The sequence below is a fragment of the Streptococcus marmotae genome, from assembly GCF_001623565.1.
Lineage (GTDB): Bacteria > Bacillota > Bacilli > Lactobacillales > Streptococcaceae > Streptococcus > Streptococcus marmotae.
Map to the genome: position 1 here is coordinate 1195172 of NZ_CP015196.1, position 57671 is coordinate 1252842.

At 41.1% G+C, this 57671-nt stretch carries 52 protein-coding genes and 2 pseudogenes (2 of these 54 running past the window's edge); 48 read left to right on the forward strand and 6 right to left on the reverse strand.

Translation table 11 applies throughout. The annotated features are described in order from the left end of the window. The 11 genes from A4H00_RS06155 to A4H00_RS06205 all read left to right on the forward strand — a co-directional run. Positions 1-463, forward strand: the 3' portion of a protein-coding gene (locus A4H00_RS06155; protein WP_067088213.1) for a copper homeostasis protein CutC. The gene continues 164 nt to the left of window position 1, outside the view; the window shows 463 of its 627 coding nt (coding positions 165-627); its start codon lies beyond the left edge, outside the window; it ends in the stop codon at positions 461-463. A gap of 187 nt (positions 464-650) precedes the next feature. After that, positions 651-1190, forward strand: coding sequence for a YqeG family HAD IIIA-type phosphatase (locus A4H00_RS06160; protein WP_067088215.1), 540 nt, complete (start codon positions 651-653; stop codon positions 1188-1190). Continuing rightward, the gene (gene yqeH, locus A4H00_RS06165; protein ID WP_067088217.1) at positions 1191-2297 is read left to right on the forward strand and encodes a ribosome biogenesis GTPase YqeH; all 1107 of its coding nucleotides are present in this window, start codon (positions 1191-1193) and stop codon (positions 2295-2297) included. It abuts the gene before it with no gap. An 18-nt stretch (positions 2298-2315) separates the two neighbouring features. After that, a complete protein-coding gene (yhbY, locus tag A4H00_RS06170; RefSeq protein ID WP_067088219.1) occupies positions 2316-2627 on the forward strand; it encodes a ribosome assembly RNA-binding protein YhbY in 312 nt (103 codons plus the stop codon). A 42-nt stretch (positions 2628-2669) separates the two neighbouring features. Beyond that, positions 2670-3302, forward strand: a complete 633-nt coding sequence (locus A4H00_RS06175; RefSeq protein WP_067088221.1) for a nicotinate-nucleotide adenylyltransferase — start codon at positions 2670-2672, stop codon at positions 3300-3302. Next, the gene (gene yqeK, locus A4H00_RS06180) at positions 3299-3883 is read left to right on the forward strand and encodes a bis(5'-nucleosyl)-tetraphosphatase (symmetrical) YqeK (protein ID WP_067088222.1); all 585 of its coding nucleotides are present in this window, start codon (positions 3299-3301) and stop codon (positions 3881-3883) included. The genes A4H00_RS06175 and yqeK overlap by 4 nt, the downstream gene beginning before the upstream one ends. A gap of 22 nt (positions 3884-3905) precedes the next feature. Further along, the gene (gene rsfS / locus A4H00_RS06185; protein WP_067088224.1) at positions 3906-4256 is read left to right on the forward strand and encodes a ribosome silencing factor; all 351 of its coding nucleotides are present in this window, start codon (positions 3906-3908) and stop codon (positions 4254-4256) included. Positions 4257-4398: 142 nt separating this feature from the next. After that, positions 4399-5133: a class I SAM-dependent DNA methyltransferase gene (locus A4H00_RS06190; RefSeq protein WP_067088225.1), complete on the forward strand. Its 735-nt coding sequence runs from the start codon at positions 4399-4401 to the stop codon at positions 5131-5133. After that, on the forward strand, positions 5130-6233 hold the full coding sequence (locus A4H00_RS06195) for a nucleotidyltransferase (RefSeq protein WP_067088227.1): 1104 nt from the start codon (positions 5130-5132) through the stop codon (positions 6231-6233). The genes A4H00_RS06190 and A4H00_RS06195 overlap by 4 nt, the downstream gene beginning before the upstream one ends. A gap of 39 nt (positions 6234-6272) precedes the next feature. Further along, positions 6273-6974 carry a DUF5694 domain-containing protein gene (locus A4H00_RS06200; protein ID WP_067088229.1) on the forward strand — a complete coding sequence of 234 codons (702 nt, stop codon included), beginning with the start codon at positions 6273-6275 and terminating at the stop codon, positions 6972-6974. 16 nt (positions 6975-6990) lie between these two features. Next, the gene (locus A4H00_RS06205) at positions 6991-7401 is read left to right on the forward strand and encodes a peptide deformylase (protein ID WP_067088231.1); all 411 of its coding nucleotides are present in this window, start codon (positions 6991-6993) and stop codon (positions 7399-7401) included. 436 nt (positions 7402-7837) lie between these two features. Here the strand turns inward: A4H00_RS06205 and A4H00_RS06210 are convergent, their stop codons facing one another. After that, the gene (locus A4H00_RS06210; RefSeq protein ID WP_067088233.1) at positions 7838-8545 is read right to left on the reverse strand and encodes a GntR family transcriptional regulator; all 708 of its coding nucleotides are present in this window, start codon (positions 8543-8545) and stop codon (positions 7838-7840) included. Between the two features lie 174 nt (positions 8546-8719). Between A4H00_RS06210 and malQ the strand changes: the two genes are divergently transcribed. The 7 genes from malQ (at position 8720) to A4H00_RS06240 (ending at position 18796) form a co-directional block, all read left to right on the forward strand. Beyond that, a complete protein-coding gene (gene malQ / locus A4H00_RS06215) occupies positions 8720-10228 on the forward strand; it encodes a 4-alpha-glucanotransferase (RefSeq protein WP_067088235.1) in 1509 nt (502 codons plus the stop codon). Continuing rightward, on the forward strand, positions 10221-12485 hold the full coding sequence (gene glgP / locus A4H00_RS06220; RefSeq protein WP_067088238.1) for a glycogen/starch/alpha-glucan family phosphorylase: 2265 nt from the start codon (positions 10221-10223) through the stop codon (positions 12483-12485). Before malQ ends, glgP begins: the two co-directional genes overlap by 8 nt. A gap of 118 nt (positions 12486-12603) precedes the next feature. Continuing rightward, positions 12604-13395: an endonuclease/exonuclease/phosphatase family protein gene (locus tag A4H00_RS06225; protein WP_067088239.1), complete on the forward strand. Its 792-nt coding sequence runs from the start codon at positions 12604-12606 to the stop codon at positions 13393-13395. An 11-nt stretch (positions 13396-13406) separates the two neighbouring features. Further along, positions 13407-15578 carry a PTS transporter subunit IIBC gene (locus A4H00_RS06230; RefSeq protein ID WP_067091525.1) on the forward strand — a complete coding sequence of 724 codons (2172 nt, stop codon included), beginning with the start codon at positions 13407-13409 and terminating at the stop codon, positions 15576-15578. Positions 15579-15917: 339 nt separating this feature from the next. Next, entirely contained in the window at positions 15918-16535 is a 618-nt protein-coding gene (locus A4H00_RS06235) for a hypothetical protein (RefSeq protein ID WP_067088241.1), read from the forward strand. 491 nt (positions 16536-17026) lie between these two features. Continuing rightward, positions 17027-17140, forward strand: a complete 114-nt coding sequence (locus tag A4H00_RS12475) for a TQQ cross-linked RaS-RiPP peptide (RefSeq protein ID WP_423219709.1) — start codon at positions 17027-17029, stop codon at positions 17138-17140. A 63-nt stretch (positions 17141-17203) separates the two neighbouring features. Beyond that, a complete protein-coding gene (locus A4H00_RS06240; protein ID WP_067088243.1) occupies positions 17204-18796 on the forward strand; it encodes an ATP-binding cassette domain-containing protein in 1593 nt (530 codons plus the stop codon). A gap of 313 nt (positions 18797-19109) precedes the next feature. Here the strand turns inward: A4H00_RS06240 and A4H00_RS06245 are convergent, their stop codons facing one another. Beyond that, complete coding sequence (locus A4H00_RS06245; RefSeq protein WP_067088246.1) at positions 19110-19733, reverse strand: DUF2812 domain-containing protein; 624 nt, start codon at positions 19731-19733, stop codon at positions 19110-19112. 11 nt (positions 19734-19744) lie between these two features. Continuing rightward, on the reverse strand, positions 19745-20056 hold the full coding sequence (locus A4H00_RS06250) for a PadR family transcriptional regulator (protein WP_067088248.1): 312 nt from the start codon (positions 20054-20056) through the stop codon (positions 19745-19747). Positions 20057-20214: 158 nt separating this feature from the next. On the opposite strand from A4H00_RS06250, the gene A4H00_RS06255 reads away from it, so the two are divergent. The 4 genes and pseudogenes from A4H00_RS06255 (at position 20215) to A4H00_RS11480 (ending at position 26732) form a co-directional block, all read left to right on the forward strand. Further along, positions 20215-20931 carry a YebC/PmpR family DNA-binding transcriptional regulator gene (locus A4H00_RS06255; protein ID WP_067088250.1) on the forward strand — a complete coding sequence of 239 codons (717 nt, stop codon included), beginning with the start codon at positions 20215-20217 and terminating at the stop codon, positions 20929-20931. A 653-nt stretch (positions 20932-21584) separates the two neighbouring features. Beyond that, on the forward strand, positions 21585-23321 hold the full coding sequence (locus A4H00_RS06260; protein ID WP_067088252.1) for an ABC transporter ATP-binding protein: 1737 nt from the start codon (positions 21585-21587) through the stop codon (positions 23319-23321). Between the two features lie 8 nt (positions 23322-23329). Further along, complete coding sequence (locus A4H00_RS06265; protein ID WP_067088254.1) at positions 23330-25105, forward strand: ABC transporter ATP-binding protein; 1776 nt, start codon at positions 23330-23332, stop codon at positions 25103-25105. Positions 25106-25423: 318 nt separating this feature from the next. Continuing rightward, a pseudogene (locus A4H00_RS11480) lies at positions 25424-26732 on the forward strand (transposase). Between the two features lie 192 nt (positions 26733-26924). Here the strand turns inward: A4H00_RS11480 and lctO are convergent. The 3 genes from lctO to A4H00_RS06290 form a co-directional block, all read right to left on the reverse strand. Next, positions 26925-28061: an L-lactate oxidase gene (lctO, locus tag A4H00_RS06280; protein WP_067088260.1), complete on the reverse strand. Its 1137-nt coding sequence runs from the start codon at positions 28059-28061 to the stop codon at positions 26925-26927. A gap of 322 nt (positions 28062-28383) precedes the next feature. Then, positions 28384-29472 carry a low temperature requirement protein A gene (locus tag A4H00_RS06285; protein ID WP_067088262.1) on the reverse strand — a complete coding sequence of 363 codons (1089 nt, stop codon included), beginning with the start codon at positions 29470-29472 and terminating at the stop codon, positions 28384-28386. 29 nt (positions 29473-29501) lie between these two features. Then, entirely contained in the window at positions 29502-30497 is a 996-nt protein-coding gene (locus A4H00_RS06290) for a YdcF family protein (protein ID WP_067088264.1), read from the reverse strand. Between the two features lie 184 nt (positions 30498-30681). Between A4H00_RS06290 and A4H00_RS06295 the strand changes: the two genes are divergently transcribed. The 26 genes and pseudogenes from A4H00_RS06295 to ftsA all read left to right on the forward strand — a co-directional run. Continuing rightward, the gene (locus A4H00_RS06295; RefSeq protein WP_067088265.1) at positions 30682-31134 is read left to right on the forward strand and encodes a MarR family winged helix-turn-helix transcriptional regulator; all 453 of its coding nucleotides are present in this window, start codon (positions 30682-30684) and stop codon (positions 31132-31134) included. Then, positions 31131-32896: pseudogene (locus tag A4H00_RS06300) on the forward strand (ABC transporter ATP-binding protein). The gene A4H00_RS06295 and the pseudogene A4H00_RS06300 overlap by 4 nt, the downstream one beginning before the upstream one ends. Beyond that, entirely contained in the window at positions 32886-34634 is a 1749-nt protein-coding gene (locus tag A4H00_RS06305) for an ABC transporter ATP-binding protein (protein WP_067088267.1), read from the forward strand. Before A4H00_RS06300 ends, A4H00_RS06305 begins: the two are co-directional and overlap by 11 nt. Before the next feature lie 299 nt (positions 34635-34933). Then, positions 34934-35371 (forward strand): CoA-binding protein, encoded by a 438-nt coding sequence (locus A4H00_RS06310; protein ID WP_067088269.1) that lies wholly within the window; start codon positions 34934-34936, stop codon positions 35369-35371. Further along, positions 35371-35868 (forward strand): kinase, encoded by a 498-nt coding sequence (locus A4H00_RS06315; RefSeq protein ID WP_067088271.1) that lies wholly within the window; start codon positions 35371-35373, stop codon positions 35866-35868. The genes A4H00_RS06310 and A4H00_RS06315 overlap by 1 nt, the downstream gene beginning before the upstream one ends. 52 nt (positions 35869-35920) lie before the next feature. Next, the gene (locus tag A4H00_RS06320; RefSeq protein WP_067088273.1) at positions 35921-37003 is read left to right on the forward strand and encodes a hypothetical protein; all 1083 of its coding nucleotides are present in this window, start codon (positions 35921-35923) and stop codon (positions 37001-37003) included. A 315-nt stretch (positions 37004-37318) separates the two neighbouring features. Beyond that, positions 37319-38176: an iron uptake system protein EfeO gene (gene efeO / locus A4H00_RS06325; protein ID WP_067088275.1), complete on the forward strand. Its 858-nt coding sequence runs from the start codon at positions 37319-37321 to the stop codon at positions 38174-38176. A 3-nt stretch (positions 38177-38179) separates the two neighbouring features. Further along, the gene (gene efeB / locus A4H00_RS06330) at positions 38180-39412 is read left to right on the forward strand and encodes an iron uptake transporter deferrochelatase/peroxidase subunit (protein WP_067088277.1); all 1233 of its coding nucleotides are present in this window, start codon (positions 38180-38182) and stop codon (positions 39410-39412) included. Next, positions 39390-41087: an FTR1 family iron permease gene (locus tag A4H00_RS06335; RefSeq protein ID WP_067088279.1), complete on the forward strand. Its 1698-nt coding sequence runs from the start codon at positions 39390-39392 to the stop codon at positions 41085-41087. Before efeB ends, A4H00_RS06335 begins: the two co-directional genes overlap by 23 nt. After that, a complete protein-coding gene (tatC, locus tag A4H00_RS06340) occupies positions 41077-41814 on the forward strand; it encodes a twin-arginine translocase subunit TatC (RefSeq protein ID WP_067088281.1) in 738 nt (245 codons plus the stop codon). The genes A4H00_RS06335 and tatC overlap by 11 nt, the downstream gene beginning before the upstream one ends. Next, complete coding sequence (locus A4H00_RS06345) at positions 41798-41977, forward strand: twin-arginine translocase TatA/TatE family subunit (RefSeq protein ID WP_067088283.1); 180 nt, start codon at positions 41798-41800, stop codon at positions 41975-41977. Before tatC ends, A4H00_RS06345 begins: the two co-directional genes overlap by 17 nt. Positions 41978-42173: 196 nt before the next feature. After that, positions 42174-43217, forward strand: a complete 1044-nt coding sequence (locus tag A4H00_RS06350; protein WP_067088290.1) for an MmcQ/YjbR family DNA-binding protein — start codon at positions 42174-42176, stop codon at positions 43215-43217. 101 nt (positions 43218-43318) lie between these two features. Continuing rightward, positions 43319-44311 (forward strand): aspartate--ammonia ligase, encoded by a 993-nt coding sequence (gene asnA / locus A4H00_RS06355; protein WP_067088292.1) that lies wholly within the window; start codon positions 43319-43321, stop codon positions 44309-44311. Between the two features lie 135 nt (positions 44312-44446). After that, the gene (locus A4H00_RS06360) at positions 44447-46528 is read left to right on the forward strand and encodes a BglG family transcription antiterminator (RefSeq protein ID WP_067088293.1); all 2082 of its coding nucleotides are present in this window, start codon (positions 44447-44449) and stop codon (positions 46526-46528) included. Then, positions 46528-46839, forward strand: coding sequence for a PTS sugar transporter subunit IIB (locus A4H00_RS06365; RefSeq protein WP_067088296.1), 312 nt, complete (start codon positions 46528-46530; stop codon positions 46837-46839). Before A4H00_RS06360 ends, A4H00_RS06365 begins: the two co-directional genes overlap by 1 nt. Before the next feature lie 13 nt (positions 46840-46852). Next, a complete protein-coding gene (locus A4H00_RS06370) occupies positions 46853-48142 on the forward strand; it encodes a PTS sugar transporter subunit IIC (protein ID WP_067088298.1) in 1290 nt (429 codons plus the stop codon). A gap of 26 nt (positions 48143-48168) precedes the next feature. Further along, on the forward strand, positions 48169-48567 hold the full coding sequence (locus A4H00_RS06375) for a hypothetical protein (protein ID WP_067088300.1): 399 nt from the start codon (positions 48169-48171) through the stop codon (positions 48565-48567). A 9-nt stretch (positions 48568-48576) separates the two neighbouring features. Beyond that, the gene (locus A4H00_RS06380; protein ID WP_067088302.1) at positions 48577-49440 is read left to right on the forward strand and encodes a class II fructose-bisphosphate aldolase; all 864 of its coding nucleotides are present in this window, start codon (positions 48577-48579) and stop codon (positions 49438-49440) included. Positions 49441-49443: 3 nt separating this feature from the next. Further along, positions 49444-50061 carry an AAA family ATPase gene (locus A4H00_RS06385; protein WP_067088304.1) on the forward strand — a complete coding sequence of 206 codons (618 nt, stop codon included), beginning with the start codon at positions 49444-49446 and terminating at the stop codon, positions 50059-50061. A gap of 477 nt (positions 50062-50538) precedes the next feature. Continuing rightward, the gene (locus A4H00_RS06390; RefSeq protein ID WP_067088306.1) at positions 50539-50775 is read left to right on the forward strand and encodes a hypothetical protein; all 237 of its coding nucleotides are present in this window, start codon (positions 50539-50541) and stop codon (positions 50773-50775) included. A gap of 39 nt (positions 50776-50814) precedes the next feature. After that, entirely contained in the window at positions 50815-52665 is a 1851-nt protein-coding gene (gene typA, locus A4H00_RS06395) for a translational GTPase TypA (RefSeq protein ID WP_067088308.1), read from the forward strand. Positions 52666-52669: 4 nt separating this feature from the next. Then, the gene (locus A4H00_RS06400; protein WP_067088310.1) at positions 52670-52951 is read left to right on the forward strand and encodes a DUF3165 family protein; all 282 of its coding nucleotides are present in this window, start codon (positions 52670-52672) and stop codon (positions 52949-52951) included. A gap of 138 nt (positions 52952-53089) precedes the next feature. Further along, on the forward strand, positions 53090-54448 hold the full coding sequence (murD, locus tag A4H00_RS06405; protein ID WP_067088312.1) for a UDP-N-acetylmuramoyl-L-alanine--D-glutamate ligase: 1359 nt from the start codon (positions 53090-53092) through the stop codon (positions 54446-54448). Positions 54449-54451: 3 nt separating this feature from the next. After that, on the forward strand, positions 54452-55519 hold the full coding sequence (locus A4H00_RS06410; protein WP_067088314.1) for a UDP-N-acetylglucosamine--N-acetylmuramyl-(pentapeptide) pyrophosphoryl-undecaprenol N-acetylglucosamine transferase: 1068 nt from the start codon (positions 54452-54454) through the stop codon (positions 55517-55519). 1 nt (position 55520) lies between these two features. Beyond that, on the forward strand, positions 55521-56540 hold the full coding sequence (locus tag A4H00_RS06415; protein ID WP_067088316.1) for a cell division protein FtsQ/DivIB: 1020 nt from the start codon (positions 55521-55523) through the stop codon (positions 56538-56540). 136 nt (positions 56541-56676) lie between these two features. Further along, a protein-coding gene (gene ftsA, locus A4H00_RS06420) for a cell division protein FtsA (RefSeq protein WP_067088320.1) crosses the window boundary here: on the forward strand, positions 56677-57671 show its 5' portion. 385 nt of this gene lie beyond the right edge of the window; the window shows 995 of its 1380 coding nt (coding positions 1-995); it begins with the start codon at positions 56677-56679; its stop codon lies beyond the right edge, outside the window.

The window sequence follows — 57671 nt, forward strand, 5'->3', positions numbered from 1 at the left end:
TATGACCATGATTCGTCCACGTGGTGGTGATTTTTGCTATGATGCGGTAGAAAAATCCATCATGCTGAAAGATGCTAGAATTGCTAAGGAGCTGGCTTCAGATGGTCTGGTTTTTGGTGCTCTGACAGAGGATAACTGGCTTGATGAAGACTTTTTAGATCAGCTAATGGAAGAAGCTGGAAATCAGGAAACGGTCTTTCACATGGCTTTTGACTTGATTCCGCGCAAACGGCAGTTTGAAGCTCTGGATTGGTTGATAGAGCATGGTTTTACCCGCATTTTAACGCGTGGTGGTATTCATGGATCAGCTGGAGATAATGCAGAATGGCTGAAAGACTTGATTGCACATGCGGCAGGACGGATTGAGATTCTCATTGGTAGTGGCGTAACGCAGGACAATGCCGAGTCTTTGATGAAAGAGCTAGGAATCACACAGGTTCATGGAACTCGTTTATTTTGGTAAATGAAATGATGGAATGAGAAAGAAAACGATTGTGGTTGTCTTTTTCATTCCCTTTCTTTTCCATTCGCTATTTGCCCCAAATTGTGGTAAAATAAACTGATTGAGTTCTTTTGCTAAAGGACAGAGAGAGTGAGACTGGTAAAATTGAAGGAAGGTCAGTCAGCCTTGTTAGCCCACTCTCAAAACGATGGAGAATAGTGTGACGATTGAGAATTATATGCCAGATTTTGTGCTTGAAAAAGCCTATGATGTGACAGTAGAGAGTTTGCAAAAATACCATATTCGGACAGTTTTTGTGGACTTGGATAATACCTTGATTGCCTGGAACAATCCAGATGGAACGCCGGAGATGCGCAAGTGGCTACATGATTTGCGAGACGCGGGAATCCATGTGGTTGTGGTTTCAAATAACAAATATGAACGTGTAAAGCGAGCGGTTGAACGCTTTGAGATTGACTTTGAAGCCTTTGCCTTAAAACCGTTCACATTTGGGATTGACCGAGCCATTAAGCGTTTTGGAATCGAGCGTGAAGAAGCGATTATGATTGGTGATCAATTGATGACGGATATTCGAGCAGCTAAGCGAGCTGGGATTCGCTCTGTCTTGGTGCGTCCCCTTATTCAGACTGATTCGATCAATACCCAAATCAATCGCTGGCGTGAACGCCGTATGATGAAGAAAATTACTGCCAAGTATGGCGCATTTGACTATAAGAGGGAAATGTAAGTGGAAGAATTGTATTGTATTGGTTGTGGAGCTTTGATTCAGACTGAGGAAAAAGAAGGGGTAGGCTATACACCCCAATCTGCCTTGGAAAAGGGATTAGAAATAGGTCAGGTCTATTGTCAGCGCTGTTTCCGTCTTCGTCACTATAATGAAATTTCAGATGTCAATATCTCAGATGATGAGTTTCAAATCTTGCTCCATAGTGTTGGGGAAAGCGATGCCTTGGTGGTTAATGTCATTGATATTTTTGATTTCAATGGTTCTGTTATTCCTGGCTTACCACGCTTTGTTTCTGGAAATGATGTCTTATTAGTCGGTAATAAAAAAGATATTCTGCCCAAGTCAGTCAAAGATGGGAAAGTGACCCAATGGCTAGCAGAGCGAGCGCATGAAGTAGGGCTCAGGCCTGTTGATGTCTTGCTGACATCTGCTCAAAACAAGTATGCTATTAAGGACTTGATCGATAAGATTGAACACTACCGTAAGGGACGGGATGTTTACGTGGTCGGCGTAACCAATGTCGGAAAATCAACCCTCATCAATGCCATTATTCAGGAAATTACAGGGGACAAGGATGTTATTACGACTTCACGTTTTCCAGGAACTACCTTAGACAAGATTGAGATTCCGTTAGATGACGGTTCCTATATCTATGACACACCAGGGATTATTCATCGTCACCAAATGGCTCATTATTTATCTGCAAAGCAGTTGAAATTTGCCAGTCCTCGTAAGGAAATTAAACCAAAAACCTATCAGTTAAATCCTGAACAAACCCTATTTTTGGCTGGTTTGGGGCGATTTGACTATATCGCAGGAGACAGACAAGGCTTTACCGCATTTTTTGACAATGAATTAAAACTTCACCGCACGAAATTAGGAGGTGCGACAGAGTTTTACCAAAAGCACGCTGGAAGTCTATTGGTACCGCCGACCAAGGCAGAGTTAGGAACCTTTCCAGAGTTGATACGGCATGAGTTTGCCATTACAGAAAAGACAGATGTGGTGTTCTCAGGTCTTGGCTGGATTCGGGTCAATAGTGCAGCAAAAGTAGCAGCTTGGGCACCAAAGGGTGTGGGAGTTGTTACACGAAAAGCAATTATATAAATACAAAAAGGAAATACAATGACATTAACATCAAAGCAACGAGCTTTCTTAAATAGCCAAGCTCACAGTTTAAAACCCATTATTCAAATTGGGAAATACGGTTTAAACGACCAAATTAAGACCAGCGTTCGTCAGGCATTGGACAGACGAGAGCTGATTAAGGTGACTCTGCTTCAAAATACGGATGAAAATATCCACGATGTGGCAGAAACCTTGGAAGAAGAAATCGGAGTAGATACTGTACAGAAAATTGGTCGGACCTTGATTTTGTTTAAACAGTCGAGCAAGAAAGAAAATCGAAAATTGTCGATCAAAGTGAGGGAAATTTAGTGGGATTTTCCCAAGAATGGATGAGTTGGATAAGGAGTACAGATGGCAATTGAGCTGTTAACCCCCTTTACTAAGGTTGAGTTAGAGGTTGAGAAAAAAGAAACAAATCGCAAGCAAGTTGGTATTTTGGGCGGGAATTTCAATCCTGTTCACAATGCTCATTTAATTGTGGCTGACCAGGTGCGGCAGCAGTTGAAATTAGATGAGGTCTTGCTGATGCCAGAGTTTCTACCACCTCATGTGGACAAAAAAGAAACGATTGATGAATTGCACCGCTATAATATGCTGAAAATGGCGATTGCAGGAATCGAAGGCTTAAATATTGAAACGATTGAGCTAGAGCGCCGTGGTATTAGCTATACCTATGACACTATGAAGCTTTTGAAAGAAAAGAATCCAGATACGGATTACTATTTCATCATTGGCGCAGATATGGTGGATTATTTGCCTAAGTGGCACCGGATTGATGAGTTGCTTCAGTTGGTGCAATTTGTCGGTGTCCAGCGTCCACGCTATAAGGCGGGGACCTCTTATCCGATTATCTGGGTAGATGTGCCGCTCATGGATATTTCTTCCAGCATGGTACGTCAATTCATCCAGCAAGGCCGAGTGCCAAACTTTATGCTACCGCATGAGGTTTTGGACTACATTGAAGAAAAAGGATTGTACAAATGATAGCAGCTGATTTATCCTTTGACCGTGAGAAGGTTTTAGAAAAAATTCGCTCTGCCATGTCTGAGAAACGATTTCGTCATGTTTTGGGGGTAGAAAAAGCAGCACTTGAGTTGGCTCGTCAGTATGGTTGTGATGAACGAAAAGCCAGTCTTGCTGCTCTTCTCCATGATTATGCCAAAGAGGTTGATAATCAGGTGTTTTTAGACCTGATTGACCAGCATCAACTGGGTGAGGACTTGAAAGTCTGGGGCAATAATGTCTGGCATGGGATTGTTGGTGCCTATAAAATTCGTCATGATTTTGGAATAGAAGATCAGGAAATTTTACAGGCAATTCAGCGACATACAGTAGGTGCAGCCCAGATGACCTTGCTCGATAAGGTTCTCTACGTAGCGGATTACATTGAGCCAAATCGTGATTTTCCCGGAGTAGATGAAGCAAGAAGATTAGCCAAAGAATGTTTGGATCTGGCGGTTGCCTATGAGACAGCACAGACGGTTGCTCATTTGGCTAAAAAAGCGATTCCGATCTATCCCCAAACGATTGCAACCTATAATGCTTATGTGGGATATTTGCAGTAAATAACCAATAATGAGGTAAAACGTGAAAGAAAAAGAATTAGTAGAATTGGTCGTCAAGGCGGCTGATGAAAAACGTGCAGAAGAAATTGTCGCACTGGATGTAACAAACGTGACCAGTGTAACAGACTATTTTGTGATTGCTAGCTCGATGAATAGCCGTCAGTTAGAGGCGATTGCTGAGCATATTCGTGAAAAGGTCAAAGAAGCTGGTTTTGCAGCGAGCCAACTAGAGGGGGATGCAGCCGGAGGCTGGGTCTTACTCGATTTAGGTGGAGTTGTTGTCCACATCTTTTCAGAAGAAATGCGTGCACATTACAATCTTGAAAAATTGTGGCACGAAGCGGATAACCTTGAGATTTCCGAGTGGTTGTAAGTCTTGTCTGATAAGTGTTTCATGTGATAGCCGGAACATTTATCATCCCAAAATCTGTATGACAAGAACGTAATAAGCTGAAATAAATATGAAAAACTCAGTTGGGAGCCGACTGAGTTTTTCAAGAAAAGAAAGGAAGAATATGGCGACTTATGAAACCTTTGCCTCAGTCTATGATGCCATTATGGATGATAGTCTGTATGACAAATGGACGGATTTTAGTTTGAGACATTTTCCGAAAGGCAAGACAAAACTCCTTGAATTGGCTTGTGGAACAGGCATTCAATCCATCCGCTTCAAAGAAGCTGGCTTTGATGTAACAGGTCTTGATTTGAGCCGAGAAATGCTTGAGTTGGCTAAAAAACGTAGCCAAGTAGCTGGAATGGAGATCCCCTTTTTAGAAGGCAATATGCTGGACTTGTCCGGTCTTGCTAGCTTTGATATGGTGACCTGCTATTCAGATTCGATTTGCTATATGGCTGATGAGGTCGAGGTTGGTCAGGTCTTTCAAGAGGTTTATGACCATCTAAATGAAGGGGGGCGCTTTCTCTTTGATGTCCATTCGACCTACCAAATGGACGAGGTTTTTCCAGGTTATAGCTATCATGAAAATGCGGAAGATTTTGCCTTTGTTTGGGATACCTATGCGGATGAGCCCCCGCACTCGATTGTGCATGAACTGACCTTCTTTGTTCAGGAAGAAGATGGTCGTTTCAGCCGGGTAGATGAGATTCATGAAGAGCGGACCTATGAGTTATTGACCTATGATGTGTTACTGGAGCAGGCTGGTTTTAAACAGGTTAAGGTCTATGCTGACTTTGAGGACAAGGAGCCAATAGAGACCAGTGCTCGCTGGTTCTTTGTGGCAGAAAAATGATAGTGACCGGCATTGTTGCAGAGTTCAATCCCTTTCATAATGGACATGCCTATCTACTTTCTAAGGCCGAAGGATTGAAAGTTGTTGCCATGAGTGGAAATTTTACCCAACGGGGGGAGCCTGCTATTGTAGATAAGTGGGCAAGAGCGCAGATGGCGTTGGAGAACGGTGCAGATTTAGTCGTTGAATTGCCGTTTTTAGTCAGTGTGCAGGCAGCAGATTTTTTTGCCCAAGGAGCGGTGGATATCTTAGCTCGTTTGGGAGTGACTCAGCTTTCCTTTGGGACGGAAGAAATGTTGGATTATGGGAAAATAGCAGAGCTCTACGAGTTAAAAAGTGCTGAAATGGCTGATTTTCTAGCCAATTTACCTGATCGACTCAGTTATCCTGAAAAAACACAAGCCATGTGGGAAACCTTTGCAGGTTTGAGCTTTTCAGGCAATACTCCCAACCATGTCCTTGCTCTAGCCTATGCGAAGGCAGTAGCAGGCAAAGGGATTGCATTGTGTCCGATTAAACGAGAAGGAGCTGGATTTCATTCGCTTGCCTCACATTTGGAATTTGCTTCAGCTACAGCTTTGAGACATCGAATTGATGATGCAGACTTTATAGCCACTTTTAGTCCAAGTGGAGATTTACTAGGGCAAGCTCCCCATGTGTCATGGGAGGATTATTTTCACTATCTCCGCTATCAAATTCTCTCCAATCCAGATTTGACGAGTATTTACCAAGTCAATCAAGAAATGACCAGTCGAATCAGAGAATCGATAAAGTTGGCTACTTCAATGGAAGAATTGGTCGAGCAGATTGCGACCAAGCGTTATACCAAGGCACGGGTTCGACGACTGTTGACCTACATCTTGATCCAGGCACAGGAAAAGCCCCTTCCCCAAGCCATCCACTTGTTAGGCTTTACGGAAAAGGGGCGCAAGCACTTAGCTAGTATCAAGCAAGAAGTTGCACTGATTAGCCGAATTGGAAAAGAAGCGTGGGACCCCCTTACCCAGCAGGCAGATCGGATTTACCAACTGGGTAATCCTCAGCTTGTCGAGCAGAATGTTGGCCGAGTACCGATACGGATTGACAATTCCTTGCAATAGTTTTATACTTTTTTTAAAAAAGGAAAAGGAGATAAGACAATGGTCAAAGTAATGGTTGTAGGGACGTTTCATATGGAAAGCCAGGCAGATGTTCATCATTTGCAAGATACTGAGCGTATTCATGATTTTGGCACGGAGTTTGCAGAGCTTGTAGAAAAATTCAAGGCCTTTCAGCCAACGAAAATCTGTGTGGAATGGGAAAGCAAGCACCAAGACCAACTGTTGCAGTATTTTGCGAATTGGCGGTCAGGTCAGGTTACTTCCACGAATGAAATTGTTCAGTTGGCCTTTCCCCTAGCTAAGGCCAGTCAAGCAGAGCTTGTTGCGATTGATTGGATGGAGGAGGGACAGGGCTTGTATGGTTTTGGCGATATTATGGATGAACTAGTCAATCAGCCAGCCTTGCAGGCAGAACTGGAACGTTATATCTTAGAACAGACAGATTTGGATAAAGGGATTGCTGCAAATCTTCGCTTCTATAATTCACCGCAATTTGTAGCAGCTGCGCAGGCTTATTATACCAACGTAGCGCGAGTGGGAAGACCTGGACGAGAAGTTGGTATTGGTTGGCTGATCTGGTGGTATCAGCGGAATCTGATGATTTTTTCCAAGCTGTTTGAACAGCAAGCAGTAGATGATCGGGTCTTGATTCTAATTGGAGCTTCTCATAAAGGGATATTGGAACAGATGTTAGCAGACAGCCAGCAAGTAGAGTTAGTCGATGTGAATGACTATCTATAAACCAAAGGAGTTCAAGATGATTCGACCGATTATGAAAGATATCCTCTTTTTACAGGTTCCGTCAGAGCCTGCAACAAAAGCAGATTTGGCAATTGGACAGGATTTACAGGATACCTTGTTGGCACATCAAGATGCCTGTGTTGGTATGGCTGCTAATATGATTGGGGTTCGCAAGCGGATTATCATTGTTAATATGGGTTTTACCAATCTTGTGATGTACAATCCAGTTTTGGAAGCTGTTAGGCGACCCTATCAAACAGAGGAGAGTTGCCTGTCTTTAGAAGGAGTACGCACGACCAAGCGTTATGAAGAAATCGAAGTTTCCTTTTTTGACCAAAATTGGCAGGCGAAACGGCTGACTCTAACAGGCTTTACAGCTCAGATTGTTCAACATGAGCTGGATCATTTAGAGGGGATTATTATTTAAAGAAAAAGAACTGGAATGATAACATCCAGTTCTTTTTCTTTAAAGTCAAGATGATTTGTTGCTATTCCCTATCTCCCAAGAGCCAGCCACTCTAGCTACTGGGGAAACGATTTTGACTGAAAACAATCTCGCTAAGCTTCTAGGGAAGCTGTTTCAGATAAAACTATTTGGGACTTATTTCTAAGGAATCCATTTCGCAGCCAAACGTTCGTGTCTAGCTTTTAGGGAAGTCATTTCAAATGGAAATAATTCTGACTATGCTTCTAGGAAGGGGATTCCACCTTGGAAAACGGGACTCTGACAAAAAGGGAAGCTGTTTTATATGGAAAATCCCACATTTTGCCACTAGGAAAGTGTCTTTTCAAAGAAATAGCTGCTAGCATTTGGGAAACGATTGTTTTATTGGTTTCATCAGACGATAGGCTGTCCTAATATTCTACCGCTTGGCAGTTGATGTAAAGGTAATTTTATCGGGGCGATAGCTGATGCTACCATATTGAAAGGCTTGGCCATTTTCAAGATAGGTGGTACTGGTCACTACAACCACCATGTCATAATCGCCCAAGTCAAGAGCAGCTTTTTCTTCATCATTGGCATAGCGGAAGGAGATTTCTCGCTCAGAGTAACTGATCGTAAGTCCTAGCTCTTGTTCCAAATAATGATAAATCGAATCCTCTGCAATAGCTCGGTTCAAATAAGGAACGATACGGCGGTCAAAATAGGAAATTTCGTATTCGACACATTCGCCGTTAATAGTCCGAGTACGTCCCACACGGTAAAAATCGACACTGTCATCTACTTGAAAGGTTTCCATTAAAATTGGATCCCCTTGTATAATATAAAGATTCGTCAGTTTGGTCTGGACATCGTGGGTCTGAGGATGATTGAGTTCTCCCATTGTTAAAATGGTAGTGAGAGATTGGGGCTTGTTCAAGGAAGGTTCAAGAACAAGGGAATTCCGACCTTGTTGCTTGCGGATATACCCATCTCGCTCAAGAAGGGCCAAGGCCTTGCGAATCGTATCTTTTGAGAACTGATAGCGCTCCATCAGTTCATTTTCGCTTGGTAATTCATGATTTGCAGGCAATAAGCCTGTTGTAATCTGTCTTTTGATATCGTCGTAGACTCTAAGATATTTCCTCATTTTTGCCCCTCCTCTGTTCTCCTAGTATACCATAAATCTCGCCAAAGGGAACCGTATAAGTATTGTTAATAGTTAGGGTTTCCGTATAAATTTAAACTATTACGGAAAAGGCATTGACAAACGCAAACGTTTGCGTTACAATAAAACCATAAGGGAACAGAAAGGAATTCGAATATGACAAATCGTACAAGTGGTGTTTTAATGCACATTACCTCCCTACCAGGAAAATTTGGGATTGGAACATTTGGAAAAGAAGCCTATGATTTTGTAGATTTCTTGGCAGACACCAAGCAAACCTACTGGCAAATCCTCCCTTTGACAACGACTAGCTACGGGGATTCTCCTTATCAATCTTTCTCTGCAATTGCAGGAAATACCAATTTGATTGATTTTGACTTGTTGGTAGAAGCTGGTTGTTTGCAGGTAAAAGATTATGAAGCAGTCCACTTTGGAGATGATCCAGAAGTGATTGACTATGCCCAATTATTTACCACACGCCGTCCTATTTTGGAAATGGCTGTCAAGGGTTTTCTAGCCCAAGACAAAAACAGTGCAGTATTTAGAGAATTTGAAAAGGCTAATTCGTCATGGTTAAATGACTATGCAGAATTTATGGCCATTAAAGAACATTTTGGGAACAAGGCTCTTCAGGAGTGGGAGGATAAGAAAGTGCTCGCTCGTAATGAAGAAACACTGGAAGCTTACCGTCAAGAGCTAGCAGATCAAATCACCTATTTTAAGGTGACGCAGTATTTCTTCTTTAGCCAATGGAAGGATTTGAAGGCCTACGCCAATCAAAAGCACATTAAAATTATTGGGGATATGCCCATCTATGTTTCAGCAGACAGTGTTGAAGTCTGGACCAAGCCCCAGCTTTTCAAGCTAGACCAAGAGCGCAAGCCCCTTTATGTGGCGGGGGTTCCTGCGGATAACTTTAGCGCAGACGGTCAGTTGTGGGGCAATCCACTCTATGATTGGTCAGAGCATGAAAAGACAGGTTTTAGTTGGTGGATTTATCGAATCCACGAGAGTTTCAAACTCTACGATGTCTTACGCATTGACCATTTCAAAGGTTTCTCTGATTTTTGGCAAGTAGCAGGAGATGCAGCCGTTGCCAAAGTTGGGACATGGGAGCCAGGTCCAGGTTACACACTTTTTAAGGCAGTAAAAGAAGCCTTAGGAGATTTGCCGATCATTGCAGAAGATTTGGGAAATATTGATGCGAAAGCAAGAAAACTCTTGAATGACTGCGGTTATCCTGGAATGAAAATCTTGCAATTTGGACTAGAAGATGTAGAAGGAAAGAGCATAGATAGTCCGCACCGTTGCATTCCAAACTCCGTATCTTATACCGGTACGCATGACAATGAGGTCATCAATGGATGGTACAACAACCTGACAGTGGAACAGCAAGAGTATGTCGATGACTACAGCAACCGCAAACCAATTGAGCCGGTCACTCAGGCCATGCTCCGCGTTTTATTTGCGACAGTGAGTGATACGGTGATTGCTACCATGCAGGATATTTTAGATCTTCCAGCCTCATCGCGTATGAACAGACCATCTACGATTGGCGGGAACTGGCAATGGCGGATGAAAGCAGAAGATTTAACTCAAGCTAAGAAAGACTTTTTAGTGAAAATGACAACATTATATCAACGAGGAAATGAACAAAATGACTAATTTTACAGCATTTGCAGAAGCAAATACAGCCAAAAAACTAGCCGAATTAACAAACGAAGAAATTTATTTTCAATTATTGCACTATGTAAAAGAAGCAGCTGAAGCGAAGACGAAAAACACAGGGAAGCGCAAAGTTTACTATATCTCAGCCGAGTTTCTCATCGGAAAACTCTTGTCTAACAATTTGATTAACCTAGGTGTTTATAAGGAGATTCAAAATGAGCTGGCTGCAGCTGGGAAATCACTCAGTCAGGTAGAAGATGTTGAGCCAGAACCGTCACTTGGAAATGGTGGACTTGGCCGTTTGGCATCGTGTTTTGTCGATTCAATGTCGACGCTTGCTATCAATGGTGAGGGAGTGGGACTCAATTACCATTGTGGTCTTTTCAAGCAGGTCTTACAGCACAATGAGCAGAAAGCAGAGCCAAATTTTTGGATTGAAGATCCGTCTTGGTTGATTCCGACAGCTATCAGCTATCAAGTGCCATTTAAAGATTTTACCTTGACCTCTAAGTTGGATCGGTTGGATATCTTGGGGTACAAGAAAGAGACCAAAAACTACCTCAACTTATTTGACATAGAAGCGGTCAACTATAACTTGATTGAAGACGGTATTGCCTTTGATAAGACCAATATTAAAGAAAACTTGACCCTCTTCCTTTACCCAGATGATTCAGATAAAAACGGGGAATTGCTCCGCATCTACCAGCAGTATTTTATGGTGTCAAATGCAGCGCAACTCTTGATTGATGAAGCTCTTGAGCGTGGTAGCAACCTTCATGACTTGGCAGAGTATGCCTATGTGCAAATCAACGACACTCACCCTTCAATGGTGATTCCAGAATTGATTCGTCTCTTGACGGAACAACATGGTCTTGACTTTGCAGAAGCGGTTGAGATTGTGCGTCATATGACAGGCTATACCAACCATACCATTTTGGCGGAGGCTTTGGAAAAATGGCCACTTGATTTCCTAGAAGAAGTGGTGCCACACCTGGTTGCGATTATCAAAGAATTAGATGCTATGGTGCGATCTAGCTATCAAGACCCTGCGGTTCAAATCATTGATGAAATGGGTCGAGTTCACATGGCACATATGGATATTCATTTTTCAAATTCTGTCAATGGGGTCGCAGCACTCCATACGGAAATCTTGAAAAATGCGGAGCTAAAAGTCTTTTATGACCTCTATCCAGAGAAATTTAATAATAAAACAAACGGTATCACCTTCCGCCGCTGGTTGGAATTTGCCAATCAAGACTTGGCAGACTATATCAAGGAATTGATCGGTGACGGCTATCTTGAAAATGCGACAGAGCTTGAAAAATTACTTGTTTATGCAGATGATAAGGCAGTTCATGCGAAATTAGCGGATATTAAATTCCAAAATAAATTGGCCCTCAAACGCTACCTAAAAGAGAACAAGGGGATAAATTTGGATGAACATTCGATTATCGATACGCAAATCAAGCGATTCCATGAATACAAACGCCAGCAGATGAATGCCCTTTATGTGATTCATAAATACTTGGAAATTAAAAATGGCAACCTGCCAAAACGCAAGATAACCGTGATCTTTGGTGGAAAGGCTGCACCTGCTTATATTATCGCTCAAGATATTATTCACCTCATTCTCTGCTTGTCAGAATTGGTCAACAATGATCCAGAAGTCAGTCCTTACCTCAATGTTCATTTGGTAGAAAACTATAATGTTACCGTTGCGGAAAAATTGATTCCTGCGACAGATATTTCAGAACAAATTTCCCTAGCCTCTAAAGAAGCATCTGGTACAGGAAATATGAAATTCATGCTAAATGGTGCTCTTACCTTGGGAACGATGGACGGTGCCAACGTTGAGATTGCAGAGCTTGCTGGTCGTGAAAATATTTACACATTCGGGAAAGATTCGGATACGATTATCAACTTGTATGAAAACGGCGGCTACGTGTCACATGAATATTATGCCAATGATGATGACATCAAACGCGCGGTTGACTTTATTGTGAGTGAGGATTTGGTGCGGCTTGGAAATGGCGAGCGCTTATGGCGTCTCTATCATGAACTCATGAACAAGGACTGGTTCATGACCCTGATTGACTTGAAAGAGTATATCACTGTCAAAGAGCGGGTCTTGGCAGACTACGAAGACCAAGATACGTGGAACAAAAAAGTGATTCATAATATTGCAAAAGCAGGCTTCTTCTCATCAGACCGCACGATTGAGCAGTATAACGAAGATATCTGGCATAGCTACTAATCCTCTTTCTTTATCATTGTTTAGAAATGGAGCAGGCTGTAAGCCGTTCAGTCTCCAACTAAAAACGCCAATGCCTTGGCATGGAGAAATAGAGAAAAGGAGGAATAGAACAGTTGATATGAAGTTACTAACACTAAATGTTCATGCCTGGTTGGAGGACGATCAGGTAGAGAAAATAGATACCTTGGCACGGACGATTGCCGAAAGACAGTATGACGTGGTGGCCCTTCAAGAGGTTAACCAATTAATGTCGGCAACCCCAGTGACCAAAGACTTAAAAGATGATAATTATGGCTTGCTCTTGGTTGAAAAAATCAATCAGCTGAGCAAGGAGCAGTACTCCTTGTTTTGGAGTAACTCGCATATTGGCTATGACAAGTACGATGAGGGAATTGCCTTCCTCACCAAGTTACCTGTCTATGATGTCGATTCATTCTATTGTACCCATCATCAGACAGTGCAGTCGATTTTATCGCGAAAGATTGTCGGCGTAACTGTCTCCTATCAGGGGCAATTGATTGATTGCTATTCTTGCCACATGAACCTGCCGGATTGTCAAGAAGAAAAGATGCTTGATAATCTACGGGCGATTGTGGATCGTTCCAGCCATTCACGCTTAAAGATTCTGTTGGGAGACTTTAATACGGATGCGATTTCTGCGCCAGCTGATTATGCAGCAATCAAACAGGTAGGTCTATTGGATACTTATGAACTGGCCAAAGAAAAGGATGCAGGAATTACGGTATCAAAGGCTATTGATGGATGGAGTGGTCATGGGGCACAAAAGCGAATTGACTACATCTTTTTGAACCAAGAATGCGAAGTGCAATCGAGCCAAGTTATATTTAATGGAGAAAATGAAGCTGTTGTCTCAGACCATTTTGGTCTAGAAGTGCATGTAAAATGTTAGGAGAATCAGAAATGAAAAAATTTCTCAGTTTTGAATTTTGGCAAAAATTCGGAAAATGTTTAATGGTCGTGATTGCCGTTATGCCTGCTGCAGGTTTAATGGTGAGTATCGGAAATTCTTTGCCTTTGTTGAGTGCAGATTCGGAGCTCTTGGCACGTATTGGCAATATTATTGCTCAAATCGGTTGGGGAATCATTGGGAATCTTCACCTCTTGTTTGCTCTTGCGATTGGTGGTAGTTGGGCAAAAGAACGTGCGGGAGGAGCTTTCTCGGCAGGGCTTGCCTTTATCTTGATTAACTTGATTACCGGGAATTTCTTCGGCGTCACTGTGGGGATGCTATCAGATGCAGAAGCGCATGTTAGCACTGTTTTTGGAACACAAATTCCTGTTGCCAACTACTTTGTCAATGTTCTTGGTCAACCAGCCTTGAACATGGGTGTCTTTGTCGGAATTATCGCTGGTTTTGTTGGAGCGACAGCTTTTAACAAATACTACAATTACCGGAAATTACCAGACGCTTTGACCTTCTTTAACGGGAAACGGTTTGTACCATTTGTCGTGATTTATCGCTCAATCTTAGTAGCTCTTGTTCTAGCAGTCTTTTGGCCTCTAGTTCAAACAGGAATCAATAGCTTCGGAAAATGGATTGCTAATTCACAAGCTACAGCACCAGTCTTAGCACCATTTATTTACGGAACCTTGGAACGTCTCTTGTTACCATTTGGTTTGCACCATATGTTGACCATTCCAATGAACTACACTTCACTCGGTGGAACTTATGAAATCATGACAGGTGCTCAAGCAGGTCAACAAGTATTTGGACAAGATCCACTTTGGTTAGCTTGGATTACCGACTTGATTAACCTCAAAGGTGCAGGAAATACCAGCCAGTATAACGATCTTCTAGCAACGGTTACACCAGCTCGTTTCAAAGTGGGTCAAATGATTGGCTCAACCGGTATCTTGATGGGCTTGACCCTTGCGATGTACCGCAATGTCGATCCAGATAAAAAATCTAAATACAAAGGGATGTTTGTATCGTCTGCTCTTGCAGTCTTCTTGACAGGTGTAACAGAGCCAATTGAATACATGTTCATGTTTGCTGCAATGCCGCTTTACGCCATCTATGCAGTCATTCAAGGAGCAGCATTTGCGATGGCTGATATTGTGCATTTGCGTATGCATTCATTCGGAAATATCGAGTTCTTGACACGGACCCCAATGGCTCTTAAAGCCGGTATTGGCCTTGATGTTGTGAACTTTATCTGGGTATCTGCCCTCTTTGCAGTACTCATGTACTTTATCGCAGATTTCATGATTAAAAAGATGAACCTAGCAACAGCTGGTCGGAATGGAAACTATGATACTGAAACAGTCGAAGATACGCCTGTCTCTGGCAACGCTGGGGTTGCAGATGGCAATTCGCAGGTTGTGCAAATTATCAACCTTTTAGGCGGTCGTGAAAATATCGCTGATGTAGATGCTTGTATGACTCGCTTACGTGTTACGGTCAATCATGTTGAAAAAGTCGGCGAAGAGGCTGCATGGAAACAGGCAGGGGCTATGGGCTTGATTATCAAGGGCTCAGGTGTACAAGCAGTCTACGGACCAAAAGCTGATGTCTTAAAATCTGACATTCAAGATTTACTAGATTCTGGATTAGAAATTCCAAAGACAAGCATAACCGTTACAGAAGAAACGGTTGTTGTGGATCGTTTCAAAGGCATTACTGCTGAAGTACGTGCCGTGGCAGATGGTCAAGCAATGGCCATTACCGAGGTACATGACCCAGTATTTGCTCAAAAAATGATGGGTGATGGCTATGCAGTCGATCCTGCAAATGGAAATGTCTATGCTCCTGTTTCTGGTCTTGTCACCAGTGTCTTTCCAACTAAGCATGCTGTAGGTCTCTTGACAGATAGCGGTTTGGAAGTGTTAGTTCACGTTGGACTAGATACAGTTGCCTTAAACGGTGCACCGTTCTCTATTAAGGTATCAGACGGTCAACGTGTGGAAGCAGGGGACTTGCTTCTTGTCGCAGACCTTGAAGCAATTAAATCAGCAGAACGTGAAACAACAATTGTTGTTGCGTTCACTAATACAGCTGAGATTAAAACGGTTCACTTGCAAAATCTTGGAATGGTAAGTAAAGATACTGTTCTTGCGCAAGTAGAATTATAAAAACAGTCTGTTTTCTCCATTATAGATATGCCTCTCCGGGCAATAGGTGATGCGTATTGCTAATATAAAATGAAGCTGAGAACTTATGTGCCAGCTTCGTTTTTCTTTTATCGTTTCTAAAGCAATACTCCTCAGATTGCTTTTAATGGAATAGTACAGAAAAAGTGGGTAGGATGGTTAACTTTTTTACAAACTCTCGGTTTAATCGGTTGTATTTTTTTTCAAATCATGATAGGATAAAATAAATGTAGGTGCACAGTGAAATCCCGTTGTCATAAAGGAAAGTAGTTGTTAAAACAATCGCAATGCTTGGATAGATGTATCTAAAAATGAGGGCTTATGAGAAAATTTTTACAGAATGTTGTGACAGAGGTTGTTTATTATTTAGAGTTAATCTTGTCTGCTATTTTGGCGGTGGCACTCTTGATTTTGTCGCTCTTGCTCTTAGGAGATTTGGTATCTGCTATTCCAAATGGGGTCCAAGGAGAGAATTTTTTGCAGGAATTTTTAGATCGGACGATTACACTCGCAGTTGGAGTCGAATTTATCAAGATGCTGTGTAAGCAATCGCCTCGTACGGTGATTGAGGTGCTGTTGGTTGCGATTGCTCGTCAGTTGATTGTCGAACATGCTTCGAGTGTTGATTACCTCATTGGCATGGTTTCGGTAGCGATTTTATTTGCTGTACGGAAATATCTCTTTATTCAGTTTGATGATTCGAATAATATCGTGATGCGGGCTAGTCAAAAAGTACAAGTAGCCAACATCCTTGCCCGTGTGAAAATTCCTGGTGAAAAAGGAGAAACACTCCGTGATTTTGTTGTTCGGAAGTTAAACGAAGACGAAAAAACAATTGCCATTGGTTCCTGTGTTTACTTGAAAAATGTAGCGCTCCGTGTGGACAATATGCATGGGGATTTGGTCACTCGGGTTGAAATCATTAAGAGTATGTATTAGAACCTATATTCACCGTTCAGCAACTCTATTTAGGGCTTATTTTTCGCTACTCATCGTTGCTTTTTTTCGAAATACAGTCAGTATTCCTTCAAAAAACGCCTTGATGATCGTAAAATAAGCTCCCGATTAGAATTACTTCGCTTATGAATATAGGTTCTTAGAAAGTGGACAGTTACGAGTCAAGGCCAAAAAGAGTTTGATACTATAAATTCTGTCATTGCGTACAATAGCATAAGACCGAGTCAAGGGGGATTTTAAGCGTAGAGCTCTCCCTTGGTTCGGTTTTTATTATGCCCCGTTCCTAGCTCGTGTTAGTTAAAAGGCAGAAAAGAATCACATTCTTTTTTACACGGACTATGGCGGAAATTCAATTTTCATTTCTTTTTTATTAAACAAACAAAAATACATATTGACAAAAATAAATGTGCTACGATATAATTATAACATACATGAGTTTATCATTATGAGCTTAATTAGAAGAAGAGCATTTTATGGCAAAATTGAATCTAAAAACCTTATCGTCAAAACTGTTGAATATTAAAAGTGTTCCTTTAAGTGGATGTGGAACAAAGAGAACTCAACAGACAAAAGGTCGATTAATTTAATAGCTATTGGTTTATCAACAAAAAATATTTGCGAAGAAATAGATAAAGTAGTAGGGGTACAAGATGAAAAATAAATATTTTTGGCTGACATTGCTATGTATCTTTATGGTTTCTCTTTTAAATATTGGCTTTTTGTACCAATATCGTGGGGTCATTGATACATTATCACAGCAACAGTTGAATCTATTTTTAGAACGTATTTTTTTGATGGTATTGACCGTCGTGGTGATGTTATTTTTCGAGTATAGTCGGCAATTGTTAAATATTATCTATTTAAATCAGATTGGTTTTAGGATACATGCGACTCTTCTGGGGAATATTTTTACCAAAGATTACGATGACTATACAAAGCATGTATCAGGTCACTATATGTCTGAAGTGAATAATGATATTGAACGTGTAAAAGAAAACTATTATGATTCACTTTTTACTATTTTTCAAGGAGTTTGTTCTTTCGTACTAGCTAGTTTTGCACTGCTAAGTTTGGACTTTCTCACGGCTAGTTTTGTGATTATCACATCTTTTTTACCAGTCATTATTCCCTATCTTTATCGGAATCGCTCGCGTCATCTTCAAAATACCGTATCAGATACACAAGCTATTTACAATACTCGGTTATCAGATATTCTAGAAGGATACTTGAATGTAAAAAATGCGACCTATTATCCCGCTGTGATGAGGGAGCTTGAGAGACGGTATAGTATGATCAATCGTGCAGTACAGCAGTCGGCATGGACAACCACTACCATGCGAATAGTAGTTGGTCTTATCTTCTATGCTACGACTATTCTCATCATTTTGATAGGTGGTTTTCAAGTTTTTTCAGGTGTCTTGACCTTGGGTGGGTTGACAGCTATTTTAACCATATCAGAGCAATTGGTTGATCCAATCAATAGTATCGCAAATGCTTTTTTAGACCTCCATGCGGTGAAAGATATTCAGCAACGATTGCAACCTGCAAGAGACGATGAGATCGCTTTTGCACTTGATGAAGTGAAAGAAAATCAAGAATTTAACACCCTAGAGTTTCAAAATCTAACGTATCAGAATGCTGAGCACGTCTTGTTTCAATCAGTTAACTATCGTTTTGAGAAAGGGAAAAAGTATCTTATTACAGGAAAAAGCGGATGCGGGAAATCAACATTGGCTCTTCTATTAACAAAGAATATACCGATTCAAACAGGCACTATTTTCTTAAATGATACGTCGTTTGCTACTCTTTCCTACCGGTTTATTCAGGATAAAATAGCCTACATTTCCCAGAAGTCTCATTTATTTCAAGATAGCGTGCGGTATAATCTAACCTTAGGAGCATCAGTATCAGATAACAAGCTATTGGAATTGCTAGCAGTGGTCGGATTACGGGAACGTTTCCCCGATAGTGATTCTTTGGAGGAAATGATTTCAGATGAAAGTAGTCTATCTGGAGGTCAACGACAGCGTCTGCTCCTTATCCGATCATTGTTAGAGGAAAAAGAAGTACTTCTCTTGGATGAGAGTCTATCTGCATTGGATAGTGCCATGTTTCAGCAGATAGAGGAATACTTGACAGGAATTCCTTATATAACCTTGATTCATATTTCTCATAGACTTTCAGAGCATGTCAACGCCTACTATGATGAGGTTATTGATTTGGATATGATACAGCCGACATAGAGCTACTCTTGGCCTACTGAAACAAAAATAATATCATAAAAACCGAATGGTGGTAGGTTCTCAGAAGAGACTAGGTTTCCACCATTCGGTTTTATAGCTGTTTATTCTAAATTTTGTATTCGATTAGGTGGTACAGTGCCGACCGCTCTGATTTTTTTAGCAAGGCGAGTTAACGACGTCAGATTTTGTTTTTTGACGAGTATTAGTCTGTTTATAGTAGATAAAAATGGCTATTGCTTTTGCTTAAGTGTAAAATAAATAAATGAGTAGCGAGCAAAAAATATGACATCGTGTTCTTGCTGGTTTTTGATCCCTATTTTGTTTTCTGTGGTTTATTTTTATAGGCCATATAGAGGTAAAAAAGAGCAGCTCCTAAAATAATGAGAGCAGGGAACATGCTTCGTAGAAAGAAGACAATGGGAGTTTCAAATAGGAAAGCTAGCCAAAAGTCAAGACCTGATTTTTCCCATAGGCCAGGAGTTAGATAGAGTTCTTTGAGGTTCCAAACGCTTTTCTGGTGATGAGAGCTGAGTTGGAAGATAATGGTGAAGTTTGCTATAAAGATAGTAAAAAAAGTCAGAGCTTGCTGTCTCACACGCTTGTAGAGGGCATTGCGGGATTCGTCATCTGAAAAAATATCTGTGTTACCGTCATTGTCAGCATGTGTAAAATACTGATAGCTCTCGCAGTTACTACCAGGAATCAAGGTCCAACCACATTCTGCAAAGAGAGATAAATAGTCGAGATAATCCTGGTTGGAGGGAAATTTCCGGTAGTCAATCCGAACGATAGGAATATCTGCTGGTTGTTCGATTTTTTCAAAGGTATAAGCGGCAGTGTAAGGATTGACCTTGATCAATCGATAGCCTTTGGATTGAACTTGGTTAATCCACTTTTCTTCATTTGGGATTGTTACAAAGACTTTATGCTTTTTCATAAGAAACCTCCTTAAAAATCAAAACGGCTAGCGAGAGTACTCAGCTTTCGTATGCGCTCGGTTTCGAGTGCTAGAATGCTCTTTCCTGTCGGGGTGATATGGTATATTTTTCTCCGACTGTCTGTGCTGGGGACGGCGATGATCCAGCCCAACTTGAGCAGATTTTCAATCGCTCCATACATAGTGCCTGCTGCGATGCGTACATCACCGTCACTCATGCTTTCGACCTCCTGCATAATGGCGTATCCGTGATTTGGCTTGAGGAGGGCCAGCAGGATATAGTAGGTTGTCTCGGTCAGAGGAAGGTATTGATTTCGTTTCATGGTTGCTCTTTTCTATTTGTATCGCTTAACTGTATAGTTTTATTATATATCGTTATACTATATAAGTCAACTGTATACTTGAAAAATAGCAAAAATCTTCTCAAATAGGGAATCTTATGGTATAATAAACCGATTGAAAAAAATGTAGGAGGTTCCTCATGGGACGTAAATGGGCCAATATTGTAGCCAAAAAAACAGCTAAGGACGGAGCAAACTCAAAAGTTTATGCTAAATTCGGTGTGGAAATCTATGCTGCAGCGAAAAAAGGTGATCCAGATCCAGAAACAAATACAGCCTTGAAATTCGTTATTGACCGTGCTAAGCAAGCACAAGTACCAAAACACATCATTGACAAGGCCATTGACAAGGCCAAAGGAAACACAGACGAAACGTTTGTAGAAGGTCGCTATGAAGGATTTGGTCCAAATGGTTCGATGCTGATTGTGGATACCCTTACTTCAAACGTGAACCGTACAGCAGCAAATGTCCGTGCGGCTTTCGGTAAAAATGGTGGAAATATGGGAGCAAGTGGTTCGGTTTCTTATTTGTTTGACAACAAGGGAGTGATTGTCTTTGCGGGTGATGATGCAGACAGCATCTTTGAGCAATTGATCGAAGCAGACGTTGATGTAGAGGATGTGGAAGCGGAAGAAGGAACGATTACAGTTTATACTGCCCCAACAGACTTGCACAAAGCTCTTGTGGCTTTACGTGAAGCAGGCATTAGCGAATTCCAAGTGACAGAATTAGAAATGATTCCTCAGTCAGAAGTTGTTCTAGACGGTGACGATTTAGCAACCTTTGAAAAATTGTATGATGTTTTAGAAGATGATGAAGATGTCCAAAAAGTCTATACGAATGTCGAAGGATTTTAACTGATACTCATTTCATTTCAAAAATGGCGATTTTGTCTATAACTACTTATTTTTTACTATAGAATGGAGTAGCCTAAGTGAGTCAAATAGGATGCTTTTTAGCAAATGAGATGAATAGTAATAAAAATAGATAATCTATGCCTGAACCATCTAAGAAAGTAGCAAAAATATTAACGTTGATTTTCATTAAGTATGAAAACAGCTTCCTTGAACCGGTGAAAGAGAGAAGACTTTCAGAAGGTCGAACAGTTGAGTTTCCCTAAAAACTCTGTTATACTGAAGTAAAATAAAGTGAAAAAGTGCTGTCTAGTGCTTTTTTCTTATTGTGATACTCTATAAAATCACTATCTGACTTGGTAGCGAAACCGTAAGTAGTTGAAAGAGAAACTGGATCCAAGTCCAGTCTTTCTCATTAAAATGAGTAAAGACAGATTGATGCAGGAACCTGTTCGCTTTTTAAACTCCAAAGCCTGAAAATGAACAAGCTAGAGGCTGGAGCTTAGAAACTAAAGATCGAAGTTTCTTTTTGATCGTTTTATGTTTTTTCACTCTCAATCTGGAAATAAGGAAAGTTGTTACGTTTTTCAACAGTTCAACAAGGTGAGTTAAGGACGAAAGAAGCTGATTTTTAATGAGTATGAAAAGGAGGAAAAATGAACTATATCTGGTCTTATTTGAAAAAGTACCCCAAATGGTTGGTTTTGGATTTAATTGGGGCTATCTTTTTTGTAGTGGTCAATCTTGGTCTGCCTACAGTTCTAGCACGAATGATTGATGAGGGGATTAACCAAGGTGACCAGACGCGGCTCTCTTATTGGGCTTTTGTCATGTTGGCGGTGATTGTAGTAGGAACCATGGGGCGTATCGTTTTGTCTTACGCAGCTAGTAAATTAACCACCAGTATGGTACGGGATATGCGTAACGATCTCTATGGCAAGTTGCAGGAATATTCTCATCATGAATATGAGCAAATTGGGGTTTCATCTTTGGTCACTCGGATGACCAGTGATGCCTTTGTGTTAATGCAGTTTGCAGAGCAGGTCTTGAAATTAGGGGTCATTACTCCGTTGATGATGCTATCAAGTGTGATGATGATTTTCTTGACTAGTCCCTCTATGGCCTGGATAGTTGCCTTTGCCATGCCATTTTTAGCCATGGTGGTCTGGTATGTGGCGGTAAAGACTCGCCCGCTTTCTGAAAAACAACAAAAAACCTTGGATAAAATCAATCAATACGCTAGAGAAAATGTGACTGGTTTGCGGGTGATTCGTGCCTTTGCACGCGAGGAATTTCAAGAAGAGCGTTTTGCAGAGCAAAATGACCTTTATGCTCAAAATTCCAATCGTTTGTTCAAATTGACTGGTTTGACCGAACCGCTCTTTGTTCAGATTATCATTGCCATGATTGTCGCCATTGTCTGGTTTGCCCTAGCACCACTTGGTCGGGGAGATTTGCAAATTGGAGATTTGGTCGCCTTTATTGAGTATAGCTTCCACGCCCTCTTGTCATTCCTCTTTTTGTCCAATCTCTTTACCATGTATCCTCGGACAGCTGTTTCCAGTGAGCGGTTGAAGGAAGTCATGGCGATGTCGATTTCGATTAACCCAAATGAGGATGGGGTAAGAGAGACAGAAACCCGAGGATATTTGGAATTTGAAAATGTCACCTTTGCTTATCCGGGAGAAACAGAGAGCCCTGTGTTACATAATATTTCCTTTAAGGCGAAACCAGGAGAAACCATTGCCTTTATTGGCTCAACGGGTTCTGGGAAATCTTCTTTAGTGCAGTTGATTCCACGTTTTTATGATGTGACGCTTGGAAAAATCATGGTAGACGGTGTGGATGTGCGTGCTTACAATCTCAAGGCCTTGCGTCAGAAGATTGGTTTTATTCCGCAAAAGGCTCTCTTGTTTACAGGAACCATTGCTGAAAATCTGCGTTATGGAAAAGAAGATGCCAGTCAGGAAGAATTGCACCAGGCTGCAGATGTTGCACAGGCACGTGAATTTATTGAAAGTAAGGAAGAGCAATTTGAAACCCACTTGGCAGAAGGGGGGAGTAACTTATCTGGTGGACAAAAGCAACGCCTGTCGATTGCGCGTGCAGTAGTCAAAGAGCCAGATATTTATATCTTTGATGACTCTTTTTCAGCCTTGGATTATAAGACAGATGCGATTTTGCGCCGCCGTTTGAAAGAAGTGACAGGCCATGCCACTGTCTTAATCGTGGCCCAACGTGTTGGAACCATTATGGATGCCGACCAAATCATCGTTCTTGACAAGGGAGAAATTATCGGTCGTGGGACACATGAAGAGCTCATGGAGAGCAATTCTATTTACCGTGAAATTGCCAATTCTCAGCTGAATAGCCAATCATTAACCGAAGAATAGGAGGAAATATGAAACAATCTAGCTTTGCTCGTTTATGGAGCTATTTAAAAGAATATAAACTGGCACTTTTTGTAGCCATTTTCCTCAAGATTTTAAGTGTCGTGATGAGTGTCTTGGAACCGTTTGTACTGGGACTTGCCATTACCGAATTGACCAAAAATCTGCTGGACATGGCAAAAGGTGTAGCGGGTGCTGGTATCAATGTGACGTATATTTTTTGGATATTGGTGCTCTATTTCATTCGTGCTCTTTTCTATGAGATTGGGGCCTACTATTCTAATTATTTTATGACCAATGCTGTGCAGCAGACGGTTGCGGATTTGCGAAATGATTTAAGTAGAAAAATCAATCGGATTTCGGTATCTTATTTTGATCAGCAACAATTTGGCGATCTTTTGGGACGTTTTACCAGTGATGTAGAGACAGTCTCAAATGCCCTCCAACAGAGCGTGCTCCAGATGGTCAATGCTATCTTTACCATTGTGCTGGTGGTGGCCATGATGCTCTTTTTAAATCTGAAATTAGCCATCATTGTCATAATCAGCATTCCCTTGACCTACCTAGGTGCCCAGTTTATTCTAAAAAAATCCCAGCCTTATTTTAAAGAGCAGGCCGCTATTTTAGGGCGACTGAACGGATTTGTGCAGGAAAATTTATCCGGTTTTCATGTCCTAAAACTCTATGGTCGTGAGGAAGCCTCAACAGAGGATTTTCAAGCTATTACAGACCGTTTACAGCAGGTCGGTTTTAAGGCTAGTTTCATTTCTGGTTTGATGATGCCGATTCTTCATGCGGTGTCTGATTTGACCTATTTGATTGTGGCAGTCGTTGGTGGTTTACAGGTCATTGCAGGCACTTTAACAATCGGAAATATGCAGGCCTTTGTTCAATATGTCTGGCAGGTGAGCCAGCCTATTCAGAACTTAACACAGCTAGCGGGGCCATTACAAAGTGCCAAATCATCGCTTGAACGGATTTTCCAAGTCCTCGATGAAGCAGATGAGCCGATGGAAGTAACCGAGCAGTTGACGCATGACCTGACTGGACAGGTTAGCTTCCAGCATGTTGATTTCCAATATGTGGAAAACAAACCCTTGATTCGTGATTTTAACCTAGAAGTCAAGCCTGGGGAAATGGTGGCCATTGTTGGTCCGACAGGAGCTGGGAAGACAACCCTGATTAACCTGTTGATGCGTTTTTATGACGTCACAAATGGGGCCATCACGGTGGATGGTCATGATATTCGCCAGTTATCTCGTCAGGAATACCGTAGGCAATTTGGGATGGTCTTGCAAGATGCTTGGCTCTACGAGGGGACGATTAAGGAAAATCTCCGCTTTGGAAACTTGGAGGCAACTGATGAGGACATTATCGCGGCAGCCAAGGCGGCAAATGTGGACCACTTTATTCGCACCTTGCCAGGTGGTTACAATATGGAAATGAACCAAGAATCCAGCAATATCTCGCTAGGACAAAAACAGCTTCTAACGATTGCGCGTGCCCTACTGGCTGATCCGAAAATTTTGATTCTGGATGAGGCGACGAGTTCGGTCGATACGCGGTTGGAACTCTTGATTCAAAAGGCTATGAAGAATTTAATGAAAGGGCGAACCAGTTTTGTCATTGCTCATCGTTTGTCGACCATTCAAGAAGCCGATAAGATCCTCGTCTTAAAAGACGGTCAAATCATTGAACAAGGAAATCATGAAAGTCTTCTAGCTGATAAAGGTTTCTATTATGATCTCTACACGAGTCAGTTTGCTAAAAAAGAAGAAAGTGCATAAAAAGCCTACTAGCTCTCAGTTTGAAGAAAAAGTCCATTTTGGTGCTTTTTCTTCAAACTTTTTTGCTGATGCTCATCAACAATCAAAGTTAGCATTTTTGAGACTTTCTTAGCTGGTTTGAACACAAACTACCTATTTTTTATTCCTATCCTTTTCGACTTACTTAAACTGATTCATTTTCAAGCAAAAATAAAGGCTCTATAATATCTGTAGTGGGTAAATCCACTATGGAGATTATGGAGCCTTTTTCAGTGTGGAAAAAAAGTTCCATATGACCTATAATGAAAAGCGAAGAAACTATCATTTAGAAAGACTCATATGGAACAACTAAATCTTATCACAAATTTTCTCAAAATGAAAGACAAAAATATCACGATCACTAATGAATGCGACATGGGAACACACTTAGAACTCCACGGTCACTTGGATTACACAGCCCCTAAATGCCCTTCCTGCAAAGGACAAATGGCTAAGTACGACTTCCAAAAAGCCTCTAAAATCCCCTACTTAGAAACTGCTGGCTACCCGCTACTTATCCGCCTTCGAAAGCGTCGTTTCAAGTGCAAGGAATGTGGGAAAATGGCGGTCGCTGAAACTCCTATTGTTAAGAAGAACCATCAAATCTCTGTCGCTGTCAACCAGAAAATCGCACAATTACTCATCGAAAAGCAAGCAATGACACATATCGCACACAGACTTTCCATTTCTACATCTACAGTTATTCGAAAACTCAATGAGTTTAAGTTTGAAACGGATTGGGCTAAGCTTCCAGAAGTCATGTCCTGGGATGAGTATGCCTTCAAGAAAGGGAAAATGAGCTTTATCGCTCAAGATTTTGACACAAATAACATCATCGCTATCCTTGATGGAAGAACGCAGGCGGTCATCCGAAATCACTTTCTACGATACCCTAGACAGGTCAGAAACCGCGTTAAAATCATCACTATGGACATGTTTAGCCCTTACTACAAATTGGCCAAACCCTTCGCCCTCCAATTTCTAAGCTCAGGCTGAAACAGTCTATTCCCAGACTGTTTCACTCCCTTACGCCAAAATCGTGCTTGATCGTTTCCACGTTGTGCAACATCTCAGCCGTGCTATGAACCGTGTCCGTACCCAAATCATGAATGCTTTTGACCGCAAATCGCATGAATACAAGACGCTCAAACGCTACTGGAAACTGGTACAACAAGATAGCCGTAAACTCAGTGACAAGCGGTTTTATCGCCCTACTTTTCGCATGCACTTAACCAACCAGGAGATTGTCGCTAAACTGCTCGGCTATTCTCAAGAACTGAGAGAACACTACGAGCTCTATCAACTACTGCTTTTTCACTTCCAGGAGAAGCAAGCTGACCAGTTTTTTGGACTTATCCAAGACGCTCGGCAGACTGTCAACCCGATTTTCCAGACCGTATTTAATACCTTTTTGAAGGACAAGGATAAGATTCTCAACGCCATGGAATTGCCTTACTCAAATGCCAAACTTGAGGCGACGAATAATCTCATCAAAGTCATCAAGCGTAATGCCTTTGGATTTCGGAACTTTGAAAACTTCAAAAAGCGGATTTTGATTGCCATCAACATCAAAAAAGAGAAGACCAATTTGGTCCTCTCTAGGTGTTAGCTTTTCATCTACCCACTACAGTTGACAAAGAGCCAAAATAAATAGGTTGATATCGAATGGCTATTTTTGAAATTACATGAGTATCAATAAAAAACTCTTAGAAGGGGCTTACAAATCGCTTTTCTAAGAGTTTTTTAGATTTTTAGGTTCCTTAGTGTCTTTCTTTAGTTTCTAAGAGTTTGGTCACTCTCTTTAATCCAATTTTAAGGCATCTGGATTGAATGGCATCGCAGGGTCGTACGGATTGTGACGAAGTTTGAAGTGCTTCACATCTTCAATAGTCTGTGTACCTGCTAGCTGCATAACCATTTTCAGTTCTTCATTGATTTTTTCAAATACTTGACGAGTTCCGACGCTTCCACCTAGAGCAAGTCCATAAATGACTGGACGACCAAGTGCAACAAGGTCTGCACCGGAAGCTAGGGCTTTAAAGACATGTTGTCCACGACGAACGCCAGAGTCAAAGACGATTGGAACACGTCTGTCAACAGCTTCAACTACTTCTTGAAGGGAGTCAAAAGCAGCAGGACCGCCGTCTAATTGACGCCCACCGTGGTTGGTTACCCAGATACCAGAAGCTCCAGCATTCAATGCACGAAAGACATCTTCTGCGCATTGGGGTCCTTTGACATAAACAGGCAGTCCAGAGTATTGAGCAATGTATTCGACATCTTTTGCGGAAAGAGCTTGTTTTGCAGAACGATAGACAAAGTCCATGGTTTTACCAGCACCGTCTGGGAGATATTCTTGCACAATTGGCATGCCGACTGGGAAGACAAAGCCGTTTCGTTTATCGACTTCACGGTTTCCTCCGACTGTTGCGTCAGCGGTTAGGACGATGGCTTTGATACCTTGTTCTTTTACCCGGTCCATGATATGGCGGTTAATCCCATCATCTTTGCTGTAGTAAAATTGGAACCATTGTGGTGTTCCATTGAGACTTTGAGTAATTTCAGGAATATCGGTTGTCGCATAGGAACTGGTAGTGAAAATCGTTCCAAACTCACTGACACCTTTGGCACTAGCTACCTCACCTTGCTCATTGGCCAATTTGTGAGCAGCGACGGGCGCCATGATGATAGGAGAAGTCAGGGTATCTCCATCATACACAACCTCGGTAGAAGGATCCTCCACACCTTTTAAGCTGTGGGGAACAATCAATTTATGGTTAAAGGAACGAATGTTTTCATGTAAGGTAAAGGTATCTCCAGCACCACTTGCAATGTATCCAAAAGCACCTTTTGGTACGACTTTTTGAGCCATTTTTTCTAGGTCAAAGACATTGACGAATTCTACAGGTCCTTCAGCATTACTTGTTTTGAAATCCATACGGTTTTCCTCTAAATCTAGCTAGATGTACTTTCTAAATTTTTAATCTATTTCTGTTAGCGCTTACAATAACAGTGTAGCATACCTTGAAAACGATGTCAATTTGTTTGCTTATAAAAAATATGAATATTTCCTAGATGAAAATATGCGGTCGTGATTGCAAAGAAATAGCTAGAATGTAGTGAGTAGAACATCTAAGAATTGCTGTAGCTTTAGTGGTTGTAGAGAATAAAATATCTAGAGGAAAAATAGCTATTATTCTGAATTTTGGTCATATAAAAAGAAGCTGGACTTCTTGTCCTGCTTCGATAGAGCGGTTAAATCATTTTTTCTGTCTAAAGGTTAATGAAATCATACGATAGGTCATCAGAACAAAGAAAAGTCCGAATAAAAAGAGTTGTTCTCGAAAGAAAAAGAGAAGAATACTTCCCACTACTAGATAGAAGGTATATTCTAGTTTTTCTCGTTTGTTGATGAGGAATTCTACCTTATAGTAGGGAGTTAGGGAAAGGAGGGATAGGTAGAAAAGAAATATTCCGATTAGAAAGAAGGCTAGACCAAATCCTGCATGGTGGCTTGGTAGTAGCTCAAGACCGACTGTAAAGAAGTTTAAAGCAAGTATCAGAAAAGTATGTGCATAAAAAAGAAGAAGGGTGTCAGCGATTTGGTGATGGTTGAGGTTTAAGTGAGTATGAGAGATATAGTAGACAAAAAGGAAGGCCATCCCGATAAAAAAGGGGATACCTGTCAGAAGTTGATGTCCTTGGAAGCTCTTCAAAATCGCAATAACTGCCTCTCCGAAGGTGATAATGGTAATCAATTGTACCCGCTCGACTGCATGAGGGAAATTAAGGCTAGCACTATTTTTAAAAAAGCCTTTAGGACGGACGAGAAAAGGAAAGATAAATGGGATGAAATAGACGATCAATGACCAAGCATCATAGGTCCAGTAGTGAAATAAAGTCGCAATGGTGGCCATCAAAAATGAGATGACTAAAGAAGCGGTATATAAAATCGATTGGCGTATTTTTGTGTTGAAACCAATTTTTCGACCTCTCAAGATATATTGCAACAATATAATAATATAAGAAAGAAATGAGAAGAAATTAAAAGGAAGGGCGTGACTTTTGAAGTCCATACTGAAGTGAAGCCCCAATTGCCCGATGACAAACATAGATGGAATAATGGTAAGAATATCTAGCAGATCCTGTTCCCCAAAACGATTGAGATAAAAGGTTTCATTGATCCAAAGAGAAGAGATAATCAGATTACCAGCGATAAAAGAGAGGATAGAACGGATAGTCACGCCCTCATTGTGGAGTAGATTAACTAGGCTTGACGTTGTTAAAACGAAGACCAAATCATAAAATAATTCGTAGTTCGAAACACGTTTTGCGATAATTTTTGACATAAAACCTCCGAAAGTAAAAGTATACGATGTTAGAAAAAGAATGAACTAATCCAAGAAAAAATAGTAAGTCCGATAATGACAGCATGCCACTTCCAATACATGACAAAGAGTCCAACTGTTTCACGAATCCAGGCACTTGGGAGATAGTAAAGGGCTGTTTTAGAGCCTACGCTGCGGCCTTTGAGCTTTAGTTTACGCATGTAAATCCCTGCCCGTAAGGAGTGAAAACTGTTGGTCACAACAAGAAAATGAGGGGAGGGTCCTTGTTTTTCATCGACCAATTTCTTGGAAAAGGTTAGATTTTCAAGGGTTGTTGTGGAATGGTTTTCGTACAGAAGTTGATCAGCAGGCAATCCTCTGTCAAGCAAGTAGCACCCCATAGCCCTGGCTTCAGAAATTTTTTCATCAGCTCCTTGACCACCTGAGACGATAATAGTAGGTTGTTTGTTGAACATTTCATAGTAAGAAAGTCCCTTGTCTAACCGTTGGGCAAGCAGTGGTGGGATCTTGTCTCCAATCAGACCAGAACCTAGCACGATGATGTAGGCAGGTTGGTAGGTGAGTGGAAACAGATTGTAAAAGAATCCATAAATGACATAGGATAGATAGAGGAAGCTACCGTAGAGAAGTAGGTTATCCAATAATTCGGTGATTTTTTCAATAAAGAAATAGTGGTTTAAGGAATGGAGAGCAAGGGTGATTAGAATGGTAAGTCCGTAAAATAATGAGAGCAGATTAGCTAATCGACGTCCTTCAAAGGTCAGCATTTGTTTCCCGTTAAAAAGAAGGTAGATGGTAGATACCATCACGCTTAGTGGAATGAGCAAAAGCCCACCTATCAGAATGAAAATGGCGAACTCTTTGTCCCAGAAGCTGAGTTGTACGACGAAAAATCCTGCAAGGATAGCGACAAAGAAAATCAGCGTCATCAAAAAAAGATAGGCATTGAACAGCTTGCGGGGTTCTATCAAAAATGAAACGAGAAACAGTAGGGCTGGGATTAGCCAAACTACATGAAGAATCATAAAGGTGAGTCCTCTCCTTCAATAAATGAATTTATCTGATAAGTATACTATAAATTCAAACGGTAGAACAGCGTGGTAAAAGGATGCAAAAAGAAATCGTTCTCATAAGAACTTTTTTCTTGACTTTTCTATTGGACGTGCTAAAATTGTTCTCATGGTAACGAATTTGGAAAGGAAGATGACCATGACAACAGATCCACTTCAGGAGTTTAAGCAACTGTCTCATAAAATGGGGACGGTTTTTCATACCCTTGCTAAGGAATATGACATGAATTTATTAGCTGGACCGCAAGGGCATGTCTTGCATTATTTGGCCCTGCATGACCAAGAGGAAATCTTTATTAAGGATATTGAACAAAAGATGAAGATTTCAAAATCGGTGGCTAGTAATCTCATCAAGCGTATGGAGAAAAACGGCTTTGTCGTTGTCGAGCCGTCAACGATTGATAAGCGAAAGAAAATTGTACGTCTGTCGGATTCAGCTCGAGAAAAAAGTCAGCGTATGGGAGATTTTTGGGCGGAGTTGCGCAAACAGTTGGTCGAAGGAATTGCAGAAGAAGATTTACAAGTTCTCTCTAAAGTCATTCGACAACTTCATCAAAACTTAGAGAAAATTGAACAAAAGGAGAAAGAATGAGTAAACTATTTAAACGCTTAAATAGAAAAGAGTGGTTGATGATTTTGGCCAGTATTGCTTTTGTGTGCTTGACCGTCTGGTTGGAATTAGAAGTGCCGAGCTATATGTCCGAAATCACCAAACTTTTGCAATTACCAGATACGACTACTTCGGATCTCTGGGAACCGGGCTTAAAAATGTTGGGTTTGTCCTTAGCTAGCTTTGCTAGTTCAGTCATGGTGGGCTTTATTGCCTCTCGTTTAGCAGCAGGATTTACAACCCGTTTGCGGAAGGATATTTTCCACCGTGTCTTGGATTATTCAGATGCAGAAATCAAGCGGTTTAGCATTCCTAGTTTGCTGACAAGGACGACAAATGACCTTACCCAGATTCAGCTTCTATTTACCATGGGCTTGCAGGTAGCGACTCGTGGACCGATTATGGCAATTTGGGCCTTGAGCAAGATTGTCGGGAAATCCAATCATTGGTTATGGGCGGTGATTGTGGCAGTATTGATCAATCTTGTCATGATGACCATTCTAGTAACCCTTGCTTTTCCAAAACAGAAAATTGTCCAAAAATTGACTGACCGTCTCAATAGTGTGACACGTGAAGGATTATCAGGTATCCGTGTGGTACGTGCCTATAACGCTGAAGACTATCAGGATAGCAAGTTTACTCAGGCCAACGAAGAATTAACAGCGCTTAACTTGTTTGTCAGTCGCTTAATGGCGATTATGAATCCAGTCATGATGACGATTTCAAGTGGCTTGAGTTTGGCTATTTATTGGATTGGGGCTTATCTTATCAACGAAGCTGAGCTAACAGATAAGCTGTCAATTTTCAGTGATATGGTGGTTTTTACGTCCTATGCCATGCAGGTTGTCATGGGCTTTATGATGATGAGTGCCTTATTTATCATTTTGCCGCGTGTCTTGGTGTCCACCAAGCGGATTAACGAGGTTTTGGAGTTGACATCTTCCATTACTTCACCTCAAGTGTCGCAAGTGGGACAAGAAAATGCAGACCAAATCGTCTTTGAAAATGTGACTTTCCGCTATTCTGATACGTCAGAGGCGGTTATTGAGCAGATTAACTTTACCGCTAAAGCAGGTGATACAGTGGCCTTCATTGGCTCAACAGGTTCTGGAAAATCAACCTTGGTCAATCTGCTTCCGCGATTTTATGATGTGAGTGAAGGACGGATTCTGCTCGACGGCGTTGATGTGAGAGACTACAGTGAGGCGGATTTGCATGCCAAAGTCGGCTATATTCCGCAAAAAGCTGTTTTATTCTCGGGGATATCCGTAGCAATATCGACTTTGGGGAAAGCAAGGAAAGTCCACTCAGTGATGAAGCGATTTGGGAGGCCTTGGATTTGGCACAGGCCAAAAGCTTTGTCGAGGAAAAAGAAGATGGTCTTTCTTCCCACGTTTCCCAGTCTGGAAGCAATTTTTCTGGAGGACAGCGTCAGCGCTTAGCTATTGCTCGTGCCCTTGCTCGTAAGCCTGAAATCTTGATTTTTGATGACTCTTTCTCAGCTCTTGATTATCGGACGGATCGTACTCTTCGGGAGGAACTCGCAAAGCGTACTGCTGGTATGACCAAGTTGATTGTTGCACAGCGGATTTCAACGATTATGGATGCGGATCAAATCTTGGTGCTTGACAACGGAAAAGTAGTCGGTCAAGGAACCCATAAAGAATTACTTGCACAGAACGAAGTGTATCAAGAAATTGCTTACTCACAATTATCGAAGGAGGAATTGGAAAATGGAAAATAAAAAATCTTCTTTATTGAACCAGATGAAGCCCTATACCAAAGGCTTCCAAGTTCCTTTTGTCGTTGCGGTGATTGGAGCGATTATCTCAAGCATTATCACGGTAATTGGTCCTGATAAACTCAGCGAGATTACAGACTTGATCACCAAGGGCTTGATGACGGGAATTGATACGGATAAGGTGTCAGAAATCGCGATGACCCTAGCTATTCTTTACGGAATTGGAGCGGTGGTTAACTACGCTCAAGCCTTTACTATTTCAACAATCGTTCAGCATTTTTCAAAACGGTTGCGGACGGCGATTGCAGAAAAAATTAACAAACTCCCTCTCCGTTATTTTGATAGTCATTCGCAAGGTGATACCTTATCCCGTGTCACCAATGATGTGGATACGGCTAGCCAATCCCTCAACCAAAGTTTGGGGACGGTTCTTTCTTCTAGTATTCTCTTGGTAGCAGCCCTCATTATGATGTTTAAAACCAATGTGACCTTATCCTTTGTCACCATTGCTTCTGTCTTGTTTGGCTTTGTCTTTGTTGGTATTATCATGGGGCGTGCAAAGGGCTTCTTCAAAAGTCAGCAGACCAATCTTGCTAATGTAAATGGCTATGTAGAAGAAATGTACTCTGGGCATTCGGTGGTTGCTAGCTATCATGCGGGTCGTACAGTAAAAGAAGAGTTTCAGCATCTCAATCAAGCCCTGTACACAAGTATGTGGAAATCCCAATTCATTTCAGGGATTATGATGCCCATGATGATGTTTATCGGAAACTTTGGTTACGTCATGGTTGTAGTGACAGGAGCAGCCTTGACACTAAATGGTCATGCAACCATGGGAACGATTGTAGCCTTTATGGTCTATGTGCGGATCTTCTCTCAGCCCCTTTCTCAGATTGCCCAAGGTTTGACAGTCTTACAATCAGCTAGCGCTGCGATGGGTCGTGTGTTTGAATTCTTGGGTGAGCCTGAAATGGAGGTGGACAGCCATAAGGCACAAGAACTTAGTACTGTAAAAGGCGATGTCACATTTGAGCACGTTTCCTTTGGCTATTCTGCTGATAAGACCATTATCCATGACTTCTCCGCAATAGCTAAGGCTGGGCAAAAAATTGCCATTGTGGGGCCAACAGGAGCTGGAAAGACGACCATTGTCAATCTCTTGATGAAGTTCTATGACATTGATCAAGGCCGTATTTTGATTGACGGGATTGATACCAAAAATATGAAACGTTCTGAAGTTCATGATGCCTTTAGTATGGTCTTACAAGATACCTGGCTCTTTGAGGGAACGATTAAGGAAAATCTGATTTATAATCAAAGCCATGTTTCAGACGAAGCGGTTATCGAAGCTGCCAAAGCAGTCGGAGTGCATCATTTTATTATGACCTTGCCGAAAGGCTACGATACCCTGCTAGATGATACGGTAAACTTATCTGTCGGGCAAAAACAATTGCTAACCATTGCACGTGCCTTGTTGAAAAATGCTCCCCTTCTGATCCTTGATGAGGCAACTAGCTCTGTTGATACGCGGACAGAGGAATTGATCCAAAGGGCCATGGATAAACTGATGGAAGGCCGTACTTCCTTTGTCATTGCCCACCGCCTATCCACTATCCGAAATGCGGATCTCATCTTAGTGATGAAAGACGGCAATATCATTGAACAAGGCAATCATGATGCTCTGATGGCTCAAAATGGCTTCTATGCCAACCTTTACAACAGCCAGTTTGTCGAGGAGTAAAACAGTCCAGTGGACTGTTTTAGCCTCGTGCCTAAAAATAGGAAAGCGCGAGTAATGTCCAGTGGACTGTTTTAGCCCCGATCCCAGAAACCCGACAGCGAGGGCAGTTCAGTGAAGCATTTTAGCCTCGTGACTATAAGTGTTAGTACTCTAGTAACTTGGTGAGGTGCCTTAGCTCCGAGCCTAGAAATGGGAAAATGAATCCATTAGGTTGAACGATGTTAGCTTCACATTTGACTTATATTTTTGTAAAATGTGAGGGTTTTCATGCTATAATAGAGAAAAAAGGAGGAAGTACCATGTACGAATTTCAAAATCCAACAGACGAACAAGTGAAGAGTTATCTAGCTAATAGCAAGACCATTGCAGTGGTTGGCTTGTCCAATCGTGAAGAAACAGTCAGCAACCGCATTGCGAAATTTATGCAGGACATGGGCTATCAGATTATCCCAATCAATCCTCGTCTAGCTGCTAGCGAGATTTTAGGGGAAACGGTCTATGCAACTCTAGCAGATGTTCCTGTAGCGGTTGACATCGTGAATGTCTTTCGCAGAAGTGAGTTTTTGCCAGATGTGGCACGGGAGTTTGTTGAAACAGATGCTAAAATTTTTTGGTCCCAATTAGAGCTTCAAAACGAAGAGGCAGCCGCTATTTTAGAAGCTGCCGGTCGTGACGATGTGGTGATGAATCGTTGTATCAAGCGAGAATACGTGCGCTTGATGACAGGAGCAAGCTAGTGGCAACTTTAGTCATCATCCGCGGCAATTCTGGTTCAGGAAAGACAAGTCTGGCAGAGGCATTGCAACATCATTATGGCCGTAAAACCTTGGTGATTTCTCAAGACAATGTCAGAAGAACTATGTTGAAAGAAACGGTTGAGCCAGGAAATCTATCCATTGGGCTGACAGAAGCCATTGCACGCTTCGGGCATGCAGAGGATTTGCTGGTCATTGTTGAAGGCTTTTATGAAGCTGATATTTATGGGGAGATGCTAGTGCAATTGCATCAGCTGTTTGCTCCTCGTGTTTATGCCTATTACTATGATATCCCCTTTGAAGAGACGGTTAAGCGGCATGCTACTCGTTCCAAAAGGGCTGATTTTACACCGGAGGATATGAAACGGTGGTGGAAAGAGAAGGACTATCTTGGTTGGGCAGAAGAAGTCTTGCTGTCAGCTGAGCTGAGTTTAGAGGCGACTGTTCAGCTGATTTGTCAAGCAATTGAACATAGCTGATGAATGGATTGAAAAAATAGCATTGTTTTTGTAAAAAATAAAGGAAAACGGAATGAGTTATTTAACAGAAGAATTATTTGGCAATGTTGAAACATTTTTAGAGGAACACCTCACAGAATATGAAAGTGTTGAAGAAGCGGTCGCAGCTTATATGAACCTATACAATGAGCAAAATCAGAAAAAACGTCAAGGTCAGGCAGGTTTCATGGAATTGTCTGATTTGCTGGAAAAATTAGCCTACGAAAGAGAAGAGACAAGCCGTTTACAACTTGCTCAGCAGATTTTGGAACGAGACAAAGAGAATATAGATGCAAAGATTGCCCAGTTGGAAGTAGAGTCAGTTAACCAATTGGAAGTATTATCCCAACTCAAGGAATTCGAGAGTCAGGAGCGGAAAAAGTGGTTAAAAGGAGAACGGTCTGGTTGGGTGAATTTCAAAGAACGGCCCTACATGCGTTTGAAAAATCGTTTGGCTTTTCAGTATTTTAACCAAAAAATGTATCCACAGGCTTTGAAACATTTTGAAGAACTCTATCGGATGAACCCTAGTGATAATTTGGGAAGTCGGTATATGATGATGGTACTTTATTGTTTTCTTTACCAATGGGACAAGGCTGTGAAATTTGCAAACCAGAAAGAACACAAAGAGGATGCGGAGATGATTGGGAAACTCCTTGTGTTGGCGATTATCACAGAGCGGAGTCTGGATGCCCAGCGTCTCTTTAAGAAAATGGTAGATCTGGATGAGAATTTTCTAGCTGCTCTTGACTTTTCTAGAGATGTAAAAAGTGCACGTACGATGTTTTCGATTTCAAAAGAGGGGTATTTCGAAGTTTCAAGTCTTTCCTTATTCGATGGATTAGAGGAGTTTCTGTTTGGGACAGAAATTGTCTTTGAATGGTTACGGAAGCACTATGAAGAGTATTATCAGGCAGAATTTGAGCTTCATACAGTACGCAATCCGCTATTTGCGGGTTTACCAAGTGGAGCCGTTGAATCCTTGCTTGAAGAAGGCTTGATTCGACCAGAAGATTTTCAGTCATTTAAGAAAAAGGATTTGTTGGCTCTGCAAGGGATTGGCAAGGTGAGTGTAGAGCGCTTGATTGTTAATGGTGTTCAGCTGAAAGAAGGTTAATATTGCTATAAAATAAGGAGATTTATCTATCGAATCTCCTTATTTTTTGTTAGGCAATTCTAAAAATATACTGCTGAAATCTGTAGTATCAGGAGGGGAAGATGGGAATGTGTAGCAGCAAAACTGTAGAAGGTAAAATCCAACTCCTCTGAATGTTAGTGGAAGAGAGTCAACTTGCCTATTTGGTATAACATCATGGTGGTTTTGCCCGGTTTTTGGCCCTAGTATTTTAAATGATAATTGTCTGATAATTCTTTGAAAATGAGAAAAACTGTGCTATACTAGAAACATGTTAAAACTAAAGAAGGAGTTTCTATGAAAAAACTTGGTATTGTTTTAGTATCGGCAGCTTTATTGACCGCATGTGCACCTGCAACACAAGAAAAGCAGGCAACAATAGAAAGTACAACGGTTCAAGTGAGTCAACAAGCGCTTGACAAAGCAACGGCTGATTACAAGGCATTTGTAGAAGAGCAGATTGGACAATTGTTGACCGATACGGAAAATTTTGCCCAATTACTCAAAGATGGCAAATTAGAAGAAGCGAAAACAGTCTATCCAGTCATTCGAATGGCCTATGAGCGTTCAGAACCGATTGCGGAAAGTTTTGGCGAATCAGATGTGAAAATTGACTTCCGCTTGGTCGACTATATGGAAGAAAACAAGACAGAAGAAGGCTGGTCAGGTTTCCACCGCATTGAAAAAATTCTTTGGGAAGAAAATACAACAACCGGTACGGAACAGTATGCGGATCAATTGGTCAATGACATTAAAGAATTAAAAGCGAAAATTGCGACTGTTGAAGTGACACCTGAGATTATGCTGACAGGGGCAGTTGATTTGCTCAACGAAGTAGCCACAAGCAAGATTACCGGGGAAGAAGAAGTGTATTCCCACACAGATTTATATGATTTCAGAGCCAACATCGAAGGAGCAGAGAAGATTTTTGAACTCTTTAAGCCAAGCTTGGAGAACAAAGATGCTAGCCTCGTTATGACTCTTGAAAAAGAATTCAAGAATGTGAATGGTCTGCTGGATCAATACATGACAGACAATACGCACTATAAGCTCTATACAGATTTGAGTAAGGAAGACACCAAAAAACTAGCTGAGGCCGTGACAAAACTCGGTGAGCCACTGTCTCAAATGGGGATTATCTTGGACGGGAAGTAAGAAATGACAAAAGACGAAAAATGGTTTGAGAAGAAAATGGATCGTCGCGAATTTTTAAAAAAAGCAGGTATAGGAGGAGCTGGGCTTGCGCTCGGTGCCTCTGGTGCGTCTGCTTTTTTCGCGCATAAAGTGACTGATGAAACTGCAAAAGCAGACGGACAAGAAGATATTTCTTTTTATGGGGAACATCAGGCAGGAATTGTAACTCCGACCCAGAAAAATGTGTATTTTGTTGTACTTGACCTGCATTCGACAGACAAGGCTGAAGTCATTCAGATGTTCAAGGATTGGACAGATTACAGTGAGAAATTAGTGACTGGAAAGCTAGTAAAAGAAGATGGAGATAATGGCTATCTTCCACCATTTGATACAGGGGAAACGGTTGGTCTGAACCCTCACCGCCTGACCCTTACTTTTGGGATTTCACCCGCTTTCTTGACCAAGCTAGGATTGGAAAGTAAGAAACCAAAAGAGTTTCGAGATTTACCAGTCTTTCCAAGGGATCAGCTCAAGGAAGCCTATACTGGAGGGGATATTGTCATTCAAGCCTGTGCTGACGATGCACAAGTTGCCTTTCATGCTGTCCGAAATCTTGTCCGAAAAGGTCGCAGCCTCGTAACCATGAAATGGAGTCAAGCTGGTTTTGCAGCGATTGGCAACCGCAAGGAAACGCCACGAAACCTGTTTGGATTTAAAGATGGCACGGCAAATGCGACGAAAAAAGAGCAATTTCAGGATATCATCTGGTGTGAGGATGCGAACTGGATGCGGGGAGGCACCTATATGGCAGTCCGCCGTATCCAAATGTTTCTGGAAACGTGGGACAGAACCAGCCTCAATGAACAGGAAAATACCTTTGGTCGCTACAAGGAAAGCGGTGCACCCTTTGGAAAGAAAGATGAGTTTGATGAAGTTGATTTGGACTTAAAAGACGATAAGGGCGAGCCACTTGTGCCCGTTGATTCTCATGTCAGACTAGCAAAGGAAACAGGTGTTGAAATCTACCGTCGCTCTTATTCGTATTCAGATGGAATTGATGAAAAAACAGGTCAATTTGACTCAGGCTTACTGTTTATTTCTTTCCAAAAAAATCCGGAGCAGTTTATCACCATTCAAAACAATTTGGGAAATATGGATAAAATGAACGAGTACATTACCCATGTCGGAAGTGGTTTATTTGCTTGCTTTGCAGGCGTGAAAAAAGGAGAGTACATTGGTCAAGCCTTACTTGAATAAACTGGCACTCCTTGCCTTACTTGCTTTCGTCTTTTTTGCAAGACCTGTTTCGGCAGCGGATTCCTATAGTCATCTCTTTATCACGATTACAGATGCAACCACGGCCTTGAATAAAGGGGACAAGGAAAGAGCAGAGCAGTTGATTGCCCAGTTGCAGGAAGATTTCACACAAGTTGAAAATCATGATTCCAAGGCTGGTCAGATGGTGACCAACCGTCTAACGGAATTGAAACAAGAACCGACAGAAGAAAAATTAGTGGCTGTTTCAAAAGCTCTCTTGGATTTTGAAGCTGAGCAGCATCCAGTTGATGTTGATGCTGAAAAAGAAAAACTGATGAACAAGTTATCTCCTGCCTTTGACCTTTTGCAGGAAGCGATTGAGCGGAAAGAGATTGACAGTGTCAAGGAGAACTACAAAAAACTCAATAGTACGTGGACAGTGAATGAAGGCATTGTTCGTGATACTAGTACAGGGCATTACGGAAAAATTGAAACAGCCATTTCTTTCTTACGCAGTAGCATTGAAACAGAACCTGTAGACTATGGCAGTATTCAAACATCATTTGATGATTTAAAAAATGCTATTCAAGCCTTTGTAGCTGGTCAAGAGGTAGCTACAGCTGCAACGGATGTAACCTTAACAGATGGGATTGATCTGCTCAAGCAAGCACAAACTGCTTTTGAAGCAGGTGATAAGACCAAAGGGGCTTCTCTGATGAAGGAATTTATCACCATTTGGCCGACCATTGAAGGAGATGTTAGTACACGGAATCCAAGTCTCTATACTCGTGTCGAGAGTGAGTCGCCTGTCATCATGGTACGAGGTGACGAAGCGGCTTATCAAGAAAAACTAGCCCAGTTAATTGCTGATTTGGCAAGCATTGATCCCTCAGCCAGCTATACTGTCTTTGATGCGATGTTAATCCTTCTGCGGGAGGGAGTTGAGGCTCTTCTCATTGTGATGGCTCTAGTATCTACTCTAAAAGCTAGCAAGCAGAAAAAAGGCTTGCTTTGGGTTTATGGTGGAGCTGTCGTCGGATTGCTAGCCAGTGCCCTGTTGGCGATTGCCTTACACCAATTTTTCCCAAGGCTCTCCTCTGGTGCCAATCGTGAAATCATTGAGGGCTTGGTGGGGATTGTTGCGGTTGTGATGATGGTTGTCATTGGTATTTGGCTCCACAGTAAATCTTCTGTCAAGAAGTGGAATGCCTATATGGAGCAGCAGATGCAGGTGGTGACAGCGAGCGGTAGCTTCATTTCCATGTTTGCCTTGAGTTTTCTAGCGGTCTTTCGTGAGGGGGCAGAAACCATTCTCTTTTATGCAGGTATCCTACCAAAGATTAGCCTCAATGACTTTCTATTAGGAATTGGTCTAGCCTTTTTAGTCCTTTTACTCTTGGCTGTTGTCATGCTGAAAACAACGAGCAAAATCAAGCCACATAAGGTATTTTTTTATCTGACTTGGCTGATTTATGCCCTAGCCTTTAAGATGTTGGGAGTTAGTATCCATGCCTTACAATTGACCAATATCCTCTCGAGTCATGTAGTGAGAGGCATTCCTACAATAGATGTGATTGGTCTGTATCCAAGTCTAGAAATTCTGCTACCACAGGTCTTTCTCATCCTCTTGATTGCTGGTTTAACGTGGAAGAATCGAGAACATCATGCACACTAAACAAGAACTAACCGTTGTCGAGCATTTGACCGAATTTCGGAGCCGTTTTATTTGGACCCTATCCTTTTTCTTCGTTAGTTTTTTGATCAGTCTCTATTTTTCGAGAAGTATTTACCAGTTTTTGACTCAGGGATTTTCTCAGAAATTGATTGTCTTGGGCCCTAACGATATATTATGGATTTATATCAACATAGCCAGTCTCTTAGCCTTTACACTGACCTTGCCGTTTTTGACCTATCAAGTTTGGGCTTTTGTAGTTCCAGCGCTTGATAAAGGAGAAGCCAGAAGTATTTTCTGGTATATTCCAGCAGTCTTTTGCTGCTTTGCCTTGGGCTTACTATTTGGGTTTTATCTGGTTAGTCCAGCTCTCTTACAGGTTCTTTTGTCATTCGGAGATGGGCTCTTTGATACGCAATTAACAGCACAAAATTATCTGGCTTTCTTGTTACATACGACAATTCCGATGGCTGTTTTGTTTGAAATACCTGTTTTAGTGGCATTTTTGACCTCCCTTGGTATCCTTAGTCCACGATTTTTGGTACAATATAGAAGACATGCCTACTTTACCTTGTTGGTGATTGCAGTGGTCATTACACCAGCTGATTTTACAAGTGATTTAGCCATGACGGTTCCCCTTATCCTCATCTATGAAGTAAGTGTTGGTATCAGTAAATGGCTCTATCGAAAAAAAGAAAAAAGGAGAACCTATTATGGGAATCTTACGTGATATTGGTGCACCGGGAATGATTATCTTGGTCTTGGGTGCCCTCTTGATTTTTGGACCAAAACGCTTACCAGAGTTGGGCGAATCCATTGGTAAAATGATCTCATCCTTTAAAAAAGCCATGGAAAATGGTGAAGAAAAAGAAAAGGATGATACAGCTCATTAAGGCTATTTTGAGAAGAGAGTGGGGAATGTCGATTGAACGCTTCCGCACTCTTTTTTACAGGATTGGTAGGGGACATCGTTAGATTTCAATAATTGATTTTCCTCAGTATTCCTTTTTAATTTGAGTATCTACAGTTATTTCTCTGATGGTTGCTCTAGCTGAAATGAGTTAAATTAAAACGGTTAAGGAGAGCAAAATGCTATTTGAAGACGCTTTTTTCAAGAATCAAATCTGGCAGCAAGATCGCTTAGTTGCCTATGGTTTTCAAGAAAAAGATGGTTGGTGGACAGTTCATCAGCCTTTTATGAATGGGCATTTTGAAGCACGAATACGGGTAAAAGTCCCGAATCAGGTTGTAGCGCAGGTCTGGGATATAGATATGGATGAAGAATACCATGCCTTTCGCATTCAACGTGCAGTTGGAGCATTTGTCGGTGAAGTACGAGAAAACTACGCTGCGCTTCTTCATGAAATCGTCCAACAATGTGCAGAAGAAGAGCCCTTTCAATCTCCACAAGGGAATCGCCTTATAAGGTATATTCAGAAACGATTTCAAGAAGAGCCAGATTATCCATTTACTAAAGCGCCAGACATTGCTACCCTACGGCACGCTGGAAATCAAAAATGGTATGGCTTGATGACCCAAGTGCCGTGGACAGTCTTGAAGAGAACAGATAAAGAAGGAAAAATAGACATCATCAATGTCAAAGTAGAAGCAGATCAGATAGAGGATATAGTAGGAAGAGGGGGGATTTATCCTGCCTATCATATGTCTAAAAAAAGTTGGGTTTCAATCAGTTTAGATGATAGCTTATCAGATGAGGACTTGTTTGCCTTGGTGGAAAAGAGTCGCCAGTTGGTTGCACCGAAAAGTGCACAGTCCCTAACGGAGACTTGCTATTGGATTCTTCCTGCCAATCCCGCACTTTATGATATTGATACGGAATTGCGGAATGAGGGAGAGATTTTATGGACTCAAAAGCCGAACATTAAACGAGATGACATTGTCTGTATCTATATGACAAAACCGATTCAAGCGATTCGCTATCTCTGTCGGGTAAGCAAGGCTCATCTCACTGAGGGAGATGAGGTTTATATGAAGCTAGAACTGCTTCGAGAATTGTCTGATAGTGAATTTCCCCTGTTGCGGATGAAGGATTTGGGAGTTAAAGCAGTAAGAGGACCACGCCTAGCCACACCAGAATGCCGGAAGGTCCTCGAAAGCTTGCTAAAGGAGTGACTTAGCAAGCTGTAACAAAATTATCAGAAAATTTACTATTTTACTTTACATCTTCCCTAAAAAGTCTATAATAAGAATATAGTTTTTGGAGGTTATGGAGTATGAAGAAGAGTTTTATCCACCAGCAAGAAGAAATTTCCTTTGTCAAAAATACCTTTACCCAATATCTCAAGGACAAGTTGGAAATTGTGGAAGTGCAAGGACCGATTTTGAGCCGTGTCGGTGATGGGATGCAGGACAATTTGTCAGGGGTTGAAAATGCGGTGACTGTCCATGTCAAGTTGATTCCTGATGCGACCTATGAAGTCGTCCATTCTTTGGCGAAATGGAAACGTCACACTCTTGCACGGTTTGGCTTCAATGAGGGGGAGGGTCTTTTTGTCCATATGAAAGCCCTTCGTCCAGATGAAGATTCACTTGACCCGATTCACTCGGTTTATGTAGACCAGTGGGACTGGGAGAAAGTTATTCCAAACGGTAGGCGTAATCTGGCTTATTTAAAAGAAACCGTTGAGCTGATTTACAAGGCCATTCGGTTGACTGAATTAGCTGTTGAAGCTCGCTATGATATTGAAGCGGTGCTGCCTAAGCAGATTACCTTTATTCACTCGGAAGCATTGGCAGAGCGTTATCCAGATTTGACGCCTAAAGAGCGGGAAAATGCAATCGCTAAAGAATACGGTGCTGTTTTTCTCATTGGGATTGGTGGTGAATTACCAGATGGAAAACCGCATGACGGACGGGCTCCTGACTATGATGACTGGACAACGCTGTCTGAAAATGGCTACAAGGGCTTAAACGGAGATATTCTCGTGTGGAATGAGCAATTGCAATCCGCTTTTGAATTATCTTCTATGGGGATTCGGGTAGATGAAGAAGCTCTCAAACGTCAGGTAGCTATTACAGGTGATGAAGATCGACTGGAATTTGAATGGCATAAGGCACTTTTAAATGGACTCTTCCCACTTTCAATCGGCGGAGGAATTGGTCAATCACGCCTGGCCATGTTCCTTCTCCGCAAAAAACACATCGGTGAAGTCCAATCAAGCGTCTGGCCGCAAGACGTCCGTGACACATTTGAGAATATATTATAAAAAAGAACTGGAAATCAGTTCTTTTTTATATGTTGGGAAACGCTTACTTATTTGCCGAAAAAGACGGCAAAAACATCTACTACCAAATAATGTTCGTAACTTTTATAATAAATGTATAGAAAGAGAGGGGAGAAGGTGAAGGAAAGAACTATTGCACTGATTAATTTGTTATTACTTTCAAAACTGCCAGTCCAAATGAAGCAATTACAAAAGGATTTGCAAGTTAGCGCTCGAACGATTCGTAACGATATTGCTAATTTAAATGAATTTCTAGAAAAATATCATCTTCCCAAAGTTCAATCTATCCGAAGTAAAGGATTTCAATTGGAGTTATCTGAACAAGAAGAAAAGATATTTAGAAGTTATCTTCGAGATGAAGAAATGCAAGATTATTTGACACGAGAAGAACGGATGTTAGATATCTTGCTAGACATAGCATTAAATACGGAACCCGTATTTCTTTATCGAAAAGAAGAAGAGTATCGCGTTTCAAAGTCAACGATTGATGAAGATATGCGTCAGTTGAGACAACGCTTGATTTCCTATCATGTGCAAATTGTTAGTCTTCCTAAAATTGGTTTGGTTTTAGAGGGGAAAGAATCGACGATTCGAACGATGTTATACGCTTTTATTAGTTCAGCACTTGCGAGAGATGAGGAACGATTTGAATTAAGTCGCCCAGATATTATCGAGCATTACATAGCACCGGAGCGTATTCAAATGCTTGATAATCTATTTGAGGATACTATTTATTCGATTGGCGATCAACTTCATCGGCTTCATTTTAACCTATTTACTTGTATTTGGATGGGTAGAATCATGAAAGGGCAGTTAGTTGAAGCAACAGAAGTTCCCACCGAGTCTGTAAAGGATATTCGAGGTATTAAAGAGTATTTACATCGTATTTGTACATATTATTCCTTAATACCTACTGTCACGGAGTTGGATTATATTTATGCGATGCTGCAATCGTTTCATGTGAAGGAAGAATATAGTCCGATTAACTGGTTGCAGTTACAAATGTTAACACTCCAATTAATCCATTTTGTTACAGAACGGACGGGAGTCCCATTTTCAAAAAAAGAAAATTCTCTTCAAGAATCTCTCTATAGACACCTGATTAGCATGGTTTCACGAATCGAGAATAATATTCAATTAACAAATCCATTAACGGAAAAAATTCGACAGAGTTATGGAGTTATTTATGAAGCGGTTCAAGTATTTTCGACTGACTTGGCGAAACAGCTAGGTAAGACAATATTAGAAGATGAAATTGCCTTTCTTGCTATTCATTTTTCAGCAGCACTAAGTGAAATGAATCAAGAAAACCAATATTGGTATCGAGCAGTGGTGATTTGTAATCATGGTGTCGCAACTGGGAAATTACTGTCAGAGAATTTAAGAGAATTTTTTAATATTGAAGTTTTCGCAGTTTTAAGTTCTAAGGAATTGGCAATTGTGGATAAATTGGATGTAGACTTGGTTTTTTCCACAGTAGAAATTACCTATACTCAAAAGCCGCTTCTAATTGTAGATTCTTTAATACAGGAAAGTACAAAGGTTCGCATTCTCCATTTTTTAGCAGAACATTCGGAAGCTAGGCGAGTTATTCATAAGCGTAATGATTATACAGTGATGTTTCAAGAGTTACTTTACCTTGTTGGGCAAATAGGAGATATTGATAAAAATTGTTATCTGGCGCTAAGCCAGCTATTTAAAGAATATGATTTAACGATAAATATAAGAGAGGTACAGCCTATGATACAAGATATTTTAACAGACGATAGTATTCAAATTATAGCGAAAGAGTATGATTGGCCAGATGCTATAAAGCTAGTTGGCCAACCGTTATTGGATAAATCAATTATTACACAAAATTATGTATCTGCTATGATTAATAGTGTATCAGAGTATGGTCCATATATTGTTATAGGACCGCACCTAGCCTTAGCTCATGCTAGACCGCAAGACGGGGCTAATAAATTAGGGTTAAGTGTTGCTGTTTTTGAAAAACCAGTTTATTTTGGCCCAGAGGAAGAGCAACAAGTATCCGTAATCTTTTGTTTATCTGCAGTTGATGCATTTTCACATTTGAATATTATGAAAAGTTTGGTGAATTTAATTCGTCATACTGATAAAATCGAGCAACTTTCCCAAGCGAGGGATATTGAAACTGTTAAACAAATTTTATTTCATTCACATAAGGAGGAAGAATGATGGGACGTCCAATCACAATTTTATTTGTATGTGGAGCAGGACTAGGGTCTAGTTTTGCTGCTCAGATGGCTGCGGAGGATGTATTAAATCAATACAATGTCAATGCCAAATTAGACCATGTTGATATTTCAACAGCAGCATCTGTCCAACCAGATGTTATTATCACAGCACAGAATTTCCAAAAACAATTTGAAACATTTTCAATTGATGAGGAAAAAACTGCGATTATTTATTTGAAGAATATCGTTTCTTCAAAAGAAATTGAAGAAAAATTACTACCTATATTGCGCGAAAAACAAGTGATTGAATAAAGGAGAAAAAACGATGCAAATTGTAAATTTTATTATTAACAATATTTTAACTCAAGCCTCTATCACAATCGCATTGATTGCGATGCTAGGTCTTGTACTGCAAAAGAAGTCTCTTGGACAGGTTATTTCTGGAACGTTAAAAACGTTGCTTGGTTTTCAAGTCTTGAGTGCTGGTTCAAGTGTTATTGTAGGAAGTTTGCTTTACTTTGGTGATATTTTTAAAGTTGCTTTCCATACACAAGGAATTGTTCCTTCGATTGAAGCTATTAATGGTCAAGCGATGAATGATCTTGGTTTAGGAAGTGACATTGCTTTAACCTTCTTAGCAATCTTTATTTTCAATATTTTATTTGCCCGTCTAACGAAGTGGAAATATATCTTCCTTACAGGTCAAGCTATTCTTTGGATGGCTACGATGACAACTGTCTTTGGTTATTTTGCTGGCTTACGTGGATTTGTACTGATTATTGTCGGTGGTATGGTTGGGGGCTTCTTTGCAATCGCTATGCCAGCTATTGCTCAACCAATTATTCGGAAAGTAACAGGATCAAATGATATTGCATTAGGGCATTTCTGTACAATTGGCTATTTGTTTGAAGCAGGAGTAGCAAAAATATTTGGAGAGCGTGGAGAAAATAAAAAATCTATCGAAGATATTCAGTTACCAAAAGCATTTGATTTCTTACAGGATACGTATTTGTCTGTAATGGTTGTAATGGTACCACTTTATCTTGTCACAGCTGCTATTGCTGGGCCAGGAATCGTTGATACAGGCAGTCAAAACCATATTATGTTTGCATTCTTACAATCTATTCAATTTGTAGTAGGTGTGTATATTCTTTTATCAGGTGTGCGTCTCTTGTTGGCTGAGATTGTACCAGCCTTCCGAGGAATTGCGATGAAACTTGTGCCAGATGCGATTCCTGCTCTTGATTGTCCAGTATTTTTCCCTTATTCACCAAACGCTGTTATTTTAGGATTTATTACGACTACAATTGGGACACTAATTGCAATGGTCACTCTTCCACTATTTGGTCTTGCGACCATTTTGCCAGGTATGCTGACTAATTTCTTTGCAGGTGGAACTGCGGGAGTCTTCGGAAACGCTGTAGGAGGCCGTAGAGGAGCGATTATTGGTGGTATCGCCCATGGATTCTTCATTACTCTTTTGCCAGCCCTTTTGGTAACTGCATTTGGTCAGCTTGGTTTTGTCAACGCAACTGCAACAGACGTTGACACGGTAGCAGCAGCTCTATTGTATGCATGGTTATTTAGTCCAGTATTAAAAATGCTGAATATTTAACTATCTATCTGAGGAGGTAAGTGGGAATGTTTTCATTTTTTAAGAAAAAAGAGCCTCAGAAAAAAGAGGAAGTTCCTCAAAATATCTTGAGTGATGAAGAAAAGACTTTGGTTCGTGAGAAAATTGTAGATTTCAATAAACAATTAGCAGGCGGGGACCTTGAGGTTGATCAAAGGGCACAGCTTTATGAGGAAATAGGTTTATTGCAAGCAAAGTTGGAAGAGGTCGAAGAGGCTATTCAGACTTTAGAAAGTAGCTTGGCATTAAAGTTAACGATGGGAGCTGGCTATAAACAATTGATGAATCTATATAATCAAAAAAGAGCGGAAGCAGCCCGTAATAAAGATAATGAGGCCATCGATTACTACATGAATAAAATGGACGACATGAGAAATATCGCGAAGAAATTAACATTAACAAGGTAGGATAATTTTATGTACAAGACTCTAAAAGAAGTAACAGAAATAGCCAGCAAACTAAATATGACAATTGGTGCCTTTAATATGCATAATTTAGAAATGCTTCCCGACATGATTCGAGGAGCAAAAGAAGTCGGAGCGCCCATTATCATTCAAACAAGCATTGACACTGCGAAATACATTGGCTACGAAGTAATTGTGGCTGTTGTAAGGACATTAGCAGAGACTCATATGGGAGATGTCGCGTTGCATCTGGATCATGCAAGAGATGTAGATGCAATCAAAGATGCAATTGCTGCCGGTTATTCAAGCATTATGTTTGATGGTTCTCATTTACCATTTAAGGAAAATATTGAAAAGACAAAATTAGTTGTTGATTATGCCCATGCTCGCGGTGTTTCTGTGGAAGGCGAACTTGGTACAATTGGTGGAACCGAGGAAGGAATTTCTGTTGCAGAAGATGATAAGGTTTATACTAGGCCAGAAGATGCAGTTTTCTTTGTGAAAGAGACAGGAGTAGATGCTTTAGCAGTGGCAATTGGTACAAATCATGGACAATTCAAGTCCAAAACAGAAGTGAATGTTCCTCTTCTTAAAGAAATTCACAAAGTAGTAGATGTTCCTCTTGTGATTCATGGTGGTACAGGTGTGAAAGAAGAAGATTATCCTGAACTAATCAATAATGGGATTCGAAAATTTAACGTTGGAACAGAATTACTTGTAAATTGGACACAGGAGGCGAAGCATTCTTTCGGAGAAACTGCAGTCAATAAATCTCTCCGATATAATGTTATTCCAGCTAATCAAAAAGTAAAAGATATCGTTAAACACAAAATGCATCTATTTTTGAATAGTCATCAGCCTATCATGATGGAGTAATGTATGGAGAAATATTTAATTCTTTTAGCTGGGCCACCAGCTACAGGAAAAAGCTATTTAAATAATTTGATATGCGAGGCACTTCCCCAAACTTACACGGTTTCACCAGATGAATTCAAGCAAGATATGGCTGATAGCGTTGGTTTTTCAACAGCGCAGGAAAAAAAGGAGCTGGAGCAGCAAGTTTGGGAACTCTACTATCAAGCGTTGGAAGTGTACATGAGGGTTGGCAAGCAATTTATTGTGACAGAATATCCATTTTCCTATAAACAAAAACCTTATTTTGAAGGGCTGTCCGAAAGATATAATTATCACGTCATCACCATTCGTCTAGTTTCTGAATTTGAAACACTTTGGCAAAGGAGGATTCAACGGGATTTGGATGCTAGTCGTCATTTAAGTTTTTTGATGAGCCATTATCGCTATGGCGACACATTGCAGGATAGAACTCAGGCAGATGAGTTAATCACTAAGCAAGGGTTTTGGGATATTATTGAGGCGCGACAGTACAATCATTTTTCACTAGGTAAACTATATGAGATAGATGTTACTGATTATAGTACAGTAGATTATGCGCCCCTATTGGAAGAATTGGTGGCCTTATCTAGGGAGGGACGATAATGGTTAATAGGAGAGAGTGGGACTCAATCGTGATTTCGTAGAAATCGATTTTGTCAATTTCGCTTTCTCATTTCTAGGCTCAAGTATTAACAGTCCACTGGACTGTCCTCGCTCTCTAGTTTCTAAGCACGGGTATTGACAGTCACTCCCCTGACTGTCAATATCCGCAAGGTTGACTAGCTTCCACAATTGAGAATTGTGGAAGGCTGGAAATAGAACGAGCGTAGCTCGCCCCTTGCAATTGAGAATTGTGGAAGGCTGGAAATAGAGCTAGCGAAGAACTGTTCGCTAGCCTTTTCTACTATAATGGTGATTTATCAACGTTTTACATTCGTCAAAAATTAAAATCTGACGTCGTTAACTCACCTTGCTTCAACAGTCCAGCGGACTGTTGAAGGTTGGAAATAAGATTATGAAATAATCCTCAGCGTAACCTCTAGTTCTACCTGTGATTTTGTTGTCTAGTCAGAATAGAATATGACAAACCAGACAATCCTCGCTTTCGGATTTCTAGGCTTAGGTATCAATATTGATATAAGTCAAACTATTCAAGCTATAAAAAAGAAAGGCTGGACACTTTTGTCTCAGCTTCTTTTTGTGATTGTTGAGAGTCGTTCTTTTTGTTATTATTTCATGAGAATTTCTATTTCTTTCAAATCCCTCCCTGAAAACATTTACAATCAGCTTATCGGTGCTTTTTCAGGAAATCTGTGATATACTTTTTTAGTTAAACTAAACAAAGTAGAGGCAGATATGACAAATTTAAGAAATGATATTCGTAATGTCGCGATCATCGCTCACGTTGACCATGGAAAAACCACCTTGGTCGATGAATTGCTAAAACAATCGCAAACGCTTGATGAGCGTACGCAATTGGATGAACGCGCAATGGATTCAAACGATATTGAAAAAGAACGTGGAATTACCATTCTTGCAAAAAATACAGCAGTTGCTTATAACGGCACTCGTATCAACATCATGGATACCCCAGGACACGCGGACTTCGGTGGAGAAGTAGAGCGGATCATGAAAATGGTTGACGGGGTTGTCCTTGTGGTCGATGCTTATGAAGGAACCATGCCACAAACGCGTTTTGTATTGAAAAAAGCCTTGGAGCAAAACCTGATACCAATCGTTGTGGTAAATAAGATTGACAAGCCATCAGCTCGTCCAGCAGAAGTCGTTGATGAAGTCTTGGAACTGTTTATTGAGTTGGGTGCAGACGATGACCAATTGGAATTCCCAGTTGTATACGCATCAGCAATCAATGGAACGTCTTCACTTTCAGACAATCCAGCAGACCAAGAAGAAACCATGGCACCAATTTTTGATACCATTATCGAACATATTCCAGCGCCAGTAGACAACTCAGATGAACCCTTGCAATTCCAAGTATCGCTCTTGGACTATAATGATTTTGTCGGCCGTATTGGTATCGGACGCGTCTTTCGTGGAGCAGTAAAAGTCGGAGACCAAGTAACTCTTTCGAAGCTAGACGGCACAACGAAAAACTTCCGCGTGACAAAACTTTTTGGTTTCTTCGGTCTTGAACGTAAGGAAATCCAAGAAGCAAAAGCTGGTGATTTAATTGCTGTTTCTGGTATGGAAGACATCTTCGTTGGTGAAACAGTAACACCAACTGATGCCATTGAACCATTGCCAGTGCTTCGTATCGATGAGCCAACCCTTCAGATGACCTTCCTTGTGAATAATTCACCATTTGCAGGTCGCGAAGGAAAATGGATCACCTCTCGTAAGGTAGAAGAGCGTCTCCTGGCTGAATTGCAGACAGACGTATCGCTCCGTGTTGATGCGACAGATTCACCAGATAAATGGACTGTATCTGGTCGTGGTGAATTGCACTTGTCTATCTTAATTGAAACCATGCGTCGTGAAGGTTATGAACTTCAAGTGTCACGTCCTGAGGTCATTATTAAAGAAGTTGACGGTGTGAAAATGGAACCGTTTGAGCGTGTGCAAATCGATACTCCTGAAGAATACCAAGGTTCTGTTATCCAAAGTTTATCTGAACGCAAGGGTGAGATGTTGGATATGCAGGCGACAGGAAATGGTCAAACTCGACTTGTATTCCTTGTACCAGCTCGTGGCTTGATTGGCTATTCAACTGAATTCCTTTCAATGACTCGTGGATACGGAATCATGAACCATACCTTTGATCAGTACCTTCCAGTCGTTCCAGGTGAAATCGGTGGTCGTCACCGCGGTGCTTTAGTGTCAATTGATGCAGGAAAAGCAACCACTTACTCTATCATGCGGATTGAAGAGCGTGGAACAATTTTCGTTAACCCAGGTACAGAAGTATATGAGGGAATGATTATTGGGGAAAATTCCCGTGAGAATGACTTGACAGTCAATATCACAACGGCTAAGGCTATGACAAACGTTCGTTCAGCAACCAAGGACCAAACAGCGGTGATTAAAACACCACGTATTTTAACCTTGGAAGAATCGCTTGAGTTCTTGAATGACGATGAATATATGGAAGTCACACCAGAATCAATTCGTTTACGCAAACAAATTTTAAATAAAGCAGAGCGTGACAAAGCCGCTAAGAAGAAAAAATTAGCAGCCGAAGAGGGCTAAGCCTATGTTTTATCTGATTGTTGCTATTATGTTGGTACTGTTCTATATTTTTGCAGCACCGAGCAATATCAAAGGGACCATGAATGTGGTGGGAGCAGTATTTCTCGTCGTAGGGCTTCTGATTGCCCTGCTACTAGGACTCTTGCAAATTTTGCAATCTCCGCCAGAAATGTGGCTGGTGATTGGTATGGTTGTCGTAGGACTGTGGGCCATGCGTGATATCTATTTCTTGGATAGGTCAGACAAACCAGCAGGGCCAAAGAAAAGACCCTATCGGTATCGGTAGACAAGGTGTATGAGGCTCTTTAAATGATCAAACAGCAGAGGCTAGGGGAATTTTCCCTAGCCTCCTTTACTTTCACTTGAAAAAGGAACGTATTCAAGGTAAAATAGATAGGCTAGGTATAGAAAGTATGGTATCAAGATGCATCAGATAAAAGAATTTGAAAATAAAAAAGTTTTAGTGCTAGGACTTGCCAAATCAGGTGAGGCAGCAGCGCGTTTGTTGGACAGATTAGGTGCAATTGTCACTGTCAATGACGGCAAACCATTTGAGGAAAATCCGACAGCTCAAGCCCTATTAGAAGCAGGTATTCGGGTGATTTGTGGTAGTCATCCCTTGGAGTTATTGGAAGAAGACTTCGCCCTTGTTGTGAAAAATCCAGGGATTCGTTATGACAATCCCATGGTAGCTCAAGCCCTTCAAAAAGGCATTCCAGTTTGGACAGAAGTGGAGTTGGCTTATCTTGTTTCAGAAGCCCCAATTATCGGCATTACAGGTTCAAACGGTAAAACAACAACAACAACCATGATTGCAGAAGTTCTTAATCACGGTCAACAGTCTGCCAAACTCTGTGGAAATATTGGTTTTCCAGCTTCATCTGTTGCCCAAGAAGCGACAGCAAATGATGTCTTGGTTATGGAATTATCCTCTTTCCAACTCATGGGAATAGAAGCATTTCGTCCCCATATCGCAGTTATCACGAATCTAATGCCGACCCATATTGACTATCATGGTTCGTTCGAAGAGTATGTGGCGGCCAAATGGCGGATTCAAGAGCAAATGACAGCAGACGATTTTGTTGTGCTCAATATGAATCAGGAAATTGCCAGTTCTCTTGCTAAACAAACTAAGGCACAGGTTATTCCCATTTCGACTCAAGAGGTTGTTGATGGTGCTTATCTGATAGACGGTCAGCTCTATTTTAAAGGTGAGCAGATTATGGCTGCTACAGAAATGGGTGTTCCAGGTAGTCATAATGTGGAAAATGCCCTTACGACCATCGCAGTTGCTAAACTCATGGGAATTGATAATCAAGCGATTAAAGAAGCCCTATCAGCCTTTGGCGGTGTGAAACACCGTTTGCAACATGCTGGCCAGCTTGAAGGAGTAACCTTCTATAATGACAGTAAATCAACCAATATTTTAGCGACCCAAAAAGCCTTGTCTGGTTTTGACAATAGCAAGGTCATTTTGATTGCGGGGGGTCTTGACCGTGGGAATGAATTTGATGAATTAGTACCAGATTTATTGGGCTTAAAGCACATGGTCATCTTAGGCGAATCAGCTCCTCGTGTGAAACGGGCAGCAGAACAAGCAGGTGTTCCGTATACAGATGCACAAGATGTAGCAGAAGCAACGCGCAAGGCCTATCAAATGGCTACAGCAGGAGATGTTGTCCTGCTTAGTCCTGCCAACGCGAGCTGGGATATGTATGCCAATTTTGAAGTCCGCGGAGATAGCTTCTTAGCTACTATCGAGGAATTGAAGGGGAAGAAATAAGATATGAAAAAAATAGTCTTTACAGGAGGTGGAACGGTCGGACATGTGACCTTGAATCTTCTGTTGATTCCACGATTTCTCAAGGACGGATGGGAAGTCCATTACATTGGCGACCGCAAGGGAATTGAGTATCAACAAATCATTCAATCAGGAATGGATATTCAGTTTCATGGAATTGCGACAGGAAAGTTGCGCAGGTATTTTTCCTGGCAAAATCTCTTAGATGTCTTTAAAGTCGTCTGGGGAATTGTGCAATCTATTGCCATTTTACTCTCTATTCGTCCCCAGGCCCTTTTTTCAAAGGGTGGTTTTGTGTCTGTTCCGCCAGTGATTGCAGCGCGTGTACTTGGCATTCCAGTTTTTATTCACGAGTCAGACTTATCAATGGGCTTGGCCAATAAAATTGCCTATAAATTCGCGACCACTATGTACAGTACCTTTGAACAAAGTGCTGATTTAGCAAAGGTCAAGCATGTAGGAGCTGTGACCAAAGTTGCACCTGCTACCAATGTGACCCCCATTCAACTACCAGAAATCCTTAGTCAATTTGATGAGCACCTCCCAACCCTGCTTTTCGTTGGCGGGTCAGGCGGTGCCAAGGTCTTTAATGACCTCATTAGCCAACACAAGGAAGCTTTGACAGAACGGTATAATATTATCAATTTGACAGGAGATAGCAGTCTCAATCAACTGGCACCAAGACTGTATCGAGTAGAATATGTGACAGATTTATATCAACCCCTGATGAATGAGGCAGATCTAGTGATTACTCGTGGCGGATCAAATACGATTTTTGAATTAGTTGCCATGCAAAAACTTCACCTAATTGTCCCACTAGGGCGTCAAGCAAGCCGTGGGGATCAGATCGAAAATGCTCGTTATTTTGAAGAAAAAGGCTATGCAAAACAGTTAGATGAAAGCCAATTAACAGTGGACAGCCTAGTGACGGTTGTTGAACAATTATTCCAAGAAAAAGACAGTTATATAAAGCGAATGGTTGATTCAAGCGAGATTCAAACCATTGACCATTTTTATCAGCTCTTACAAGCCGATATAGATAGAAAGGTATAAAATGACGGAAAAGGATTCTTTGGAAGAAGTCAAGGAAACTCCTCAAGAAGAGGTGGAAATCGAAGAAAAAGAGCAAGCACCTGATACCGAAAAAGAAAGTGATTTTCTGGTCCAATGGAAGGAACGGCATCAGGCTTATTTGGTGAGTCAAAAAGAGGGAGACGCTGAAGAGACAGCCTCGTCTACTTCAGATTCAGAGAAAACGGAATCTGATATCAGCAAATTGAAAAAAAAGGCACGAAAAGCTAGTTTTTCGCCTCACACTAAGAAAGAAAGTTCCGCTTCATCTGCACAGGATGTGGACACCCATACGAAAAAGGTTCGTGTTCCTATTCCGAGAGAGGCTGTTTTAAAAAGCCTCCTCATTCTATTGCTGGCTTTGGCAGGAATCCTCCTATCCAGTTATTTTATTAGCCCCTTGAGCAAGGAGAAAAGGATAGATGTAGTTGGCACCAAGCGCTTGACAGCAAAAGATATCCTGACCTATAGTCAGATTTCAGCTAGAGACTATGCCTTGACGACTCTTTTATCTAAGAAACAGATTGAGCAGAATATCAAAAATAGCAGTAATCTAGTCAAGTCAAATACGATTGCCTTTCAGTTCCCTAATCGTTTTACGATTGAGGTTGAAGAATACGAGGAAGTCGGTTACTTAAAAGAAAAAAATGCGTACAGACTGGTGTTAACTAGTGGTACTATTTCAGAAATAGCGATTGCTGAGGAAGAACTACCTGAAGAACATACCTTGATTAACTTGAAGGATCACGGCTTGGTAAAAGAACTTGCCCTGCAATTAGCAACTATTGATCAGGCTATTACAAGAAATATCCAATCAGTAGACCTAACACCGAGCAAATCGACTGCAGATTTGCTGACACTGACGATGTACGATGGGCATAAAGTCTTGATACCGCTATCTGAAATTAAACGAAAATTGCCCTACTATTCTAAAATAGCGGAGCAACTTTCTGTTCCAAGTATGATTGACATGGAAGTTGGTATTTTCAGTTATGCTATTTAGAAAAAATAAAAGAAAAAAGCTTTTCTAGTGACCATTTTCTAATATTGTATGGTATAATGAAGAGTGAATAATTATATTTAAAAAAACTTGAAATAAAAATTCTTTAAAGTTTGAGAAGTAAGAGAGGACTGATGGGATGGCTAGAAATGGCTTTTTTACGGGATTAGATATCGGTACAAGCTCCGTTAAAGTCTTGGTGGCTGAGTATGTTGAAGGCGAGATGAATGTGATTGGCGTGAGCAATGTCAAAAGCTCAGGCGTAAAAGATGGAATCATTGTAAATATTGATGTAGCGGCCAACGCAATCAAGACAGCGATTGCCCAAGCGGAGGAAAAAGCAGGTATTCGGATTGACAAGGTCAATGTTGCCCTGCCAGCAAATCAATTGCAGATGGAGCCTACTCAAGGGATGATTCCTGTTACAACAGATTCTCAAGAAATTACAGATGTAGATGTTCAAAATGTTGTAAAATCAGCTCTGACAAAAAGTATGACACCAGAACGTGAAGTGATTTCCTTTATACCAGAAGAATTTGTAGTGGACGGATTCCATGGGATTAAAGATCCTCGTGGTATGATGGGGATTCGTTTAGAGATGCGTGGAATGCTGTATACTGGACCACGTACGATTTTATATAATCTTCGCAAAACAGTAGAACGAGCAGGTGTTCAAGTTGAGAATGTTGTTATTTCATCGCTTGCCCTTACTCGATCAGTTTTAAACGAGGGCGAAAAAGAGTTTGGAGCAATTGTGATAGACCTTGGTGGCGGACAGACAACTTTTGCGGTGATGCGCGGTCAGGAATTGAAAGATGCCAAAGTCTACCAAGAAGGTGGTGATTACATCACCAAAGATATCTCTAAGGTATTGACAACTTCTCAAAGTATTGCGGAGAATCTAAAATTTAACTATGGCATTGCCTATCCACAAGAAGCAACTGAAAAAGAGAAATTTATGGTTGAGGTCATCGGAGAGTCTTCTCCAGTTGAGGTAACAGAACGCTACCTTTCTGAAGTGATTTCGGCACGCCTTCGTCAAATCTTTGCACGAGTTCGTCAAGAATTGGAGCGTACACGTGCCTTGGATTTACCAGGAGGAATTGTTTTAGTTGGTGGTGTAGCAGTTCTCCC

Coding starts and splice junctions, on each gene's coding strand:
- A4H00_RS06160 (WP_067088215.1), top strand. CDS start 651: ATGGAGAATAGTGTGACGATTGAGAATTATATGCCAGATTTTGTGCTT.
- yhbY (WP_067088219.1), top strand. CDS start 2,316: ATGACATTAACATCAAAGCAACGAGCTTTCTTAAATAGCCAAGCTCAC.
- A4H00_RS06175 (WP_067088221.1), top strand. CDS start 2,670: ATGGCAATTGAGCTGTTAACCCCCTTTACTAAGGTTGAGTTAGAGGTT.
- yqeK (WP_067088222.1), top strand. CDS start 3,299: ATGATAGCAGCTGATTTATCCTTTGACCGTGAGAAGGTTTTAGAAAAA.
- A4H00_RS06190 (WP_067088225.1), top strand. CDS start 4,399: ATGGCGACTTATGAAACCTTTGCCTCAGTCTATGATGCCATTATGGAT.
- A4H00_RS06195 (WP_067088227.1), top strand. CDS start 5,130: ATGATAGTGACCGGCATTGTTGCAGAGTTCAATCCCTTTCATAATGGA.
- A4H00_RS06200 (WP_067088229.1), top strand. CDS start 6,273: ATGGTCAAAGTAATGGTTGTAGGGACGTTTCATATGGAAAGCCAGGCA.
- A4H00_RS06205 (WP_067088231.1), top strand. CDS start 6,991: ATGATTCGACCGATTATGAAAGATATCCTCTTTTTACAGGTTCCGTCA.
- A4H00_RS06210 (WP_067088233.1), bottom strand. CDS start 8,545: ATGAGGAAATATCTTAGAGTCTACGACGATATCAAAAGACAGATTACA.
- malQ (WP_067088235.1), top strand. CDS start 8,720: ATGACAAATCGTACAAGTGGTGTTTTAATGCACATTACCTCCCTACCA.
- glgP (WP_067088238.1), top strand. CDS start 10,221: ATGACTAATTTTACAGCATTTGCAGAAGCAAATACAGCCAAAAAACTA.
- A4H00_RS06225 (WP_067088239.1), top strand. CDS start 12,604: ATGAAGTTACTAACACTAAATGTTCATGCCTGGTTGGAGGACGATCAG.
- A4H00_RS06230 (WP_067091525.1), top strand. CDS start 13,407: ATGAAAAAATTTCTCAGTTTTGAATTTTGGCAAAAATTCGGAAAATGT.
- A4H00_RS06235 (WP_067088241.1), top strand. CDS start 15,918: ATGAGAAAATTTTTACAGAATGTTGTGACAGAGGTTGTTTATTATTTA.
- A4H00_RS12475 (WP_423219709.1), top strand. CDS start 17,027: ATGGCAAAATTGAATCTAAAAACCTTATCGTCAAAACTGTTGAATATT.
- A4H00_RS06240 (WP_067088243.1), top strand. CDS start 17,204: ATGAAAAATAAATATTTTTGGCTGACATTGCTATGTATCTTTATGGTT.
- A4H00_RS06245 (WP_067088246.1), bottom strand. CDS start 19,733: ATGAAAAAGCATAAAGTCTTTGTAACAATCCCAAATGAAGAAAAGTGG.
- A4H00_RS06250 (WP_067088248.1), bottom strand. CDS start 20,056: ATGAAACGAAATCAATACCTTCCTCTGACCGAGACAACCTACTATATC.
- A4H00_RS06255 (WP_067088250.1), top strand. CDS start 20,215: ATGGGACGTAAATGGGCCAATATTGTAGCCAAAAAAACAGCTAAGGAC.
- A4H00_RS06260 (WP_067088252.1), top strand. CDS start 21,585: ATGAACTATATCTGGTCTTATTTGAAAAAGTACCCCAAATGGTTGGTT.
- A4H00_RS06265 (WP_067088254.1), top strand. CDS start 23,330: ATGAAACAATCTAGCTTTGCTCGTTTATGGAGCTATTTAAAAGAATAT.
- lctO (WP_067088260.1), bottom strand. CDS start 28,061: ATGGATTTCAAAACAAGTAATGCTGAAGGACCTGTAGAATTCGTCAAT.
- A4H00_RS06285 (WP_067088262.1), bottom strand. CDS start 29,472: ATGTCAAAAATTATCGCAAAACGTGTTTCGAACTACGAATTATTTTAT.
- A4H00_RS06290 (WP_067088264.1), bottom strand. CDS start 30,497: ATGATTCTTCATGTAGTTTGGCTAATCCCAGCCCTACTGTTTCTCGTT.
- A4H00_RS06295 (WP_067088265.1), top strand. CDS start 30,682: ATGACAACAGATCCACTTCAGGAGTTTAAGCAACTGTCTCATAAAATG.
- A4H00_RS06305 (WP_067088267.1), top strand. CDS start 32,886: ATGGAAAATAAAAAATCTTCTTTATTGAACCAGATGAAGCCCTATACC.
- A4H00_RS06310 (WP_067088269.1), top strand. CDS start 34,934: ATGTACGAATTTCAAAATCCAACAGACGAACAAGTGAAGAGTTATCTA.
- A4H00_RS06320 (WP_067088273.1), top strand. CDS start 35,921: ATGAGTTATTTAACAGAAGAATTATTTGGCAATGTTGAAACATTTTTA.
- efeO (WP_067088275.1), top strand. CDS start 37,319: ATGAAAAAACTTGGTATTGTTTTAGTATCGGCAGCTTTATTGACCGCA.
- efeB (WP_067088277.1), top strand. CDS start 38,180: ATGACAAAAGACGAAAAATGGTTTGAGAAGAAAATGGATCGTCGCGAA.
- tatC (WP_067088281.1), top strand. CDS start 41,077: ATGCACACTAAACAAGAACTAACCGTTGTCGAGCATTTGACCGAATTT.
- A4H00_RS06345 (WP_067088283.1), top strand. CDS start 41,798: ATGGGAATCTTACGTGATATTGGTGCACCGGGAATGATTATCTTGGTC.
- A4H00_RS06350 (WP_067088290.1), top strand. CDS start 42,174: ATGCTATTTGAAGACGCTTTTTTCAAGAATCAAATCTGGCAGCAAGAT.
- asnA (WP_067088292.1), top strand. CDS start 43,319: ATGAAGAAGAGTTTTATCCACCAGCAAGAAGAAATTTCCTTTGTCAAA.
- A4H00_RS06365 (WP_067088296.1), top strand. CDS start 46,528: ATGGGACGTCCAATCACAATTTTATTTGTATGTGGAGCAGGACTAGGG.
- A4H00_RS06370 (WP_067088298.1), top strand. CDS start 46,853: ATGCAAATTGTAAATTTTATTATTAACAATATTTTAACTCAAGCCTCT.
- A4H00_RS06375 (WP_067088300.1), top strand. CDS start 48,169: ATGTTTTCATTTTTTAAGAAAAAAGAGCCTCAGAAAAAAGAGGAAGTT.
- A4H00_RS06380 (WP_067088302.1), top strand. CDS start 48,577: ATGTACAAGACTCTAAAAGAAGTAACAGAAATAGCCAGCAAACTAAAT.
- A4H00_RS06385 (WP_067088304.1), top strand. CDS start 49,444: ATGGAGAAATATTTAATTCTTTTAGCTGGGCCACCAGCTACAGGAAAA.
- A4H00_RS06390 (WP_067088306.1), top strand. CDS start 50,539: ATGACAAACCAGACAATCCTCGCTTTCGGATTTCTAGGCTTAGGTATC.
- typA (WP_067088308.1), top strand. CDS start 50,815: ATGACAAATTTAAGAAATGATATTCGTAATGTCGCGATCATCGCTCAC.
- A4H00_RS06400 (WP_067088310.1), top strand. CDS start 52,670: ATGTTTTATCTGATTGTTGCTATTATGTTGGTACTGTTCTATATTTTT.
- murD (WP_067088312.1), top strand. CDS start 53,090: ATGCATCAGATAAAAGAATTTGAAAATAAAAAAGTTTTAGTGCTAGGA.
- A4H00_RS06410 (WP_067088314.1), top strand. CDS start 54,452: ATGAAAAAAATAGTCTTTACAGGAGGTGGAACGGTCGGACATGTGACC.
- A4H00_RS06415 (WP_067088316.1), top strand. CDS start 55,521: ATGACGGAAAAGGATTCTTTGGAAGAAGTCAAGGAAACTCCTCAAGAA.